Here is a 57,671-nt window from a genome sequence, read left to right as displayed (position 1 = left end):
TTACCTGCGACTGCCCAGATCTAACCGTACTGTAAACTCTTGCTATTGCAGCTTTTATTTTCTGCGTTGCGGCTTCTATTGTCATTCCAGAAACAGTAATCTGTCCTACATATTCAATAGATATTTTTCCTTCTACACTAATTGGAAGGGTTCCGTTATATTCCTGCACTCCATATATTGTAACCTGAAGTTCATCTCCAGGACCTAAAACATAATTCATCGGAGTAGCCATTTTTAAATCTGGTTCAAAGTTTAAAGTTGGATTATCAAATAGCTCTGATCCAAAAATAATAGCATTAGCAGAATCTTTTACTTTAACATTTTTGATTGCATCCTGTTTTCGGCCTGAATCAGATTTTTTTTCAACCCTTTCTATATTTTCAGCTGGATTCGCATTTTTCTTCGCGTATTCATTCAACTTAACCTTTAATTTGTTGAAATTTGCCTGGCTCATCCCTTTAGATAAAGCCATTGGCTCAACCTGGTCAATTGTTGCATTGTTACTTTTTAGCTGTGCACTGATTTTAGCTAGGTCATCATCTGATAAATAATCAACATTAACAGTACTCAAATCTTTAGACTTCATTATATCCTGCGCATTTACTTTTACAGATATTGTAAGTGCAAAAATCAGCAAAAGAACGTATGTTACTTTTTTCATGTATTTATGAATATTGTTTTTTGTAATAATCTTTGTAAGCTCCAGAAGTGACATTTTTTAACCATTCTTGATTATTTAAATACCAGTCTATAGTTTTCTCCAATCCTTCTTCGAAAGTAACAGAAGGTTTCCAACCTAATTGCTTATTAATTTTTGAAGCATCAATTGCATAACGTAAATCATGACCTGGACGATCTTTTACATATGTAATCAAATTTTGAGAACTATTTTCTTCTCTTCCTAATTTTTGATCCATAATCTGGCATAGTAATTTTACTAAATCAATGTTTTTCCATTCATTAAATCCACCAATATTATAAGTTTCATGATTTTTTCCTTCATGAAAAACTAAATCTATAGCAATAGCATGGTCTTCCACAAAAAGCCAGTCTCTTGTATAATTTCCATCTCCATAGACAGGCAATGGTTTATTATTTATAATATTATTTATGAAAAGCGGAATTAATTTTTCAGGAAAATGATACGAACCATAATTATTTGAGCAATTGGTTAAAACATAAGGTAATCCATAAGTCTCACCATAAGCTCTTACAAAATGATCTGAACTTGCTTTAGATGCTGAATAAGGGGAATTTGGATCATAGGAAGTAGTCTCCGTAAACAAACCATCTGCTCCCAATGAGCCATAGACTTCATCGGTACTAATATGGTAAAATCTTTTCCCTTCAAAATTTCCTTTCCATTGATTTTTAGCTGCATTCAATAAATTCATTGTTCCAATAACATTTGTTTTCACAAAAGCCAATGGATCCTCAATAGAACGATCGACATGCGATTCTGCTGCTAAGTGCAAAACACCATCAAAGTTATGAAGAACAAAAAGTTCATTTATAAATTTTTCATCAACAATATCACCTTTCACGAAAGTATAATTCGACTTGTTCTCAATATCTTTTATATTCTCAAGATTCCCTGCATAAGTCAAAGCATCCAAATTAAAAATTTGATATTCTGGATATTTATTAACGAAACGTCTTACTACGTGAGAACCAATAAAACCTGCACCACCAGTTATAAGTATTTTTTTCATTTTTAAATTTCAATTAATTTAACAGATCTGAATTTTGTCTTTCTAATTCGTTATATATATCTTTCACATCTTGTGAATTTTCTTTTTGTAAAATTAGATTAGCTGTTTCGGTGTAAACAAAAATGGTATTTTCTAAACCTAAGAATGTCGTATGTTTTTCACAACCTATAACCATATTACCATTTGCATCAACCGAATGTCCTTTAGAATACAAATATTCATAAACTGATTCAAATGACCCCAAATCGGACCATGAAAAAGAAGCAGGTACCACTTTAATTTTTTTACTTCTTTCCATCACAGCGTAATCTATGCTGATAGAAGGAATTTCCATCGATAAATCTAAATCTAAAAAGCCATCTTCACTTGCTTCCCAGACAATTTTTGCTTTTTCATAAACATCTGGTTGGAATTTCTTTAATTCTTCTAGTAAAATACTTGCTTTAAAACAAAACATTCCACTATTCCATAAGAAATTGCCTTTTGCAATAAATTCTTTGGCTGTAGTTTCGTTAGGTTTTTCACGAAATGAAATTACATTATCTCCTTTTGCTTCTATATATCCATATCCTGTTTCAGGTTTGGTAGGTATAACACCAAAAGTTACAATAAAGCCATCTTTTGCCTTAGAAACAGCTTCCGAAATAGCTTGATTATAATTTTCCATCTCATCAATAATATGATCTGATGGCGTAATAATTAAAATGTCTTCTGGATTTGATGCAAATGCGGCAAAAGCAATAGCTGCTGCTGTATTTCTAGGAGTTGCTTCAATAATATTAATATATGAAGTATTGGTTTTATCCATTACTTTACCACTCAATTGATGATTATCTATATTTCCAACAACCATCACATTATTAGCTAAATGACTATTTCTTTCAACAGTCATTTCAAATAAAGACTTTCCTTCAAATATTTCAAGATATTGTTTAGGTCTGCTTTTTCTGGATAAAGGCCATAAACGACTTCCTACCCCCCCAGTAAGAATTACATGTGTAATAGATTGATCTGAACTCATATTTTAAAAATAAAGAAATTTTATATTAAAGCCTATTATCTGCTAAAGATCCTAAAACTCCTTTTACATCATAAATTAAACTTTTTTCTTTTTGTAAACTTAAAAAATCAATATTGAGAAACTCTGAATGAGCCACACCTAAAACCAAAGCATCAAACTTTTCTTTAGGCAAAACATTAACAGTTTCAAGCTCATATTCTTTCTTAACTTCCTCACTATTTGCTAGGGGATCGAAAATTGTAACTGCTATTCCGTAATCTTTTAAAGCTTTTATAACATCAACAATCTTAGTATTTCTAACATCAGGGCAATTTTCTTTAAAAGTAATTCCAAGCATTAAGAGATTTGCCCCGTTAACAGAAATTCCTTTTTTGATCATTAACTTCACAATTTGTGAAGCCACATATTCTCCCATGCTGTCATTTAAACGTCTTCCCGCTAAAATTATTTCAGGATGATAACCGAATTCTTGCGCCCTTTGTGCTAAATAATAAGGATCGACACCAATACAATGTCCACCAACAAGTCCTGGTTTAAACGGTAGAAAATTCCATTTTGTAGCTGCCGCTGTCAATACTTCTTGAGTATCAATATTCATTAAATTGAATATTTTTGCTAATTCATTTACAAAAGCAATATTGATATCACGTTGTGAATTCTCAATTACTTTAGCAGCTTCAGCAACTTTAATTGTTGGTGCTAAATGCGTTCCTGCTGTAATAACTGACTTGTACAATTCATCTACTTTTAATCCAATTTCTGGAGTAGAGCCAGAGGTAACCTTTAATATTTTTTCAACCGTATGTTCTTTGTCTCCTGGGTTTATTCTTTCTGGAGAATATCCTGCAAAAAAGTCCTCATTAAACTTTAGTCCCGAAACTCTTTCTAATACAGGCACACACTGTTCTTCTGTCACACCTGGATATACCGTTGACTCATACACAACAATATCTCCTTTTTTCAAAACCTTTCCAACCGTCTCACTTGACTTATACAAAGGCGTCAAATCTGGTCTATTGTTTCTATCAACTGGTGTGGGTACAGTAACTATATAAAAATTACAATTTTCAATATCTTTTGCCAAAGTTGTACAGTATAAACCTTTTTCTTCATCTGGATTTTTCACCAAGACTTGCTGCAAAACATCATCTTCAACTTCTAAAGTTGTGTCTGTTCCTGACTTTAAAGAATTGACTCTTGATTCGTTTATATCAAAACCAACTACTGAATATTTCGTTGCAAATAATCGAGCTAAAGGCAGACCTACATAGCCTAGACCAATAACCGCAATTTTAACATTTTTTTTTAATTCCATTTTTTTAATTTATTTAGGTCATTAAAACTCACGGCTCCGCCGTTCCAAGCCCCAATATCTGGTCTCAGCTACCTAAATTAATCATTTTCGGCAAATATAGTATAATAACTCTAGTTATTCAATACGGTTTCCCGTAATCCTTAAAAACAAATTATTAATAAAAAAGCACTCAAGCACAATACCTTATTAATCAGGATGTAAATAATTACTTTATAAAAAAAACAGAAGAAAAAAATCTAAAAAAGACTTTCTCTTCTGTTGTTTTTTATCTAATAACGAAGTTATTTGTATTTTATTTTTAAAACACATCCCAAAGTTTCAAGTACTAAAATGTAATAATTATTAGAAACTTCCCGTACAATTGCACTTTGGTTACTGAATGCTCCAGACTCTAATTTAATTCTATCACCAACTTGAATTGAAGAAACTGTCACATCACTTATATTAGGAGCTTTAAGATTTGTTTTTATAATTTCAATCTCTTCATCTTTTACAATTGCAGGTTTACCTAACCAAAACAAATATCTGACCACGCCTGCAACTTGAAAAACTGAATTTCTTTCAACATCAGTTAATTGTACAAAAACATAGGAATTAAAAAGTGGCACCTCTATCTTTTTCTTTCTGTCTGACCATTGCTTAACCTGAGTGACCAAAGGACAATAACACTCAATTCCAAGCTCTTTGAGTTTATCCGCAACTTTCTTTTCCCATTTCGGTTTTGTATAAACCACGTACCAATTCATCTTTCTACTTATAACGAAGTAAAACCTACTACTTCACATTATTTCATTTTCACATTTTTACTCCAATATAAAACAGCTTAAGAACCTATACCATTGTACACAAAACCAATTGACTCTAAATGTTTCGAATCCAAGATATTTCTCCCATCAAAGATGAAAGCAGGTTTATGCATAGAATCGTAAATCTTTTGCCAATCATAAGTTCTAAACTCATCCCACTCGGTTAAAACCGCAACTGCATGTGCTCCTTTACAAGCTTCGTAAGCATTATTAAAAGTATCTAAAGAATCATTATTTCCTTCTTCGCTTCTTGTTTCCAAATAATTTAAATCAGCCTGCATTTTAACTCTTGAAACCTTTGGATCATAAACTGAAATTTTAGCCTGCTCATTAATTAAATCATCTGCAATATAAATTGCGGCTGACTCTCTAGTATCATTTGTATCTTTTTTGAAAGCCCATCCTAAAAATGCAATTTTCTTATCAGCTACAGTATTATACAAAGTTTGAACAATTTTATTTGAAAACCTTCTTTTTTGATGATCATTCATAATAATAACTTGCTCCCAATAATCTGCTACTTCATTTAATCCATATGACTTTGCAATGTAGACTAAATTTAAAATATCTTTTTGAAAACATGATCCTCCAAATCCAACTGAGGCTTTTAAAAATTTTGGACCAATTCTACTGTCCATTCCAATTGCTCTGGCAACTTCATTGACATCTGCACCAGTTTTCTCACACAATTCAGACATTGCATTTATTGATGAAATTCGCTGTGCTAAAAAAGCGTTTGCAGTAAGTTTAGACAATTCAGAAGACCATACATTGGTTGTCAAAATTTTATCTTTATCTACCCAATTTGCATAAACATCTACTAGCGCATTAATTGCTTCTTGCCCTTCTACAGTAACGTCTCCGCCTATTAATATTCTATCTGGATTCAGTAAATCAGCGACTGCAGTTCCTTCTGCTAAAAATTCAGGGTTGGATAAAATTTGGAATTGAACTCCATTTCCCGTATTATCTAATATACTTTTAATAGCCTCTGCAGTTCTCACTGGTAAAGTTGATTTCTCTACTACAATTTTATTCTGCTTTGCTACTCTTGCAATTTGTCTTGCACACAATTCAATATATTTTAAATCAGCAGCCATTCCTCTCCCTTTTCCATAAGTTTTTGTAGGAGTATTTACTGAGATAAAAATCATTTCTGCTTCATCAATTGCTTTATCAACATCAGTAGAAAAAAATAAATTTCTTCCTCTTGCTTCTGCTACAATTTCAGAAAGTCCAGGCTCATAGATTGGAATATTATCAGGATTTGGGTCATTCCAGTCTGCAATTCTTTGTTCATTTAAATCTACAACTGTAACTTGAATATCTGGACATTTTTGGGCAATAACTGCCATTGTTGGTCCTCCAACGTATCCTGCACCAATGCAGCAAATTTTTGTAATTTTCATTGATCTATTATTATCTTGATCTTAATTTATTTTAAATTATTCCAATACCATCCAACAGCTTCTTTCAATCCATCTTGTAAAGAATATTTTGGATTGTAGCCTAGTATTGATTTTGCTTTTTCTATACTTGATAATGAATGCGGAATATCACCTACTCTATTTTCTCCGTATACAACGTTCACATTTTTTATTTCTGGATCAAATTCAGACAAATACTCTTTTAAATATTTCACTAAATCATTCAATGTGTTTCTATCTCCAAAAGCCGTATTATAAACTGAATTAATAGCTTCAGGGTTTTGAGAAGTCATCGCCAATTCATTCATTTGAATTACATTATCTATATAGGTAAAATCACGAGAATAATTACCATCTCCATTAATTACAGGGCTCTCATGATTCATGAATTGTTTTACAAATTTTGGAATCACTGCCGCATAAGCTCCATTTGGATCTTGCTTTCTTCCAAAAACATTAAAATAACGCAATCCAATTGTTTCTAATCCGTATGTTTTACTGAAAATTTCAGCATACAATTCATTAACATATTTAGTAATTGCATAAGGTGATAACGGCTTACCAATTACTTCTTCTACTTTTGGTAATCCTTGCGAATCTCCATAAGTAGATGAACTCGCCGCATAAACGAAACGTTTTACTTTTGCATCTCGAGCTACTGTAAGCATATTTAAAAAACCTGAAACATTTACATCATTTGTCGTTATAGGATCTTTTATTGAACGTGGAACAGAACCTAAAGCCGCTTGATGCAAAACATAATCTACTCCTTCAACAGCCAAAATACAATCTTCTATATTTCGAATATCGCCTTCAATTAATTTAAAATTGGGATTATTTAAAAAATCATTCAGATTATGACGATGTCCTGTTGAAAAATTATCTAAGCAAACTACTTTGTATCCTAATCCTAAAAAATACTCCGTCAAATTTGAACCTATAAATCCAGCTCCACCAGTAATTAAAATCGTATTTTTTATTGCATTTTCCATTTACAAAAAATTAGCTTTTTCTAAATCTATTTAAAAGTGTCTTCCAGAAACTTAACTTTACTTCTTCTTCATGATAACCATTTGCGTAAGCACCATAACCATATCCATAACCGTAATCTCCGCCATATTTTGCTTTGTTTTCATAACCATTCAAGACAATGCTGACATTAGTAAATTCACCACGTTTTATTCTGTTATTTAACAACGTTATCATATCTTTTTTGGTATAGTTCTGTCTAACTATATACAATATAACGTCCGAAAATTGAACTAATTCCAGGGAGTCTGCAACCAAACCAACTGGAGGCGTATCTAATATAATATAATCATATTTAAGTTTCAATTCATCAATCAATTCTTTCATAGCATCACTTAAAATAAGTTCTGAAGGATTTGGAGGAATTGGCCCAGAAAGAATTACATCTAAATTTGGAATAGAAGTTGAATTGGTAATCTCCTCTAAACTATTTTGTTTAATTAAATAATTAACAACTCCTAGAGGTGTATTTAATTGAAACTCATCTGCCAGTCTTGGTTTTCTTAAATCCAAACCAACAATTACTGTTTTCTTTTCACTTAAAGCAAAAACAGTTGCAATATTTATAGAACAAAATGTTTTCCCTTCACCACTAATTGAAGAAGTAATCATTAATGTTTTAGAACCACTGACTTGTTGTTTTTTATACAAAAACTGAAGAGAGGATCGTACTCCGCGAAAAGCTTCAGAAAGGGCTGATTTAGGCTTATCAAACACTGCTAAATTCAAAGAATCTTTATTCACACCAATTACTCCTAGCAATGGTATTTTTGTTAATTTATTAATATCATCAGCGTTTTGAATAGAATTATTAATAAAGAAAATACCTAAAACAAACAGTAGAGGTATTAAAGTACCTAAAAACAGAGCCATAATATAATTAACAGATGTTTTGGGCCCTATTAAACCTTCTCCTATATCTTTTGCAGGATCAATAAAATGAATGTCTGATAAATTAGATGCTTTTACAATTTCTGCTTCATTTCTTTTTTGAAGAAATGCTGTGTAAATATTATCATTTAAATCATATTTCCTTTTAATTTTCAACAATTCTTGTTGTTCTAAAGGAAGTTTACGAACTGTACTTTCTGCCTCACCAATTTTAGCATTTACCAAAGACAAATCATACAACAATGAAGATTTTGCTGTTGCAATGTTCTCTTGAAGAACGTTCTTTACAGCCTCCATTTGATTGTCAAAATCTTTAAATATTTTTTCACTTTTTACTGCATAAGCCATTTCTGATCTCTGCGTAGAAAGTGCAATTAATTTTGAAACATTTGCAACAATATTAGGGTCTTCAATTCCCGCTACTGAAGGCGCTGGTAACCTTGAATAATCACCATTACTATTTAAATATGATTTTAATGAATTGTAATAAGCAATTTTTCGGGTAACTTGATCTTTTTCAACATCAAAGTTCATTATTTTATCCGAAACTCTAGCACCTCCATCTTCTATTTGAATAATATTCTTATCTTTTTGAAAAGTCTTTAACTCATTACCTGTCTGCTTTAATTGAGACTCCATTGCAACCAAGGTGCTATCAATAAATCGAATAGTATTTGTTGCAAACTGATTTTTACCATCTAATTGTATCTTGATAAGCATTTTTACAGTGGAATTTAAATAATCAACCATTCTGGCCTTATTTGTTCCCTGCATTGATAAATTTAATATTGAACCACTTCCTCTATCAGCTTCTACACTTATCCCTCTGTATCTTGAAACAGTTCCATCAAAATCATTAAACCTCACAAAATATTCTTTCCCTTTGTAAAACCCAGGATTATCATTTATTTGAAGTTTCCAATTCAAAAAAGGAAGACTTACAAGCTCTCCTACTTTGAATTTCTTTATAAAATTTCCAATTTGTACAGTAGTGTTGCTGTAAGAATTAGTGTTGTAAGTAATTAATGAAACTGAATTGCTTTCAAAAGGAATTTCAATTTGGTATACACTTTCAGTCAGAAACTTAATTTTTATCAATGTATTAACTATTTGACCCTTTGTTTTATCAATATCAATATAAAAAGGGACAACTCCATAGGAATCTATTAAATTATATTTTCCTTGTTCTAAATAATCAATATAAAATTGTAGTTTATCTACTACCAATTCATTATGAGATCTTGATTTTAGAATGGTTGAAATTCCGTTTACCTGATCCGACACTCCTCCCCAGTTAAAAACCAAACTTGTGTTAGATGTAAAAAATGGATTGCTCTGTTCCTTAATAGAAACCATAGTCTGCATACCATAAATTTTCTCTTTACGAATATTTACCTGATATGCAATAGTAAAAGCAATAATTAAACTGATTAAGAACCATTTCCAATAACTAGCAATTTTTAACAGAAAACCTTTAAAATCAAAATTGGAATGATTTTCAAAAATGGAAAAATCTTTTATATCTAACATTTTTTAAATCTTTTTAATTTTTTATAATAAGGTAAACTGTTGTTGCTAATGACAGCAGTGTGATAATAGTCCCTATAGATTGTATTCCTGTCTGACCAGTTCCCCATGTTTTCTGCCTTAAAGGCTTTACATAAATATAATCATTCGGCTGTAAATAATAATAAGGAGACTTCATCACATTTACATCTGTTAGGTCTATATCATTCATCTGAACTCCAGTGGGAGCCTGCCGAATTACCGTTACAGCTTTTCTATTTCCAACCGTAGTAATATCTCCAGCATTTGCAATTGCTTCTAAAATCGTGACACTATCTTTAAACAAAGTTTTCGTACCAGTACTTCCTACTTCTCCATTAATAGTATATCTAAACCCAGCTAATTTTACTGTAACAAAAATATTAGCCTCACTCTTAAAATACTCCTCTAATAATTTTTTTTCAATTTTCACCCGAACTTCTTCAAGTGTGTATCCTATAACATTTAATTCTCCCAAAATAGGCATTCGAATATTTCCATGATCATCAACTTTAAAACCATCAAAATATAATGAAGCCTCTGATCTTAAAGCTTGATTATTCTCAGCATTACTTGTATTAAAAATAGAAACCAATTTTGGATCAATTGCTTTCATATTAATACTTAAAACATCATTAACCTGTAATCTATATGGTTTAGATTCTACCGCTGAAATTGTATTTTGTTCGCTCGAAGTACTCTTATCCTGAAGATAAACTAAATCTTTTATCGGAATACATGAAGTAAGTAATACCGAAATTAATAAGAATAGATAAAAGCTTTTTTGTGTCATTAGTTTAATTTTAGCGCAAATATAGCTTTTCCTCTGATGTCTAGAAAAACTAACTATTATTTGGGGTTTAGTTAATTATTTTTAAAAGTTTTTTCAAAAGGAACTCTATGTAGAATACTCCTGCCTAATGTTATTTCGTCAGCATATTCTAATTCATCTCCAACAGATATTCCTCTTGCAATTGTTGAAACTACAATCTGTAAATCAGCAATTTGTTTATAAATGTAAAAATTGGTTGTATCACCTTCCATAGTCGAGCTTAAAGCAAAAATAATTTCAGTTACTTTACCTGATTTAGCTTTTTCTACTAAACTCGAAATATTCAACTGATTTGGCCCAACTCCTTCAATTGGCGAAATTTTCCCACCAAGAACATGATAAATACCTTTAAATTGTCCCGTATTTTCGATTGCCATTACATCACGAATATCTTCGACTACGCATATAGTCTCATGATTTCTGAGAGCATTGGCACATATCTCACAGATTTTGGTATCCGAAATATTATGACAGCTTTCACAAAACTTAATATCTTCACGCATATTCAACAATGCCTGTGATAAAAAAGAAGTTTGTTCCTTTGGCTGTTTCAATAAATGAAGAACCAAACGAAGTGCCGTACGCTTTCCAATACCTGGTAACTGCGACATCTCGTTGACCGCTTTTTCAATTAGTTTTGATGAAAATTCCATGACGACAAAAGTAATACTTTTAATGGTTTGGCTAGCATTTGACATTAAATTCAACTTCAATAAATACAGCAGTACGCAAGATTAATTAATTCAATCCAAATCATTCCTGTTTATAATATTTACACTAGCTAAAAACCCTTTTAATATTGATTGGTAGCCAACAAAACAAGTGTACAAGCAACCTCGCTCTTTATATCATTTAATTCTAATAGTTGATACAGTTCTGGATTTTCGGTTCCGGGATTAAATACAACTCTCTTCGGTTTTGCTTCTATTATATAATTATAATAATCTCTTTGACGAACAGGATTCAAGTATAATGTAATCGTGTCTATATTTTTAACTGGAATGGCCTTGGTCTGAATTTTCACCCCAGCAACTTCACCTGTCTTTTGTCCTATAGCTAAAACAGGATGTCCTTTTCCAACTAACATATTTACCGCTTTATAAGAATAACGTTCTGGATTTGTTGATGCACCTATTACTAATGTTTTTTTACTTTTCATTGTTTTCATTTAGACTGCAAAAGTAATCAAAAAGAACGATTTAATCTTTATGCCTTTGATTCATAATCCCTAACATTAAAAAACATTATCCTAACATAATTTCACTCAAAGACATCAAAAAATAACTACTTTTACTTTATCAACCCCTAAAAACTATATGGAATTATTCATTTACTTATTTGCAGCTTTATTTTCGGTATTAAATCCAATTGGGACAGTACCTATTTTTGTTGGACTAACACAGCATGATTCTCAAAAAGAAAGATCTAGAATTTCCCTTTGGACAGCCATAAACGTTTTTATAATACTATTGGTTTCATACTTTATTGGACAATATGTATTAACCTTTTTCGGAATTAGTATAGATGCACTAAGAATAGCAGGCGGAATCGTGATTGTAAATTCTGGTTTCTCATTGCTTTCTGGAAAATTCAACAAAAAACGAGGTATCAATAAAAAAATTGAAAATGAAGCACAGCAAAGAAATGATATTGCGCTAACACCTTTAGCAATCCCCATGCTTGCCGGTCCAGGGTCAATGTCGCTTTTAATTGCTTTTTATCAAGAACATCACGAACTAAATGAAATCATAATTTCTTCATTAGCGATTCTTGCGATAGCAGTTGCTATTTTTGCAATTTTAAAAAGCGCACATTACTTAGCCAGAATATTAGGAGCTTCTGGAATAGTTGCTATTTCTAGAATTGTCGGTTTTATTGTTATCTCTATTGGTATTCAATATATTGTAAGCGCACTTGTAAATATTATTAAAGGAAATTTTTAAACCAAATCATACTCTAAAAAGAAAGGGACAAAATCAACAAGATTTTATCCCTTTCTTTTTTACTATACATTTTATTTTAACTTCTTGGTAAAAAAACTTCAGCCATCATACATCTTGCACTTCCCCCACCGCAAGCTTCAATAGTATCAAGACTTGAACTTAAAACTTCAGCATGATTCTCTAACTGGGTAATTTGTTTCGGAGTTAAACTCTGATGTGCAGAAGCACTCATTACAATATATCTTTTATCATTTGTCCCGCGAACTTCAAGCATATTTCCAGCAAAATTATTTACTTGGTCTTCTGTAATTAGAATAATTTCTTTTCCATCTTGCTTAAGATTATCCAACACCATTTTGCGTTCTTTTTTATCATCAATAGAATCTGCGCAAATAACAGCAAAAGTTTCTCCTAAACACATCATAACGTTTGTATGATAAATTAACTTACGTTCTCCGTCAACAGTTTGGAAAGCTTCAAAAATTACGGGAGCATAATCAAAATCCTCACAGAATTCTATAAATAATTCTTCATCAGCTCTTGGCGATAAAGCACAATACGCTTTACCGTTTGCTCTATCCAACAACAAACTTCCTGTTCCTTCTAAGAAAATACCATCTTCTTCTGCAGATGTATAATCCATTATATTGGTAATTTCAAATCCCTTTTCTTCCAAAGTATCCAAAATATCTTCACGACGTTCCTGACGACGATTCTCTGCAAACATTGGATATAAAGCTACATCTCCATTTTCATGAAACGAAACCCAATTGTTTGGAAAAATACTGTCTGGTGTATCAGATTCTAAATTATCATCAACAACAGTTACATCAACTCCAACCGCTCTTAATTTTTCAACAAAAGTATCAAACTCTTGCTGTGCTTTTGCATTTACCGTACTTGGCAATAAACCGTCTAATACCTTTTGGTAATAATTATTTACAGCAGTCTGCTCGTTCATTCTGAAAGCTACCGGCCGAATCATTACTATTGCGTTTGTTGTTTGTCTCATTTTTTATGTTTTTTCATTTCAGTTTTCAGGTTTCAAGTTCTGTAAAACTTGAAACCTGAAAACTGAAACAATTATTTAGTCTCTAATTAAAGGCAATGTTGAACATCTTAACAAACCTTCTTGTTTTGCAATTTCAGCATATGGAATTTCTTCTACAGTAAAACCATTTGCACGAAGCCAGTTATTCAATCTCGTAAAGTTCTTCTCTGAAACCACAACATTTTCATCAATTGAAAATACGTTTGAAAACATATTATACATTTCATTTCTTTCGATGTGAAATAAATTTTCTTTTCCAAAAAGATTTACCAAATACAAATAATCTGCTTCTTCTCTAAAACCTCTTTTATAGATAATTCCTTTATCTTTTCCAACTGGCTGAAAACAACAATCCAAGTGTAAAGCATTATCTCTAGCTTCTAATTTCGATTTAACTAAATCAAATTCTTTGACAATTTTGTTTGGAAATAATTCTTTTATATAATTAACGCCATGCATATTGGTTCTCGCTGTAATGTAATCTTTATAATCGCTTCCTTTATAAGTCCCAATAAAAATATGATCATTCCAAAGCATAACATCCCCCCCTTCAATATGAACTTCCTCAGGCGGACGAACTACTTTTAAAGGATCGATTTGATCAATTACATATTGAATTGCATCTAATTCACGCTCACGATCTGGAAGAATATTTGATTTTACAAAAACATCATCAATCACAAACCCTATATCTCTAGCGAAAATCTGATTGTAGTTTTCAATCATTTCAGGGCGATAAACAGTTACATCGTATTTTTGGAAAACAGCATTAAAAGCATCCATTTCAGCAACCATATCTTTTTCTACAGGATAAGTTCCTGCTTTAATATGTTCCAATGATTTAGGATCATAAGCTTCCTCAATTGTTGGAGTTGGCCCATTATGAACAGCAGAACCCAAAACAACAGCACGAAGTCTAGATGTTTCGTTCTTAACATTTAATTGCAACATAACATTATAATATTTTGAGCAAATATAAAAAAAGCTTCACAGTTAAGTGAAGCTTTCGTTTTTTATTTATTAGACTTGAACTCTCTTAAAGGATGTCCTGTATAGATTTGTCTTGGTCTTCCAATTGGCTCCTTGTTTTCACGCATTTCTTTCCACTGTGCGATCCAGCCTGGTAATCTTCCAATAGCAAACATTACAGTAAACATATCTGTTGGAATTCCTAAAGCTCTGTAGATAATTCCTGAGTAGAAATCAACGTTTGGATATAAGTTTCTTGATTTGAAGTATTCATCTTCAAGAGCTGCTTTTTCTAATTTTCTGGCAATATCCAAAATTGGATCTTCAACACCTAAAGTTTCTAACACTTCTGTTGCTGCTTTTTTAATGATTTTAGCTCTTGGGTCAAAATTTTTGTAAACTCTATGTCCGAATCCCATTAAACGGAATGGATCATTTTTATCTTTCGCTTTCGCTAAGAATTTATCAGTATCTCCACCATCTTTATTAATTTCTTCTAACATTTCAAGTACCGCTTGATTTGCACCTCCGTGAAGAGGCCCCCATAACGCAGAAACTCCTGCAGAAACTGAAGCAAATAAACCAGCATGAGAAGAACCTACCATTCTTACTGTAGAAGTAGAACAGTTTTGTTCGTGATCAGCATGAAGAATAAATAATTTATCTAGAGCATTAACAATAACTGGGTTTGCAGCATAAGGCCCTGTAGGCAGTTTAAACATTAATTGCATAAAGCTTTCTACATATCCTTTTGTATTGTCATAATAGTTTAAAGGATACCCCATAGACTTTCTGTAAGTCCAAGTAGCAATCACAAGAAACTTAGCCATTGTTTTACAAATAGCTTCGTACATTTCTTTTTCATTATCAACATTTACTGCTTTTGGGTTAAATGCTGTTAAAGCACTTGTTAAAGCAGACAACACTCCCATTGGGTGAGCAGTTTTTGGAAAACCGTCAATAATATTTTTCATTTCTTCGTTTACCAAAGAATGTTTTCTGATATTATTTTCAAAATCTTCTAACTGTGCAGCAGTTGGTAATTCTCCAAAAATCAAAAGATATGAAACCTCTAAGAAACTAGCTTTTTCTGCTAAGTCTTCGATTGAATATCCTCTGTAACGTAAAATTCCTTCTTCTCCATCTAGGAAAGTGATTTCACTTGTACAAGATCCTGAGTTTTTGTAACCTGGATCAATTGTAATAACACCTGTTAAATCACGTAATTTGTTGATATCGATAGCTGATTCGTTTTCGCTTCCTGTGATTACTGGAAGTTCAATCTTTTTACCATCTATTTCTAATGTAGCTATTTTTGACATAATATATTGGAAATAATTCTTTAAATAATAATTTACCAAATCTAATGAATTTAAGACTAATTAAAAAAAGAATACTGCTATGAATTTGTTAAAACTCCAAAAAAAAACCATTCGTTAGAAAACGAATGGTTTATCTTAATATAACTCTTATGATTATTTAATCTTAAAAGCATTTAAACCAGGAAAATAAGCTGTACTTCCTAATTCTTCTTCAATTCTTAATAATTGGTTGTATTTCGCCATACGATCTGAACGAGAAGCTGAACCAGTTTTAATTTGACCGCAGTTTAACGCTACAGCTAAATCTGCAATTGTATTATCTTCAGTTTCTCCAGAACGGTGAGACATTACAGATGTGTAACCAGCATTTTTAGCCATGTTTACAGCAGCAATTGTTTCTGTTAAAGTACCAATTTGGTTTACTTTTACTAAAATTGAATTAGCAATTCCTTTTTCGATACCAGTTGACAAACGAGCAACATTAGTAACAAATAAATCATCACCTACTAATTGTACTTTATCACCAATTTTCTCAGTTAGAGCTTTCCATCCATCCCAGTCATCTTCATACATACCGTCTTCGATAGAAATAATTGGATATTTAGCGGCAAGCTCAGCTAAGTATTCCGCTTGCTCTTCAGAAGTTCTAATTTTTCCAGTTTCACCTTCAAATTTAGTATAATCGTATTTACCGTCTACATAAAACTCAGAAGCAGCACAGTCAAGAGCGATCATAATTTCGTCACCGAAAGTATAACCAGCTTTTTCAACTGCTAATTTGATTGTATCTAAAGCATCTTCAGTACCACCAGCTAAGTTTGGAGCAAAACCTCCTTCATCACCAACAGCAGTACTTAAGCCTCTATCGTGTAAAACTTTTTTCAAACTGTGGAAAATCTCAGTTCCCATTTGCATAGAATGCGTAAAAGAAGTAGCTTTTACTGGGAAAATCATAAATTCTTGGAACGCGATAGGCGCATCAGAGTGAGAACCACCGTTGATGATATTCATCATTGGAACTGGTAATGTATTAGCAGAAACACCACCCACGTATCTGTATAATGGCAATCCAAGTTCGTTAGCAGCAGCTTTTGCAGCAGCCAAAGAAACTCCTAAAATAGCATTAGCTCCTAATTTAGATTTGTTTGGAGTTCCATCTAAATCAATCATTAATTGGTCAATTGTGTTTTGTTCGAAAACAGAAGTTCCAACTAATTCTTCAGCAATAACAGTATTTACATTGTTCACTGCATTCAAAACACCTTTACCTAGATAAGCTTTACCTCCATCACGTAATTCAACAGCTTCGTGCTCTCCAGTTGATGCTCCAGATGGAACAGCAGCTCTACCTAAAACTCCATTTTCAGTTACTACATCTACTTCAATCGTAGGATTACCTCTAGAATCAAGAATTTGTCTTGCGTGAACTTTAATTATAATACTCATTATTTTTGTTTTTTATTAATAAATTATATTTTTTTTTCGAAATTATAAAAATATTTAATACTGTAAACGCATTTTAGATATTAAACACCTTTATTTATTAACTACATCGTTTTAGGCTTTCGCAGTTTTGATGTTCTCCACAAATTGATCAAATAAATAAGATGAATCGTGTGGTCCAGGACTTGCTTCCGGGTGATATTGAACTGAAAAACAATTCTTATTCTTCATTCTCATCCCCGCTACCGTACCATCATTTAAGTGAACATGTGTTATTTCCAATTCAGGATGATTATCTAACTGCTCCTTTTTAACAGCAAACCCATGGTTTTGAGAAGTGATTTCACCTTTGCCTGTTATGATATTTTTTACTGGATGGTTAATTCCTCTATGTCCGTTAAACATTTTGTAAGTTTCAACGCCATTAGCTAAGCCAATAACCTGGTGTCCCAAACAAATTCCAAAAAGAGGTTTATTATCTGCTAATATATCTTTTGCAACTTGAATAGCTCCAAACAAAGGATCTGGATCTCCAGGCCCATTTGACAAGAAATATCCATCTGGGTTAAATTCAGACATATCTTTATAAGTAGAATTAAAAGGATATACTTTTATATAACAATCTCTTTTGGCAAGATTTCTTAAAATATTCTTCTTAATTCCAAGATCTAAAGCTGAGATTTTATAAGTAGCGTTTTCATCACCAAAGAAATAGGGTTCAGTAGTAGATACTTTTGATGCTAATTCTAATCCTTCCATATTTGGAACATTAGCTAATTCCTTTTTCAAATCTTCAATTGAAGTACCATCTGTACAAATAACAGCATTCATTGCACCATTATCACGAATGTAACTCACAAGCGCACGCGTATCTACATCAGAAATGCATATTAGATTTTGCTTAGCAAAATAATCCTCCAAGCTTTCAGAAGCATTTGTTCTAGAATAATTAAAACTGAAGTTTTTACAAACCAAACCAGCAATTTTAATACTATCAGACTCTACCTCTTCCTCATTCACACCATAATTTCCGATATGTGTATTGGTAGCAACCATAATTTGACCAAAATAAGAAGGATCAGTAAAAATTTCCTGATATCCTGTCATTCCGGTATTAAAACAAACTTCCCCAAAAGTTTTACCGCTGATACCGATAGATTTTCCGTGAAAAATTGTTCCATCACTAAGTAATAAAATGGCGCTTTTTCGTGTTGTGTATTTCATTATTTAATTTGTATTGTTTTTTTATCAAGTTCTTAAAACCAAATTAAACGGTCTTAAATGTAATTAGATATTTTGCAAATTTACTTCTTTAAAGAAGCCCTTCCAAGATTTTTTAAAACTTTCCTTCGCAAAAATAAAACCTATCATTTTAAATAAGTTAGATTTTTAAAGGTTTAAAAAAATCAAAAAAAAAGGATAAACTAAAAATTAGTTTATCCTTTAATATTATAGAATGATTACTCTCATAATTATTCAGAAGCTTCAGTAGTCGTTTCTGATTCAGCAGCAGGGGCTTCAGGAGCAGCAGTTTCAGCTTTTTTAGCTTTACCACCACGACGGCTTTTCGCTTTTTTAACTTCTTTTTTACCTCCATTGTAAAGTTCATTGAAGTCAACAAGTTCGATCATCGCCATATCAGCGTTATCTCCCAAACGATTTCCAACTTTAATGATACGAGTGTATCCACCTGGACGATCACCTACTTTAGCAGCAACATCTCTGAACAAATCAGTTACAGCGTATTTGTTACGTAAGTAAGCAAAAACAATACGACGGTTGTGAGTCGTATCCTCTTTTGATTTTGTGATTAAAGGCTCAACGAATTGTTTAAGCGCTTTAGCTTTAGCAACAGTAGTGTTAATGCGTTTGTGCTCGATAAGAGAACAAGCCATATTAGCCAACATAGCTTTTCTATGTCCAGTCTGTCTGCTTAAGTGGTTGATTTTTTTTCCGTGTCTCATGACGTGTTTTTTTTATCTTCATCTTGCTACAATCCACTATGGAGAGCAAAATATGAAGTAAATTATTCTTTATCTAATTTGTATTTAGCTAAATCCATCCCGAAAGTTAAATTCTTAACTGCAACAAGTTCATCAAGTTCAGTTAAAGATTTTTTACCGAAATTACGGAATTTCATTAGGTCATTTTTATTGAAAGATACTAAATCACCAAGTGTATCAACTTCAGCCGCTTTCAAGCAATTTAATGCTCTCACAGATAAATCCATATCAACAAGCTTAGTTTTAAGCAATTGTCTCATATGCAATGACTCTTCATCATACGATTCTGTTTGTGCAATTTCGTCAGCCTCAAGTGTAATTCTTTCATCAGAGAATAACATGAAATGGTGAATTAAAACTTTAGCAGCTTCAGTAAGAGCATCTTTTGGATTGATAGATCCATCAGTTTTGATTTCAAAAACCAATTTTTCGTAATCTGTTTTTTGCTCTACACGGAAATTTTCGATTGCATATTTTACATTTTTTACCGGAGTAAAAATAGAATCTGTAAAAATCGTTCCAATTGCAGCATTCTGTTTTTTGTTCTCTTCAGCAGGCACGTATCCTCTACCTTTTTCGATAGTTAAATCGAAATTCAATTTGATTTTAGAATCTAAATTACAGATAACTAGGTCTGGATTCAGAACTTGGAAACCTGAAATAAATTTTTGAAAATCACCTGCTGTTAATTGATCTTTACCAGAAACAGAAATAGTAACTGATTCATTATCGATATCTTCAATTTGACGTTTGAAACGTACTTGTTTTAGATTAAGGATAATTTCGGTAACATCTTCAACAACACCTGAAATAGTAGAAAACTCATGATCTACACCTTCGATACGAACAGATGTAATTGCATAACCTTCTAATGCTGAAAGCAAAACTCTTCTAAGTGCATTACCAACTGTCAATCCGTAACCAGGTTCTAAAGGTCTAAACTCAAATTTACCTTCAAAATCGGTTGAATCGATCATGATAACTTTATCGGGCTTTTGAAAATTAAATATTGCCATAAATTTCGACTAAGTCAATTATTATTTGTTGTACAACTCTACGATTAATTGTTCTTTAATGTTTTCTGGAATTTGAAGTCTCGCAGGTACAGAAACGAAAGTTCCTTCTTTAAGATCATTGTTCCAAGTAATCCATTCATAAACATGACTTGAATTTGATAAAGAACGTTCGATAGCTTCTAGAGATTTAGATTTTTCACGAACTGCAACTTTATCACCAGGCTTAAGGTGGTAAGAAGGAATATTAACAACCTCTCCATTTACAGTAATGTGTCTGTGAGAAACGATTTGACGCGCACCTCTTCTAGATGGAGCAATTCCCATTCTAAAAACAACATTATCTAATCTTGCTTCGCATAATTGTAATAAAACTTCACCAGTTACTCCTTTTGTAGCTGATGCTTTTTCGAATAAATTTCTGAATTGTTTTTCTAAAATTCCGTAAGAATATTTAGCTTTTTGCTTTTCCATTAACTGAACAGCGTACTCAGATTTTTTTCCTCTTTTTTTAGCCATCCCGTGTTGTCCAGGTGGGTAATTTCTTTTTTCGAAAGATTTATCATCTCCGAAGATTGCCTCGCCAAATTTACGAGCGATTTTGGTTTTAGGACCAGTATATCTTGCCATTTTAAAAAAAATTTAAGGTAGAAATTATGAATTCAGGTCTAATCCTTCGATAATCTATGTTCTACCTTGTTTATACTATAAAAATAAAAAATTAAACTCTACGTCTTTTTGGAGGACGACATCCGTTGTGCGGCATTGGAGTAACATCGATAATCTCAGTAACTTCAATTCCACCGTTATGAATAGAACGGATAGCAGACTCACGTCCGTTACCTGGCCCTTTTACATAAACCTTCACTTTTTTAAGTCCTGCCTCAAGTGCTACTTTAGCGCAATCTTCTGCTGCCATTTGAGCTGCATAAGGAGTATTCTTTTTAGAACCTCTGAAACCCATTTTACCAGCTGAAGACCAAGAGATAACTTCACCTTTCTTATTAGTCAAAGAAATAATAATGTTATTAAAAGTGGCAGAAATATGAGCCTCACCCGTTGATTCAACGATAACTTTACGTTTTTTTGCAGTTGCTTTAGCCATATTACTTATTATTTAGTTGCTTTTTTCTTGTTAGCAACAGTTTTTCTTTTACCTTTTCTTGTTCTTGAGTTGTTTTTAGTTCTTTGCCCTCTTAATGGAAGACCAGATCTATGACGAATACCTCTGTAACATCCAATATCCATTAAACGTTTAATGTTTAAAGAAATTTCAGAACGTAATTCTCCTTCAATTTTGTAAAATGAAACAGCTTCACGAATCGCTCCGATCTCGTCATCATTCCAATCTTGAACTTTTTTATCTTGGCTAACTTGAGCTTTTTCTAAAATCTCAATAGCTCTACTTTTTCCTAATCCAAAGATGTAGGTAAGTGCGATAACACCTCTTTTGTTTTTTGGGATATCTACCCCTGCTATTCTTGCCATAATTATCCTTGTCTTTGTTTAAATCTAGGATTCTTTTTGTTTATTACGTACAGTCTCCCTTTTCTACGCACGATAATGCACTCGGCACTTCTCTTTTTTACTGATGCTCTAACTTTCATAGTGAATATCCTTTAATATCGATAAGTAATTCTTGCTTTTGACAAATCGTAAGGACTCATTTCTAGTTTCACTTTATCACCAGGTAATAACTTGATGTAATGCATTCGCATTTTTCCAGAAATATGAGCAATTACAATATGTCCATTTTCTAACTCCACACGGAACATCGCATTTGATAATGCTTCAATGATTGATCCGTCTTGTTCTATTGCTGATTGTTTTGCCATAAATATATTAAGCTACCGCTTTTCTATTTTTACCAGTCTTCATTAAACCATCATAATGTTTGTTTAACAAATATGAATTGATTTGTTGAATAGTATCTATTGCAACTCCAACCATAATTATTAATGAGGTACCTCCAAAAAACATTGCCCAAGATTGTTGTACATCCATAATACTTACAACAATAGCTGGGAACACAGCAATCAAAGCAAGGAATAAAGATCCTGGGAAAGTTATTAAAGACATCACTTTATCTAAGAAATCTGAAGTTTCAGCTCCTGGACGAACTCCTGGAATAAAACCACCGCTTCTCTTTAAATCATCAGCCATTTTGTTAGTAGGTACAGTGATTGCAGTATAAAAGAATGTAAATACAATAATTAAAGTTGCAAAAACAAAATTATACCAGAAACCAAACATATTACTAAATGCACCAACAATAGATTGTGATGTATCTGATTTAGACAATCCGGCTACAGCCGCAGGAATAAACATAATTGCCTGAGCAAAAATAATTGGCATAACTCCAGAAGCATTAAGCTTAAGAGGAATCCATTGTCTATTACCTCCTGCCAAATCTTGCTCGTAATCTCCAGTTGTTGTACGACGAGCGTACTGTACCGGGATTCTACGTACTGCCATTGTAAGCAATACACAAGAAATGATAACTAATAACCACACAATAATTTCAATAACTAATAACATTGGACCTCCATTGTTATTGGTAACACGAGTTGTAAACTCTTGGATAAAAGCTTGCGGTAAACGAGCTAAAATACCAACCATAATTAACAATGAAATACCATTTCCAATACCTTTATCTGTAATTTTCTCTCCAAGCCACATAGCAAAAATAGTACCTGTAACTAAAATGATAACAGACGAGAACAAAAATTCAGGAGAATTAAAGCCTAGCAAAAATGCATTACTAGGCAATGTTCTGTATAAATTATAGATATAAGTTGGACCTTGAACCAATGTGATAGCGATTGTCAACCAACGAGTGATTTGATTAATCTTTGTTCTACCACTTTCCCCATCATTTTGAAGTTTTTGTAAATATGGAATCGCAATCCCCATCAACTGAACAACAATAGACGCAGAAATATAAGGCATGATACCTAAGGCAAAAACTGAAGCCTTAGAGAAAGCACCCCCGGTGAACATGTCTAGAATAGATCCTAGACCATTTTTAGTTTGTCCCGCTAAACCAGTCAATTGCGTTGCGTCAATTCCAGGAAGCGTAACGTGTGCTCCAAAACGATATACTAAAAGTAATCCTAATGTAATTAAGATTCTATTTTTTAGTTCTTCGATTTTCCAAACATTACTTATTGATTCAATAAATTTCTTCATCTTAATAGATAAGTTATATAGTTACAGCTTCTCCACCAGCAGCTTCAATAGCAGCTTTTGCAGTAGCAGTAAATTTGTGGGCAGTTACTTTTAATTTTGCTTTCAATTCTCCTCTACCTAAAATCTTAACGATTTCATTTTTAGTAGCTAGACGATTTGCTACGAACTCTGCCATAGAAACAGAATCAGTAATTGCACCGTTATCAACTAATAATTGAAGAGTATCTAAATTAACACCTTCGTATTCTTTACGATTGATGTTTTTGAAACCAAACTTAGGTACACGTCTTTGAAGTGGCATTTGCCCTCCTTCAAAACCAATCTTTTTAGAATAACCAGAACGAGATTTTGCTCCTTTGTGTCCACGTGCAGCGGTACCACCTTTTCCAGAACCTTCTCCTCTACCTAATCTTTTATTCTGATTGTGTGTAGATCCCTCAGCAGGTTGTAAGTTACTTAAATTCATAACAGTATTTGTTATTTAGCTTCTTCTACAGAAACTAAGTGTTTAACTTTGTTTATCATCCCAAGGATAGCAGGATTTGACTCATGCTCCACAACTTGTCCAATTTTACGTAGACCTAAAGCTTCCAATCCTCTTTTTTGAGAAAGAGGGCAGTTGATTTTGCTTCTTACTTGTTTTACTAATAATTTAGCCATAATTTCCTAATTAACCTTTAAAAACTTTCTCTAAAGAAACACCTCTTTGTTTTGCAACAGTGTGAGCGCTTCTCATTTGCAATAAAGCATCAAAAGTTGCTTTAACTACGTTATGCGGATTTGATGATCCTTGAGATTTAGACAATACATCGTGAATACCTACTGACTCAAGAACTGAACGAACAGCTCCACCAGCAATAACTCCAGTACCATGAGACGCTGGAATTAAGAATACACGAGCACCACCAAATTTACCTTTTTGTTCGTGAGGAACAGATTGTCCATTCAAAGGAATTCTCACTAAGTTTTTCTTAGCATCTTCTACTGCTTTCGCAATTGCTTCAGAAACGTCTTTAGATTTTCCTAATCCATGACCAACTACTCCATTTTCATCACCTACAACTACAATAGCAGAAAAACCGAAAGCTCTACCACCTTTTGTAACTTTAGTAACACGATTAACACTTACTAGACGATCTTTAAGTTCAAGACCACTAGGTTTTACCAATTCTACATTTTTGTATTTAGACATAATATATTAGAATTTAAGTCCAGCAGCTCTTGCGCCTTCCGCTAATGATTTAATACGACCGTGATATAAATATCCACCTCTATCAAAAGTGATGGTATCAATCCCAGCTTTTAACGCTTTCTCTGCAACTAATTTTCCAACAGCAGCAGCTACTTCAACGTTAGTACCTTTTCCTATTTCTTTTTCTCTTGAAGATGCAGCTAATATAGTAACTCCATTTACATCATCAATAATTTGAGCGTAAATTTCTTTATTACTTCTAAATACAGAAAGTCTAGGTCTAGCAGCAGAACCACTAACCGATTTTCTAATTCTGAATTTAATTCTCTGTCTTCTTTCAGATTTTGTTAATGACATAATCTTATTTTTTAAGCTGATTTACCTGCTTTTCTTCTTAATACTTCACCCACAAATTTAACACCTTTTCCTTTGTATGGCTCAGGCTTACGGAAACCTCTGATTTTCGCAGCAACTTGACCTAAAAGTTGTTTATCAAATGATGTTAATTTTACAATTGGGTTCTTACCTTTTTCAGATACTGTTTCTAGAGATACTTCAGGAGCAATTTCTAAAACAATATTGTGAGAATATCCAAGAGCTAAATCTAATTTTTGACCTTGGTTTGAAGCTCTATAACCAACTCCAACTAATTCTAGTTCTTTTGTGAAACCTTCAGAAACACCAACAATCATATTACTGATCAAAGATCTGAATAATCCGTGTTTTGCTCTATGGTCTTTATGATCAGACGATCTTTCAACTAAAACTTGATCGCCTTCAACAGTTACAGTTACGTCCGAAAACTCCTGAACTAATTGACCTCTTTTTCCTTTTACTGTAATAACACCGTCTTTAACTTCAACAGTTACACCAGCAGGGATTACAATTGGGCTTTTACCTATTCTTGACATCTTATCTAGTGTTTAAAATTAGTATACGTAACAAATTACTTCACCACCTACATTTAATTGCTTAGCTTGTTTTCCAGTCATCAAACCTTTTGATGTAGAAACAATAGCAATTCCTAATCCGTTAAGGATTCTAGGTAATTTGGCAGCACCTGCGTACTTACGTAAACCAGGTTTACTAATTCTTTGGATATCTTTGATTACAGGCTCTTTAGTATCTTTATCATACTTTAAAGCAATTTTGATAGAACCTTGTACTGTGTTCTGCTCAAATTTGTAACTTAAGATATAACCTTGATCAAATAAGATCTTAGTTATCTCTTTTTTAAGATTAGAAGCTGGAATTTCAACAACTTTGTGGTTTGCAGCCACAGCGTTACGAACTCTAGTCAAATAATCTGCAATAGGATCTGTATACATATGTATTTGATTGCGATTATGGTTTTCGGGAGACACTCGTCTCCCGAACCTTTAATCAATTAAAATTATTTTTTGGTTTGCAAAAGTAATAACTTATTGCGAGATTACCAAGAAGCCTTTTTAACTCCTGGAATTAACCCATTGTTAGCCATTTCACGGAAAGTTACACGTGAAATACCGAATTGACGGATATAACCTCTAGGTCTACCTGTTAATTTACAACGATTGTGCAAACGAACTGGTGAAGCATTTTTAGGTAATCTTTGTAAACCTTCGTAGTCTCCAGCTTCTAATAAAGCTTTTCTCTTCTCAGCATATTTAGCTACCGTTTTCTCTCTTTTAACCTCGCGGGCTTTCATTGATTCTTTAGCCATGTCTTAATTCTTTTTAAAAGGTAATCCTAATTCAGCCAATAATGACTTTGCTTCCTTGTCTGTTTTTGCAGTAGTAACAAAAGTAATATCCATTCCTGAAATTTTGTTTACTTTGTCAATATCAATTTCTGGGAAAATGATTTGCTCCAAAACTCCAAGGTTATAGTTACCTCTTCCGTCGAAACCAGTAGCTTTAATACCACCGAAATCTCTAACACGTGGTAAAGCAGAAGTAATAAGTCTATCTAAAAACTCATACATTCTTTCTCCACGTAAAGTTACTTTTGCTCCAATAGGCATCCCTTTTCTTAATTTGAAAGACGCAACGTCTTTCTTAGAAATTGTAGATACTGCTTTTTGTCCAGTGATCTTTGTCAACTCATCAACTGCATAGTCAATAAGTTTTTTATCAGATACAGCTGCACCAACTCCACGGCTCAAAACGATTTTTTCAAGTTTAGGAACTTGCATTACGTTTGTATATCCGAACTCTTCTTTAAGAGCAGAGATTACTCTACTCTTATATTCTTCTTTTAGTCTAGGTGTATATGCCATTACTATAGTACTTGATTAGATTTTTTTGAAAATCTTACTTTCTTATCTCCTTCTACTCTAATACCTACTCTAGTTGTTTCCTTAGTTTTAGGATCAATTAAAGCAATGTTAGAAATTTGAATAGAAGCTTCTTTCTTAACGATACCACCTTGAGGGTTTTTAGCACTTGGTTTTGTATGTTTTGAAACCATGTTTACACCTTCAACTATCGCTTTATTTTTCTCACGGTAAACACGTAAAACTTTACCTTCAGCACCTTTATGGTCTCCAGCAATAACTCTTACGATATCTCCTGATTTTATTTTTAGCTTTATCATCTTAAAACGAATTAAAGCACTTCTGGTGCTAATGATACAATTTTCATGAATTGTTTTTCACGAAGTTCTCTTGCTACCGGACCAAAAACACGTGTTCCTCTCATTTCTCCTGCAGCGTTCAAAAGAACACATGCATTGTCATCGAAACGGATATAAGAACCATCAGCTCTTCTCACTTCTTTTTTAGTACGTACAACAACTGCAGTTGAAACAGCTCCTTTTTTAACGTTTCCGTTTGGAGTTGCATCTTTGATAGAAACTACAATTTTGTCACCAACAGAGGCATATCTTCTTTTAGTACCTCCTAAAACACGAATAGTTAAAACTTCTTTAGCTCCCGTGTTATCTGCTACTTTTAGTCTTGATTCTTGTTGTACCATAATTATTTAGCTCTTTCTAAGATTTCAACTAATCTCCAACATTTTGTTTTACTTAAAGGACGCGTTTCGCTAATTCTTACAGTATCACCAATGTTACAGTCGTTTGTTTCGTCGTGTGCAACATATTTCTTAGTTTTCAACACGAACTTACCGTATAATGGGTGTTTTACTTTTCTTACTTCTGAAATAACGATAGATTTATCCATCTTATTTGAAGTAACAACACCTATTCTTTCTTTTCTTAAATTTCTTTTTTCTTCCATCTTTCAGCAGAATACAATTATTGTAACTCTCTTTTAGTTAACTCTGTAGCTAATCTTGCAACTGTTCTTCTAACGCTTCTAATTTGAAGTGGGTTAGCAATTGGAGAGATTGCGTGAGCCATTTTTAGGTCAGCATATACTTTCTTAGTTTGACTAAGCTTTTCTTGCAACTCCGCTGCAGAAAGATCTTTTATTTCTGATTGTTTCATAATAAATATAAATTATGCTTCGAAATCTCTAGCAACGACGAACTTAGTTTTTACTGGAAGTTTTTGAGCTGCAAGACGTAAAGCCTCTTTTGCAACTGACAATGGAACTCCTCCAACTTCAAACATAATTCTTCCTGGTTTAACAACAGCAGCCCAATACTCAACTGCTCCTTTACCTTTACCCATACGTACTTCAAGAGGTTTCTTAGTAATAGGTTTGTCTGGGAAAATTTTAATCCATAATTGTCCCTCTCTTTTCATATAACGAGTTGCAGCGATACGCGCAGCTTCGATTTGACGAGAAGTTAAGAACATTCCATCTTCATGTACAGATTTAATACCAAACATTCCATTTGAAAGTTCATGCCCTCTTTGAGAGTTACCTTTCATTCTACCTTTTTGTACCTTACGGTATTTTGTTCTTTTAGGCTGTAACATTTTTCTTTAGTTTAAAAATTTACTTTCTTTTACGAGCGTCTGGTTTTCCACCTTTGTTAAAGTTAGATTTGCCTCTAGGAGCATCTCCACCTTTTCCACCACCTGTACCAGATTGTTTTTTATCCATTCCAGCAAGTGGAGAAAGTTCTCTCTTACCGTAAACCTCACCTTTCATGATCCATACTTTAATTCCCATTCTACCATAAGTAGTATGAGCTTCAGCAAGAGCATAATCAATGTCAGCTCTGAAAGTTGATAGAGGAATTCTACCTTCTTTGAAACCTTCTGAACGCGCCATCTCAGCACCATTCAAACGACCAGAAATCAAAACTTTGATACCTTCAGCGTTCATACGCATAGAAGCAGCAATAGCCATTTTGATTGCACGTCTGTAAGAAATACGGCTTTCGATTTGACGAGCGATGCTTGTCGCCACAAGATAAGCATCTAACTCAGGTCTTTTGATTTCAAAGATGTTGATTTGAACCTCTTTGTCAGTAACTTTCTTAAGTTCTTCTTTTAACTTGTCTACCTCTTGTCCACCTTTTCCGATAATGATACCAGGTCTAGCAGTAGTGATAGTAACGGTTACAAGTTTTAAAGTTCTCTCGATGATTACTTTTGATACACTAGCTTTTGATAAACGAGCATGGATATACTTTCTGATTTTGTGATCTTCGGCTAATTTATCACCGTAATCATTTCCACCATACCAGTTTGAGTCCCATCCTCTGATGATACCAAGTCTATTTCCAATTGGATTTGTCTTTTGTCCCATGCTGCTTAAGAATTGCTTTGTGTGTTATTGATAGCTCCAAGCACGATTGTTACGTGATTAGAACGTTTTCTGATTCTGTGTGCACGACCTTGTGGAGCTGGACGAAGTCTTTTCAACATCATTCCACCATCTACTCTGATCTCTTTAACAAATAATCCAGCTTCTTCTAAATTACCTTCACTATTTTTTTGCTCCCAGTTGTTGATTGCAGATAATAATAGTTTTTCTAATTTTCTTGAAGCTTCTTTAGAACTGAATCTTAAAATGTTAAGTGCTCTTTCTACCTTCTGACCTCTTACCAAGTCCGCTACTAAGCGCATTTTTCTAGGTGAAGTAGGGCAGTTATTCAATTTTGCGAAAGCAATAGACTTATTAGCCTCTTTTCTCGCATCTGCTGTTTCTCTTTTACGAACTCCCATTGCTTCTTATTTTTTACCTTTATTTTTTGCTCCAGCATGACCTCTAAAAGATCTAGTTGGTGAAAACTCTCCTAATTTGTGACCTACCATGTTTTCTGTTACGTAAACTGGTACAAATTGACGACCGTTATGAACTGCGATAGTTTGTCCAACGAAATCTGGAGTAATCATTGAAGCTCTAGACCAAGTCTTAACAACTGCATTTTTACCACTTTCTACGTTTTCTTGAACTTTCTTGTCTAATTTATAATGAACGAAAGGTCCTTTTTTTAATGAACGTGCCATATCTTATTATTTCTTTCTACGTTCTACGATATACTTGTTACTCGGGTTTTTCTTAGAACGAGTTCTGTAACCTTTAGCTGGCAATCCGTTTCTTGAACGTGGGTGCCCTCCAGAAGAACGTCCTTCACCACCTCCCATAGGGTGATCAACTGGGTTCATCGCTACTGGTCTAGTTCTAGGTCTTCTTCCTAACCATCTTGTTCTACCTGCTTTTCCAGATACAACTAATTGATGGTCAGAGTTAGAAACAGCTCCAATTGTAGCCGAACATGTCAACAAGATTAATCTTGTCTCTCCAGATGGCATTTTAATTGTTGCATATTTCCCGTCTCTTGCCATTAACTGAGCAAAAGTTCCAGCTGAACGAGCAATAACAGCTCCTTGTCCTGGACGTAACTCAATACAAGATATAACAGTTCCAAGAGGAATTCTGCTTAAAGGTAAAGTATTACCAATCTCTGGTTGAGATTCTGGTCCAGAAACTAATTTCTGACCAACTTTCAATCCATTTTGAGCGATAATATAAGTTTTCTCTCCATCAGCATAAGCTAATAAAGCAATAAACGCAGTACGATTTGGATCGTATTCAATTGATTTCACTGTAGCTGGAATTCCATCTTTAGTTCTTTTGAAATCGATAATACGATATCTCTGCTTGTGACCACCACCCGTATAACGCATGGTCATCTTTCCTTGACTATTTCTACCTCCAGAGTTTTTTATCGGCGCTATCAAAGAGCGTTCCGGCTTATCAGTTGTAATGGCGTCATAACCATTCACAACTCTAAATCGCTGACCTGGGGTAATAGGTTTTAATTTTCTTACTGACATTTTTCTATCTTAGATATTGTTGTAAAAATCAATTGTTTCTCCTTCTTGTACTTGAACAATTGCTTTTTTATATGCATTTGTCTTTCCACTGATTAAACCACTTTTAGTGTATTTAGTAGATCTATCTGGTCTCACATTCATTGTATTAACAGAAACGATAGTTACTCCATAAGCAGCTTCAACAGCTTTCTTAATCTCAACTTTGTTTGCTTTTTTGTCAACAACGAATCCGAAGCGGTTTAGAACTTCACTTTCTTTGGTTACTTTTTCCGTTACTATAGGTCTAATAATGATGCTCATATTCCTATTATTTACTTAAATTTTCTTCAATTAACTCTAAAGAACCTTCTAAAAGCACTAAATTATTAGCGTTTAATATTGCGTAAGTGCTTAATTCTGAGCTAGTTACGACATTTGAAGCCTTTAAATTACGTGACGACAAATATACGTTTTTATTTGACTCACCCAACACGAATAAAGATTTTTTATTCTCTAACCCTAAAGCTTTCAAAACGTTAATGAAATTTTTAGTGTTTGGTGTTTCAAAATTAAAGTCCTCAAGAACTACAATATTTGACTCTTTTGCTTTAATAGAGAAAGCTGATTTTCTAGCTAATCTCTTTAAATTTTTATTCAATTTGAATGAATAACTTCTAGGTCTTGGTCCAAAAACCGTTCCACCACCTTTAAACAAAGGATTCTTAACACTTCCTGCACGCGCAGTACCAGTTCCTTTTTGTTTTTTAATCTTACGAGTACTTCCAGTTACTTCAGCTCTTTCTTTAGCTTTATGAGTACCTTGTCTTTGATTAGCAAGATATTGCTTAACATCAAGATATACCGCATGCTTGTTTGGCTCAATTGCAAATACTGAATCAGAAAGTTGAACTTTTCTACCAGTATCTTTTCCGTTGAAATCTAATACTTTTACTTCCATTACTTCTGAATGATTACATAAGAGTTTTTGTGACCAGGAACACATCCTTTAACAACAAGTAGGTTCTTTTCAGCAACCACTTTTAAAACTCTAAGGTTTTGAACTTTTACATTTTCTCCTCCCATTCTTCCAGCCATACGCATTCCTTTGAATACTCTAGATGGATAAGAAGAAGCTCCTACAGAACCTGGCGCTCTTAAACGGTTGTGCTGACCATGAGTAGCTTGTCCAACACCACCAAAACCGTGACGTTTAACAACACCTTGGAAACCTTTACCTTTAGACACACCTTGTACATCTACAAATTCTCCTTCTTCAAAAATAGAAACATCAATAAGATCTCCTAATTTTTGTTCAGTTGCAAAATCTTGGAATTCAACGACTTTTTTCTTAGCAACAGTTCCAGCTTTTTTAAAGTGACCTAAAGCCGCTTTAGTAGAATGTTTCTCGTTTTTGTCATCGAAACCAAGTTGCAACGCTTCATACCCGTCAACCTCGTTGGTTCTGACTTGGGTAACAACGCATGGACCAGCTTCGATTACTGTACAAGGAATGTTTTTCCCGTTTTCGTCAAAAATACTAGTCATGCCGATTTTCTTACCAATTAACCCAGACATAAATATTAATTATTAATTACTAAAACTCCCTTCAATTTGAAAATCACACAAATTTCCAAACAGGGAGTGCAAAAGTAGACATTAAAATTGAATATACCAAACAGTTACAAAAATTAAATCGCTCATTATCAAAATCCAAGCGTCAAAATAGTATCAAAAACAACTATTCAAATCTTGAAATTTAAAAATCCCCCCCCAATTCCTTAAGCAATTCTAACTTAACAATTACATAATAAACACAAAACAAAAAACCTCCGAATCACCTTAAAACAAAGGACTTTACACAAAAAATACAAAATTCACAAAACACCAAAACACCAAAAAACCATAGACTAAAAATCATCTTTAAAAAACAAAAAAAAGCGAGACATTTCTGCCTCGCTTTTTATATAAAAAAAATATAAAAAAATTATACTTTTATCTCTACTTCAACACCACTTGGCAATTCAAGCTTCATTAAAGCATCAATTGTTTTAGATGAAGATGAATAAATATCAATCAATCTCTTGTATGACATTACTTCAAATTGCTCTCTCGCTTTTTTGTTAACGTGCGGAGAACGTAATACAGTGAAAAGTTTTTTGTGAGTTGGCAACGGAATAGGACCTGTTACAACTGCTCCAGTAGTTTTTACTGTTTTTACGATCTTTTCAGCAGATTTATCTACCAACATGTGATCGTAAGATTTTAGTTTTATTCTGATTTTTTGACTCATTTTCTTAAAATTAAGCGTTACCTTTTGCTTTTTTGATTACCTCTTCTGAAATATTAGAAGGTGTTTCTGCATAGTGAGAAAACTCCATTGTTGAAGTTGCTCTACCAGAAGATAATGTTCTTAATGTAGTTACATAACCAAACATTTCTGATAAAGGCACATCAGCTTTAATAGTTTTAGCACCATTTCTATCACCCATATCATTTACCTGACCTCTACGACGGTTCAAGTCACCAACGATATCACCCATATTTTCTTCTGGAGTAATAACTTCGATTTTCATGATTGGCTCAAGAATAACAGCTCCAGCAGCACGTCCTGACTCTTTATAACCCATTCTAGCAGCTAATTCAAAAGAAAGAGCATCAGAATCCACAGGGTGGAAAGATCCATCTAATAAAGTTACTTTCAAACTATCAACAGCATACCCAGCTAACGGACCTGTTTTCATAGCCTCACGGAAACCTTTTTCAACAGCAGGAATATACTCTTTTGGTACGTTACCACCTTTTACCTCATTTACGAATTGCAATCCAACTGGAACTTTACCATCAACCTCATCAGCAGGCTCGATTCTAAATACGATATCACCGAATTTACCACGACCTCCAGATTGTTTTTTGTAAGTTTCTCTATGTTGAGCAGATTTAGTAAACGCCTCTTTGTACTCTACTTGTGGCTCACCTTGATTAACCTCTACCTTAAACTCACGTTTCATACGATCAACTAAGATATCTAAGTGAAGCTCACCCATACCAGAAATAATAGTTTGACCTGAAGCCTCATCAGTTCTTACAGTAAATGTTGGATCTTCTTCAGCTAATTTAGCCAAAGCCATACCCATTTTATCTACGTCAGCTTTAGTTTTAGGCTCGATAGCAATACCAATTACAGGCTCTGGGAATTTCATAGACTCCAAAATAATTGGATTCTTTTCATCACAAAGTGTATCTCCAGTTTTGATATCTTTAAATCCTACAGCAGCTCCAATATCTCCAGCCTCAATATATTCGATTGGATTTTGTTTGTTAGCGTGCATTTGGTAAATACGAGAGATTCTCTCTTTGTTACCAGAACGAGTATTTAAAACGTAAGAACCAGCATCTAAACGTCCAGAATAAGCACGGAAGAAAGCTAAACGACCTACGAATGGATCAGTAGCAATTTTAAATGCCAAAGCAGCAAACGGCTCTTTTACATCTGGACGACGTAAGATTTTAGTTTGATCTTCTTCTAATAATTCAGCATCATCAGGGTGAATTCCTTCAATACCTTCTTTATCCAATGGAGATGGTAAATACTTACAAACAGCATCTAACATAAACTGAACTCCTTTGTTTTTGAAAGAAGAACCAGCAAGCATAGGAATGATTGCCATATCAATTGTAGCCGCTCTTAATGCATTGTTGATTTCTTCCTCTGTAATAGAGTTTTCATCTTCCATGTATTTATCCAAAAGATTCTCATCATAAGTTGCAATCTCTTCAATAAGGATAGAACGGTAGTGTTTTACATCATCAACCATATCAGCTGGGATATCAACGATATCAAAAGTAGCTCCTTGAGTTTCATCATGCCATACAATAGCTTGATTTTTCACTAAGTCAACAATACCTTTAAAATCCGCTTCATCACCAATAGGCAAAGTAATTGCAACCGCATTCGATTTCAACATATCTTTAACCTGTCCGCATACAGCTAAAAAGTTAGCACCTTGACGGTCCATTTTATTTACGAATCCCATACGAGGAACTCTATATTGATCAGCAAGTCTCCAGTTAGTTTCTGATTGAGGCTCAACACCATCAACAGCACTAAATAAGAAAACCAAACCATCAAGTACACGTAAAGAACGGTTTACCTCTACAGTAAAGTCAACGTGTCCAGGAGTATCAATAATATTAAAGTGGTAAGGCAATGATTCTGGAAGAACTTTACCTTGCTCAGTTGGAAAATTCCAAGTACAAGTTGTAGCAGCAGATGTAATTGTAATACCTCTTTCTTGCTCTTGCGCCATCCAGTCCATTGTTGCAGCACCATCGTGCACCTCACCAATTTTGTGTGACTTTCCAGTATAAAAAAGAATACGCTCAGTAGTTGTTGTTTTACCAGCATCAATGTGAGCAGCGATCCCGATATTTCTTGTATATTTTAAATCTCTAGCCATTTCTTACGAATTAAAATCTAAAGTGAGAGAATGCTTTATTAGCTTCTGCCATTTTGTGAGTATCCATTCTTTTCTTAACCGCAGCACCTTCTTCTTTAGCAGCAGCTAAACATTCTGACGCTAAACGTTGTGCCATAGATTTTTCATTTCTTCTTCTTGAATAAAGTATTAACCACTTCATTGCCATAGAAATTTTTCTGTCTGGACGAATCTGCATTGGAATTTGGAATGTAGCTCCACCAACTCTACGGCTACGTACTTCTACGTGAGGCATAACGTTAGTTAAAGCATCTTTCCAGATCTCTAATGAAGTTTTCTCATCATTTTGCTTTTTAGTTTCAATGATATCAATTGCATCATAAAATACTTTAAAAGCTGTAGATTTCTTACCATCCCACATTAAGTTATTCACAAAACGCGTTACTAATTGGTCATTAAACCTTGGATCCGGTAAAAGTGGTCTTTTCTTTGCCGCTCTTTTTCTCATGTCTTTTTCTTAAAAGTTTTTAAATTACTTTTTTGCTTCTTTTGGGCGTTTAGCACCGTACTTAGATCTTCTTTGCGTTCTTCCTGCAACACCTGACGTATCAAGCGCTCCACGAACGATGTGATATCTAACACCTGGTAAATCTTTTACCCTTCCACCTCGCACTAATACTATCGAGTGCTCTTGTAGATTATGTCCTTCTCCAGGGATGTAAGCATTCACCTCATTACCATTTGTCAAACGTACACGCGCAACTTTACGCATTGCAGAGTTTGGTTTTTTTGGTGTAGTAGTGTAAACACGCGTACAAACCCCTCTTCTTTGAGGACAAGAATCTAAAGCAACCGATTTACTCTTCTTAGTGATCTGAGTTCTTCCTGTTCTTACTAATTGTTGAATTGTTGGCATAATTAATACTAAAAATTATTATGTTTATTAAATTCCCGCTTTTTACGGGGTTGCAAATGTATAAAATATTTTTCACTATACAAACGTTAAATCATTAATTTTCAACAACATTATTTATATCTATGATTTAACGAAGAAACGTTGGATATTTGCTTTACATTTAAATAACAAATCAATTGCTTTTGAAACAATTACTAAACATATTTATCTTCCTAATCACCTCTGGTTCTTTTGCCCAATCATTTTACTTAAATATAAACGGAACGAATAAAAAACAAAACCAGACAATTGACTCTATTTCATATAACAGAAAACACCCTAATTTAAAATCCCTAAATAACGAAATAAACGCAGTCACAAACCAATTAACAAAACAAGGATATACAGACCTTGAAATACTGGAAAACAAAAAAACAAACGACAGTACCTTCAATACAACAATCGATCTAAAAAACAAGACAAAAAGCATACATATATATATAGGAGCAAATAATTCATTTTACAACAATCAAGCACCAATAAAAGACAGCATATTTATTCCTTATTCTGAACTAGAAAATTTTTTAAACCAGGAAATATCCAACAAAGAAAAAGAAGGCTTTGCATTCACAAAGATAAAACTGAAAAATATCATCAAAAAGAATTCGATAATTTATGCTGATCTAAATTTAGATTCCGAAAAAAAAAGAGCCTTAAACTCCATTATTCTAAATTATGCCAACTCGGATTCAAAAGATTTTTTCCCAAAAGGAGCTTTAAAACAATTAAATAAAAAATATCTAAACAGAACTTTTAATCAGGAAACTGTTAAAAACATCTACACCGACATTAATAGTTTCGAATTCATATCCCAAACAAAATACCCTGAAATACTTTTTACAAAAGACTCAACCAAAGTCTACACTTATATAGAAAAAAGAAAAGCCAACACATTTGATGGTTATATCGGTTTTTCAAATGATGACAACAAAAAACTTATTCTAAATGGATACCTAGACATTTCTTTAATCAACACACTTCGTGCTGGAGAAAAATTCTCATTGTATTGGAAAAGCGATGGTAACCAACAAAAAACTTTTAATACTAAAATTGAAATCCCATATATATTTCAATCTCCTATAGGAATAAAAGCGCAATTAAACATATTTAAACAAGACAGCACTTTCCAAAACACTAAAACCGATATCAACTTAGGATATTATTTAAACTACAATTCAAAACTTTATATCGGATATCAATCAACAGAATCCAGCGATATTCAAAATACAAACAATTCATCAATCAGTGATTTCAACAACTCATACTTAACCACCACTTTTGACTACCAAAAAACAGATTATGAAAATCCCATATTCTTAAACAAAGCCTTTCTATATTCTTCATTAGGATTCGGAAAAAGAACAACAAACAACAGTCCCGAAACAGCAGGAACTAGTAATCAGTTTTTTACAAATATCAATCTTAAGTATAACTTCGAATTAAACCCTAAAAATTTTATTAACATAAATTCACAAAATTTTTTCTTAAAAAGCGACAATTATATTTCAAATGAATTATTTCGTTTCGGAGGAATGAATTCAATTAGAGGCTTTTTAGAAAACAGCTTACAAGCCAATTTTACCTCAATGATACTTACTGAATATAGATATTTAGCATCCAAAAGTCTTTACATCAATTCAATTTTAGACTACGCTTTATACCAAGACCAAACCAGTAATTCAAACAAAAATCAAATAAAAAAACTTATAGGCATCGGCATCGGCACATCAATTCAAACCACAAGCGGCCTACTAAAGATAAACCTTACCAACGGAGGAGAGAAAACTTCAGATTTACAATTATATAACACTATTATAAACATCTCTTATAATGTGAAGTTTTAAAACACTGTTATTAATAAAAGTTAGAGTACTAAAAACTTAACCATTTCAGGACTTATTTTAATATAATGCGGCATTAAGATAAAAACCACATTACATTAAGCAGTTTTCTTACTTAAAAGTTACAGAAAAAACAATTATCGACATGTTTTTCTGAAATTTAACATTTCTCTTAACAATGAAATTTTAAATTATTAACAAATTGAACCTATCAAAACAAGAATAATTCAAAGATATTCTATTTTTAATGATAAAAATTTAAATTCTAGTAGTAAATTCATTATTTAACGAAAAAAAAAGCATTTTAAATTAGGTAGATTAACAAATTATTAAGATTTTTGTCGGACTAATTCAAAATATTTAAAAATGAAACTAAAGTTCAATGGATTCCTAGTGCTTTTATTGGTACTAGTTGCGCAACTAACTTTCGCGCAAGAAAGAGCTGTTTCGGGAACTGTTTCTGATAATACAGGAATGCCTCTTCCAGGTGTGAGTGTATTGATTAAAGGAACAAAAACTGGAACACAAACAGATTTTGATGGTAAATTCTCTATCAAAGCATCTCCAAGCCAAGTTTTGGTATTTAGCTACATCGGTATGAAAAGCCAGGAAGTAGCAGCAAGTTCTACAAATGTAAACATCAAATTAAAAGATGATTCAGTAGAACTTGGAGAAGTTATTGTATCGGGAGCTGTAGGTATTAAAAAGAAAAAATCTGCAGTAACATCATCTTACTCTACAGTTAATAATGACGAATTAAAAGCCGCTTCTAACCCTGACGCTGTTCGTTCATTGGTTGGTAAAGTATCAGGTTTAACAATTAACAACACTACAAACGGTGTAGGAGGAACAACTTCTATCAGAATCCGTTCTATGTTATCTTTCACAGGTAACACTGAAGCTCTTGTAGTAATTGATAACGTTATCTCTACAGCTGACGTTATGGCTTCAATCCCATCTGACCTTATTGAAAACGTAACTGTATTAAAAGGAGCTCAAGGAGCTGCATTATACGGTTCTCAAGGTAAACAAGGGGTTGTTTTGGTTACAACTAAAAAAGGATCTAAAGGTAACGAAAACCTAACTGTAGCTTTCAATTCATCTGCAGACATTGAAAAAGTAAGCTTTGTTCCAGAAAGACAACAAAGATATGGTCAAGGATGGTACAACCTACAAGATCAACAAGAAAATGGTGGATGGGGTCCTTTATTAGATGGATCAATCAAACCAGTTGGTATTCCAGATGCTAATGGAAACTCAATTATGGCTCCATATAGCGCATTAGGTAATGATGAGATTAAAAAATTCTACCAAACAGGTACTATTTTACAAAACAACTTAAACATCAGTGCTGGTGGTGCTGAAGGTTATGTTAACTTAAACTTAGGTAATGTTAGACGTGACTTTATCTTAGAAGGAGACGAATTAAACAGAAACACAGTTGTATTGACTGCTGGTAAGAAAATCAACAAATTCACTGTTGGTGGTACTTTTACTTTCACAAATCAAAGAACAAAACAAGCTAACGTAAATGCTGCTACATCTCGTTCTGATTATACTCTTTTAACAACTTTATTACAAGCTGCTTCAAACATTCCAATCACGGAATTTAAAGACAGAGGATTATATGGCTGGAATGGTTACTACCAAAACCCTTACTGGGCAAGAGAAAACAACAGATTAGAAGAAACTAAGAACTTTGTTAACTTAGGTATGAACGCTGGATATGAAATCAACAAAAACATCGAGCTTGTTTACAATGGTTCTGTTCAGATGAGAAATACTAATCAAGTTTCTTACTCAAACCAAGCTATTTCACCAGCTGATGCTGATGGAGGATTTGATTCACCTTCTGAATTCTATCAGTCTAACTTGAACTCAACATTCTACTATGGTGATATTATGGCTAACTTTAACTACGATTTATCTGATGCTTTAAAACTAAAGTTCAACGTAGGTCAAAATATGCAATATAACTATAGCAAAAGAATCTCTCAAGGGGGTACTAACTTAGAAATTCCAGGATTATACAACATTTCAAACGTTCTTAATCCAGCGAACCCATCTACTTTAGATAACAGAACTATCGAAACAAGATCAACTGCAACATTTGCTAACGTTGATTTTAGTTACAAAAACTACTTGTTCTTAAACTTAACAGGTCGTTATGAAGGACAGAGTGTTGCTAAAGTAGGAAATCAATTTTACTTCTACCCATCTGCCGGTGTATCTTACGTAGCAACAAATGCTATCGAAGCACTAAAAGACAAATCTGTTTTAAGTAACTTAAAATTATATGCTAACTACACACAAGTAGGTTCATTAGATCCAGTAGCGGCATACAATATTTTAGATTTAGCTCAAATTGCGACAGGATTCCCTTTCCCAAACACAGGAAACTCTTACAACAATAGTTATTTCCCAACTGATCCGAATATCAAACCAGAAACTTATACTACTTATGAAGGTGGTATTAACTTTGGTTTCTTAAAAGATAGAATTACATTAGATGTTGCTGGTTACCTTACTAGAACAACAGATTTAATTACAGATGCTTCTGCAAGTTCTGCTTCTGGTTTACAAACATTAAAATCTAATAATGGAGAATTAGAAGGTAAAGGTATCGAGATTGATTTAGCAGTTATGCCATTCAATACTCCAACTTTCAAATGGAATGCAAGAGTTTCATATACTTCAAATGACACTAAAGTAATCAGCGCTGGTGATACTGACAAAGTAGTTATCACTGATGGAGGTAACTCTCAAATCAACGGAGATATTTCTGCTGTAAAAGGATTATCTTTCCCTTACATTACTGGTACAGATTGGATGAGAGACTCAGAAGGTCACGTTATTGTTGATGCTCAAGGACGTCCAACTCCAGATGCAACTTTCAAAAATCTTGGAAAAGTTACTCCAGATTATATCTTAGGTTTAACAAACAGCTTCGAATACAAAGGAGTTGGTTTATCTTTCACAATGGACTACAGAACTGGTCACAGCTTCTTATCTCAAACTAAATACAACTTAACTTGGAATGGTCACTTAGTTGATTCTGCTGAGTTCGACAGAAACGTAGGTTTCTTATACCCAGGATCTGTAATTGACAACCCTGCAACTGCAACTGTTGGAGATTATATTCCAAACACAAGTGTATTAACTGGAGGTTTCTCAAGTTTAACTGGAGCTGCTAACAGAACTCAAGCTTACTTTAACCAAGCAGCTAGTGTAGGTTCTCACAACTTAATTGATGCAACAGCATTTAAAGTAAGAGAAATTGCTGTAAGCTACTCATTCCCTAAAAAAGTTTTAGAGAAAGCTGGAATCCAAACTTTCAAAGTGAGTCTTAACGCTAGAAACCCATTCATTATTTTAGCATCTAGCAACAAAGGATATGCTGATCCTGAAGCTTCTAACCAAGTGAATACATCAACATCGACAGCAGCTAGAAACCCTAGTGCTAACAGTACTTTAACTAATACCTCAAGAAATGGTCTTGGTTTCATCGGTGATGCACAATATCCATCAACTCGTACTTTTGGTGTTAGCATCAATACGACTTTTTAATACTTAAAATAAAAACATTATGAAAAAAATATTTTTCAGCAGTATGTTTGCCTTATTTTTATTTACCTCATGCGAGAATTATCTTGATGTAAATGAAAAGCAATCAAACAACGCCAACTTTGATGCGATCGCGCCAAATCAAATGCTTGCGGGAGCTTTAAACAACTATACTAATCACCAGTTAAACGTGTTATCAAGTTATGGTAACAGAATGACTTATGTATGGGGATTAAACAGTGGTTTTACTTCTAATGACCCAGCTTGGACCTATACTTTTGATAGTAATAGTTATCCAACAGCTTTTGAATCAACATTTCTTTTTGCAGATAACTTTCAAGATATCTTAGATAAAAAAGATAAGTTTCCTGATTACAAATATCACTTTGGAATTTCTAAAATTTTCAAAGTTATGTTAATGGACTATGCTACTGCATTATACGGAGATGTACCTTACACTGAAGCTTTTAAAAATGACATCCCTGCTCCTAAATATGACGATGATAAATTAATCATTCCTGCATTATTTAAGGAATTAGACGAAGCAAGAGCTTATTTTGCTAGTACTGATGCTGTAGAATTAGGATCAGAAGATATTATCTTTCACGGAGATATTCCTTCATGGATAAAATTCCTTAATACTGTTGAGTTAAAACTTGTATTAAGATTATCTAAAACTACTGACGCAACTCTTGTGGCTTTAAGAACTGCTCGTGCTGCTGAATTAAATGCATTACAAAACTTTGTTACTGCTGACGTTGCATGTAATCCTGGTTATAACTCAAGTGATAACTCTAAAAGATCTCCATTATACAGATTTTATGGTCTAAACGAAGCACTTAGTGACTGGACATCTGCAAATAGAGCAAATGCTGGTGGTGCTTTCATTATTAATATCTTAAATGGAGATTTAAACAATAGCGATATCAACTCTTCTGGAATTGTAGATCCAAGAAGACCTAGAATGTTTGCTGCAGTTGCTGCTGGAAGCCCTGGTGCTGGTACTTGGATTGGTAATACACTTGGTCTTTTCCCAGTGGATCCAATTTCTAGAATGAGTGCATTTTATATCGGAAGAGTTGGAAGTGACGAAAACGGTATGATTAGAGATGCGTATGTTATGCAACTTGCTGAAAGTAAATTCTTACAAGCTGAAGCTGTGCAAAGAGGTTACATAAGCGGAGATGCCCATGCTTTATTTTTAGATGGTATTAATGCTTCTATGTCTTTCAACTCAAAACTATGGGGAACTAATACAACAGCTCAAATTCCAGCACTTAATCCTACAGCTTATCTTGCTGCAATTGATTCTCGTAATGGATTAGGCTGGACAGGTTCTGCTGACAAAATTAATGCAATTATTACTCAAAAATATCTTGCATTAGCTCAATGGCACGGAATCGAGTTATACATTGACCAACAAAGAACTGGATATCCAAAAACTCCACTTCCTGTAGGTGTTATCCAAACTAATGCACCAAACAGATTAATCTACCCTACTTCTGAATATTCATCAAATAGTGCTAACGTTCCAAACGTTTCTAGTGCTGAAATATTCACTGTAAATGCAAAAACTCCTTACTACTTACAATAGTAGATAGTAAAAGTTATTATAATGAAGCAGGCTGTTCAATGAACAGCCTGCTTTTTTTTATAGAAACATATTATTACCTATATTTGTCCAATGGAAAAAGAACATCAAATATTTGGCATCAGGGCCATTATAGAAGCAATTCAAGCAGGAAAAGAAGTAGATAAAGTCTTTATACAGAAAGATATTTCTGGAGACTTAATGAAAGATTTAATGAAGGTAATGAAACGTGCAAACATTAACTTCTCTTATGTTCCTGTAGAAAAATTAAATCGTCTTACTCCAAACAACCATCAAGGTGCTGTTGCAACCATCTCTCCTATTGGTTTTATTGATTTGGAACATCTTATTGAATCTACTATTGAATCTGGAAAGAAACCTTTATTTTTAATATTAGACCAAATATCTGATGCTAGAAATTTTGGAGCAATCATTAGAACCGCAGAATGTACAGGCGTTAACGGAATCATTATTCAAAAAGCTGGTTCGGCACCTGTAAATGGAGACACTGTTAAAACATCTGCTGGAGCTGTATTTAATGTTCCTATCTGTAAAGTAGAACACATTAAAGATGCTATTTTCTATCTACAAGGTTCTGGAATTAAAACTGTAGCCGCAACTGAAAAAACAGATCAAAATATTTACGACGTATCTTTAGCAGAACCCGTTGCTATAATCATGGGGTCGGAAGATCGAGGTATAAATCCTTCTGTATTGAAAATTGTAGACGAAAAAGCAAAACTGCCAATGTTTGGCTCTATAGGATCCTTAAACGTTTCTGTTGCCTGTGGGGCATTTTTATACGAAACTGTTCGTCAAAGAAGTTAAATTGTATTGAGAATAAGATTAGAATGAATAATTAAAAACTTTAATTAATGCTTTCAAAATCTAATCCAAAACGAATAAATAACATAGTTCGATGTCTGTTTGTAATCTTGATGATTACAAACAGCTACGGACAAAATACTACATACAGCCAATTTTGGAACGAGATCCAATTTAGCAGAACCTTAAGCGAAAAATGGTCTACTGAAATAGATTTAGGAGCAACCTATAGCAGTACCGAATCTTCATCCAATTTATTTGATAATACCATTCAAAGATCTGTTAGAGGCTGGGGACATTACTACTTTTCTCCGAGATGGAAATTCTCCTCTTTTATAGCCTACTTTAACAACAAAGATGTTCCCGAAATAGGACAATTTAAATCTCCCGAATGGCGGTTTGCCCTTCAGGGAATTTACTTCTTTCATAAGACAGGTTATACTCTAAGCACAAGAATGCGAATGGAATTTCGGCATATGAGAAATCAAGATGAAGATTATGAAAATGTTTTTAGATATCGACAGCAAATAAAGTATTTGCAACCCATAACAAGTAAAGTCTTAAGAGAAGGTGTAATATACGCAGTCGCTTCAGACGAGATATGCCTAAAATCCGGTGCAAAAGTTACAGGAGAAAGTTTTTTTGACAGAAATAGATTTATGGCTGGCGCAGGATATTTGTTTTCAGATGATATTCAGGTCGAATTAACTTATTGTAATGAATTTTTACCTCGAAATAATGGAAATCAGACAACAAATGCTGCTTCCTTAACCATTAGTTTCAACAACTTTCTCGACAACCTTAAAAAGAAAATCAACAGTAAACACAATCACGAAATAAAAGATGAAGAATAACTTACTTTTCTTCTTCTTTTAAAAAACATATCAACTGTTCTCTTATTGCATTCTTATGTAGTTTAAAATTATATTTTCTCACAAATTCAGTTCCTGCCATATTTATTTCAGCTGTTACTGCTTCATAATTTGAAAAAGCACTAATATCTTTATCATCAATTAAATAAAGAACCTGCATAATAGAATCGTTTCTTCGATATTGTGTGTCGTAATGCGCTAATTTATATGTATTATTATCTGCAAGTTGAATAATTAAATCATCTTTGATTTTTTTTCCCGTTTTCTTATCAGGAAATGGAGTTGGCTGCAATGCCACAAAATAATGTTCTTTGTCTGTAACAATGTTAATTTTTAAAGATTTTGATTTAGTGGAATAAAATACCTCCGGCTCAAAATAATACAGCATGCTTCCATCTGCCTGAACCCTATTTTTAATTTCACATTGTGCAACAGCATTATAGTTAAAAATAAAAATCAAGAATAAAACCAACAACTTTATTTTACACATAGCCCTAGAAATTAAATCGTTACATAAACAAATTTACTGATTTAATCTCAAAAAAAGCATTTAACTAGATTTTGTCCTCCGAATCTAATTTTCTTGTTACAATATAATTTACGGAATGACTAGAAGAAAAAAAGTCTGGCAGACTCTCCTCTTCTTCTTTTGGAATATTGATGAAATTTCCATTTTCATCAAAATGCTTCATAAAGGGATCCAAAGCTGGATCAAAATCTGGTCGCTGCCAATCATAAACAATTGGTTTTGCATATTCAGGTGTTCGATAAAAAAGTGTCAAAACAAAACCTGTTATTAAACCTGCCAAATGTCCTTCCCAAGAAATGGATTGATCTACATCTGGAAAAACATACCATATCATACCGCCATAAAGCAAAATAACCGTTAAAGATAAAGCTACTAATCTATAATATCGAGTTTGAACTCCTTTAAAGAAAATAAAACTAACCAAAACATAAATCAAACCGCTTGCTCCAATATGAAAATTGGTTCGTCCAACAACCCAAGTAATAAATCCCGATAACAAAATTCCATAACAAATTACTCCAAAAGTCTGTTTGTGATAGAAAAATTGAATGGTCGCCAATAATATAAAAAGGGGAATACTATTGTTGTAAAGATGCTCTAAATTTTCATGAATAAAAGGACTAAACAAAACGCCTCTTAACCCCACTATATCTCGAGGATAAATTCCGTATTGATAGAAATCAAAATCGAAACGAATCTGCATCCAATAAATAATCCACAAAAAAAGGACAAAAAATAGCGGAAGTCCAATAACCGAATTTGAAAATTTTAAATTAGTATCGTTCATATTGAGCACAAATAATAATTCTATGAACTCAAAAAACTATCCAAAAATATTTTACTGATATTTTGTCATATTCATAAATAAAAAACTTGTCTCAAATTATAACAATCTTCTCTCAACAACGATTGTTTTAACTTGTAATAGACAAAATCTAAAACCAAAAACAGTAATTTTGTAAAATGGAAGCACCGTTAGCAGAGCGCATTCGTCCGCAAAAATTAGAAGATTATATTAGCCAGCAGCATTTGGTTGGTCCAACTGGATCTTTAACACAGCAAATTTCAAAAGGAATTATTCCTTCTTTGATTTTCTGGGGACCTCCTGGTACAGGAAAAACGACATTGGCACAAATTATTTCACAAGAATCAAAAAGACCTTTTTTTGTTTTGAGCGCCATAAATTCTGGAGTTAAAGATATTCGTGATGTTATTGACAAAGCAAAACAGAGTGGCGGACTATTTACTGCCAAAAATCCTATTCTTTTTATTGATGAGATTCACAGATTCAGTAAATCACAGCAAGATTCACTTTTAGCTGCGGTCGAAAAAGGCTGGATTACGTTGGTTGGTGCAACAACAGAAAACCCAAGTTTTGAAGTAATTCCCGCATTATTATCACGCTGTCAAGTTTACATACTAAATGCCTTTACAAAAGCCGATTTAGAAGCTTTATTAGAGCGCGCAATGAAAACTGACACTTATCTACTTACAAAAAACATTAACCTTAAAGAAACCGAAGCTTTATTACGTCTTTCAGGTGGTGACGGCAGAAAACTTCTCAATATATTTGAACTTGTCATTAATGCTTCAGCCGGCGATGAAATTACAATTACCAATGATCGTGTTTTAGAATTAGTACAGCAGAATACGGTCTTATATGACAAAACTGGTGAACAGCATTACGATATTGTTTCTGCTTTTATAAAATCTATTCGAGGAAGCGATCCGAATGGGGCTGTTTATTGGCTTGCCAGAATGATCGAAGGTGGTGAAGATGTAAAATTTATTGCCAGAAGAATGCTGATTTTGTCAAGTGAAGATATCGGAAATGCAAATCCGACCGCTTTTATAATGGCCAATAATACTTTTCAGGCGGTTACTACAATAGGTTATCCAGAAAGTCGAATTATTCTAAGCCAATGTGCTATTTATCTTGCTACGTCTCCCAAAAGCAATGCCTCTTATATGGCTATTGGAAATGCACAGCAATTGGTAAAACAGACAGGAGATTTACCAGTTCCTATTCATTTACGAAATGCTCCTACCAAATTAATGAAAGAATTGGGATATGGCGACGAATACAAATATTCGCACGACTACGCAAACAATTTTGCTGAACAAGAATTCCTTCCCGACGCTATAAAAGAAACGGTTCTTTACAATCCTGGAAGCAATTCTAGAGAGAACAGCAACCGCGAATTTTTAAAGAACCGTTGGAAAGATAAATACGGTTATTAATCCGTATCTTATGTTTTAGAATTTTACTGTAATTTTTTCTGAAACCAATTTGTCATTTTGATAAGACTCAAAATACCATTGACCATCATTTTTCAGGATTAAAGAACCTTGAACATTATCTTTTATCGCCATAAAAACATTTGGCTGTGAAGTTTTTAAAAGTTTCATTACCACTTTTGGCGTTTTATCTATTAATTGATACCCTGATTCTGTTGGCTGTGCATATAACAAATTTGGATCTTTTAAGTCTGGTGATGGAGCCACCGCTACAACTTGAGTAGCTGCAACTGGAGCTGCCGCTGCCAAAGTTTCGGCTGTAACCTTTGTTGGCACTTGCGCTTGTGTATTAGTTCTAGAAACCACTACAGTATTACCACTATATTTATAATGCAATGCATAAACAGATTTAAAGGCATTTTCAAGTGATTCTTTATAAGCTAATTCATATTCTTTTTCTTTGCTTCTTCCAACCTCAGAAGTATAAACAACCTGACCATAACAATCTTTAAATTGCACAAAAAGTTTAGTTACTAAAAATGCATTGTCTTTTACTACATCAATATATAAAACTTGACAACGGTCTGTATAACCTTCAGGAAGTTGTTCGTTTGTATAAAAAGCTTCAAAACCAGCTTTATTCAAATTTTGTTTACTTAAAGTTGCTAAACGATACTGATTATCAGTTTTCATGAAATCATATTTCAAAGGTATAATTACTGCTTTGTAATCATTAAGAGAAACAGACTGCGCAAATCCAACAACTGAACATAAAATTGCAGTAAGTAAAAATTTAATTTTCATCATTATAAATATTTTTTTAGTTCTAATAAATGGTTTATTTGTTTATAATCACCAGAAACATCCAGCTTTCTTTCATTAAAAAAAATTGCATCTAAACCAGCATTTAATGCACCTGTCACATCAGCTTCAAAATCGTCTCCAATCATGATGCTATTTTCTTTTGATGTATTAGCCAACTTTAATGCATAATCAAATATAATACTATTTGGCTTTTTAACACCTGCTAGTTCAGAATTTGTTATAGTACTGAAATAACCTCCCAATGAAGCATTATTAATTTTCTTTTCCTGTACACTTGCAAATCCGTTGGTAATAATATGAAGTTTATATTTTGGTTTGAGATATTCCAAAACTTCAATAGCTCCATCAAAAAGATAATTATTATCAGGAAGAAATTCTATATAATCATTCGAAATCTGATCAATATTTTCATCTGTCATGATATAATTCAAAGCATCAAAAGAAAGCTTTAATCTATTGTAACGCAATTCTTGATGCGTAATTTCGTCATTTTGATATAATCTCCAGCATTCTTGATTTATAGGAACATATTTTTCAATAAAGTCTTCAATTTTAATTCCTTCAAAATTATTCTTAAAAATACGATCAAAGGCCATTTGAGAGTTTTTATCGAAGTCCCACAGTGTATGATCTAAATCAAAAAAAATGTCAGTAATATTTGTATTCATAGATTAAAAAATTCCTTCATCTACAAAACTATAATATTTTGATTCAGTTATAATCAAATGATCTAAAACTTTAACATCTAAAGTTTCTCCCGCCTCTTTAATTTTCTTCGTGATTTGTTTATCTGCATTACTTGGTTTTAAATCTCCTGAGGGATGATTATGACACAAAATCAAACCTGTAGCTCCGTTTTCTAATGCTAATTTAAAAATCAATCGCATATCTACAACTGTTCCCGCAATACCTCCTTTACTTAATTGTGATTTAGAAATTACCTTGTTTGAATTATTAAGAAAAAGCACCCAAAATTCTTCATGCGGAAGCTCGCCAATAATTGGCTGCATTATTTCAAATACCGCTTTACTCGAAGTTATTCTTTTTAATACTAAAACATCTTCTGCTCTTTGTCTTCTTCCCAACTCTAATGCAGAAACAATTGAAACTGCTTTTGCTTCACCTATCCCTTTAAACTTCATTAACTGTGAAATAGACATTTTACCTAAAGCATTTAGATTTTTTGCTGTCGCCAAAATTCTTTGACTTAATGCAACTGCCGATTCATTTCTGCTTCCAGAACCAATTAAAATCGCCAATAATTCGGCATCACTCAAAGCATCTCTGCCTTTTTTCATTAATTTTTCACGAGGTTTATCATCATCTGACCAATCTCTTATCGCGAAATGCCCTTCATCCATAATCACATCATATAAAAAGCGAATATATACAAAAAGAAGAAAAACCTTTCAAATAAATGCAATCGATTTTAATTTTTATTAACTTTAAAAATAAAAAGTACTAAAATGAAATTCCAAATCTGAAATTTCAAATTCCAATAAAAAAAGCCGATTGTTTCAACAATCGGCCCATTATCTAATTTTTAAATTGATTAATTCTCTAATTAATCAACCCTTTTACTTCATCAAAATTCAAACCTCCGTAATTTCCAGAACTCATTAATAAAAGTGCAGAATTATCTAAATTCAAATTGAATAAATATTCTTTAAATTCAGCTGGATTAGTATAAATAATTAAATCTTTTCTGTTGAATGCAGTTGCAATCTGTTCATAAGTTACTTCCTCCAACTGTTTAATTTTTACAGCATCTGGAGAGTAAAAAACAACGGCAACATCTGCATATTCTAAAGCGCCTTCATATTCTTTTAAGAATTCGGCATTCAAACTGCTGTAAGTATGCAATTCTAAACAAGCCACTAAAGTTCTGTTTGGATATTGCTCTTTTACCGCTTTGGTAGTTGCTGCAACTTTACTTGGTGAATGTGCAAAATCTTTGTAGGCCACTTTACCTTTTCCTTCAGCGATTTTTTCTAAACGTTTAGATGCACCTTTAAAACTTGCGATTGCCTCATAAAAATCAGCTTCGTCAACTCCCATATTTTGGCAGATCCATTTTGCTCCAGCTAAATTATTTAAGTTATGCGCACCAAAAACTTCAATTGGCATATCGCCTTCTGGAGTTTTCAATAAAGTTACACCATCACTTACAGAATATTCTGGAGTTGAATACGCAATTTTTCGAATCGGATTTGTTGCTGCTTCAGAAACACGTTTTACTTCTGGATCATTCTCGTTATAAACTAAAATACCTCCGTTAGTAATTTTTGCAATGAAAATCTCAAACTGCTCTACATAATTCTCGTATGTTGGAAAAACGTTAATATGATCCCAGGCAATTCCAGAAATTAAAGCGATATTGGGCTGGTACAAATGAAATTTAGGACGTCGGTCAATTGGCGAAGACAAATACTCATCCCCTTCCAAAACCATAAAATCATTTTCTTCAGTTAAGTGAACCATCGTATCGAAACCTTCCAGTTGTGCTCCTACCATGTAATCAACTGCAATATTATGGTAATGCATCACGTGCAAAATCATCGAAGTAATAGTCGTTTTTCCGTGAGAACCACCAATTACAACGCGAGTTTTGTTTTTAGACTGTTCGTACAAAAATTCAGGATATGAATAAATTTTTAATCCCAATTCCTGCGCTTTCAATAATTCTGGATTATCTGCTTTTGCGTGCATTCCAAGAATGATTGCATCAATATCAGCAGTAATTTTTTCTGGAAACCATCCTAATTCAGCTGGTAAAATTCCCTTTTTCTCTAATCTTGACTTTGATGGTTCAAAAATAGCATCGTCGCTTCCCGTAACTTGGTATCCTTTGTTATGTAGTGCTAATGCTAAGTTGTGCATTGCGCTTCCGCCAATGGCAATGAAATGTGTTTTCATTTAGAATCTTTATTTTATGCTTCGAATTTTCGTTTTAAATCCTGCGCTTTTTTTGTGTCTTTTAGTTTGTTCAAATATAAATTATATAATTTTTGAAATGTGACTTTTGAATTGCCAATTTCATGCGCTTTCTTATAATTTTTTTCAGCAAGATCATATCTTTTAAAATATTCTTCAATTCTTCCTCTTGACAAATATCCGTCAACAGGAGAAAACTGCGCTAATTCGTTAGAATATGCAATTGCTTTAGATTCGCTTCCCCCTAAAATTCCAGGCAATTGTAAATAAATTTCAATCAATGCCCAACGCGCCTGAACGTGTTTTGGATTAAGCTCGATTGCTTTTTCAAAAGCTTCTTTCATATCACCAACCATCGAGAAAGCTTTGATTTTATTTACTTCAACAGCATGCATCGCCAGACAGCCTCCATATTTAAAAAAATAATCAGCAACTGTGGGTTTCAATTCTTTTAGTTTTTTAAAATATTCAGCCCCTTTTACCCATGATTTTTGATGCGCTTCTATTTCGCCAAGATATTCAAGTGACTTTATATCTGACGGATTTGTTTTAAGAACAAATTCAAATATAGGTTTAGCTTCATCGTACTTCTTAGCCCGAAATAACTTCTCTCCTTTTTCAAAATTAGATTGCGCCCAAGAGTACATTGGAACAATTAAAAAGAAAATCAGCAACTTTTTCATATTTCAAAAATAAGGAAATATAAAATGCTATTTGCTTTTGAACATAAATTAGTAATTTGTACGAAATTTATTTTTAATTAAAACCAACCTTTACGCCACAAAAACACTCTCTGATATAAAAAGCTACTTTATGAAAAAGATTTTACTGTTATTTTTATTGGTTTCCACTACCGTTTTCGCACAGCAGTTTGACAAAGAATGGAAAAAAATCATGGCACTTGAAAACGTCGGAAGAATTAGATCTGCCAACAGAATTGTAGATCGTATTTACAAAAAAGCAGTTATTCAAAAAGATGAAGTACAAATGATAAAATGCTTTTTTCATACCTCAAAATACCTTTACACTTTAGACGAAAATGCTAAAACCAAAACTTTAACCAATCTAAAAAGGGATATAAACCGAGTTTCAGTTCCGTCAAAAGCACTTTTAAATCTGGTTTATGCAAAATTCTTGATTCATTATCGCGATTATGGCGATCCCGAAATAATGGTAGATAGTGCTGCTTCAGTAGTAGATTACGAAACTACTTCGGTAGACATGACTGCTTCTGCCCTAGATACGTCAACGGAAGATTCAGATTCTTCTGAAACTGATTTTTATTCAGAAGAGGAGATTACGGAACTTTATAAAAAAACATTAGAAAATGCATCAATCTTAAAAAGTACGCCTTTAAGCAATTATGAAACCCTATTTTACTTTCATAAAAATTCAAAATTTAAAAAACAGACTTTATTTGACTATTTATTAGAGGAGAATATTGCTTATTTTTCCTCTAAAATAGAACGCTGGGAAATTTCAGAAAATGAATTTGTCCCTTACACAGAATCGTTTTTTGGTAATTCTGAAGCTTTTATACAACTTAATCTCGATTTTGTAACTGAAACAAACCTAAAAAATACTCTATTCTTATACCAACAGAAAGAAATTATCGATCCATCTTTAGAAAATCAGTTTGAACGAGTTAAATTCTGTCAGGAAACATTTTTAAACTTAGATGATCGTTTCGAAACTTACCTCGCTTTGATTGAAAAGAAAGCCGAAGAGAAACCACTTATCCAGAAAATTAAATTGGAACAGGTTTCAATCCTCGTGAAAAAGGCATCCAAAACAACTTATCCAGAAAACAATATTAAAGCACTCAATCTTATTGATGAGATTGTAAAAATCAATGAAAACTCATATCCTGCAAGCGATGCTTTGGAAAAAAAAGCACAGATTCTCTCCAAATCATTATCATTAGAACTTGAAGAATATATTTATCCGAATAAAAATACTAGAGCGTTAATATACTACCAAAATGTAGAGCGTTTTAAAATTTCCTTTTTTAAAATTAGCCTTACGGAATTAAAAGAATTTAAAAAAGGTGAAAGACAAGACAGTTTATCTAAACTAATTACTGCTAAAAGACCTCCAGTTGTTTCGCAAAATTATGATCTCCTAAATAAAAAAGACTATTTTGATTATACAACAGAAGTTTTACTGCCAAAACTAACTCTTGGAAATTATTTGATTTATGTAGAAAGCGATTCAGATTCAAAAGAAGAAAAAGCCTATGCAAGTGATATCATTTCAGTTTCCAATTTAATGGCACTTGCTTCTGAACAAAAAAATATCGAAAGCTATCAAGTTCTCGACAGAAAAACCGGTAAGCCTATTGAAAATGCAGTCGTAAAATTTAAAAATACTACAACTGAGACCAATGCAAAAGGCATTGCTACTTTTACAAAAATTTCAAATGATGACGATGATTTGTTTGTTGAGTTATCTAAAGATGGCGATTCTTTAATGGTGGAAAGAAATTATTATGTACAACATGTATCAGAATATAATCCTGATAACAGAACAGATGGCAAAATAGAGTTTTATTTAGACCGTGCTATTTATAGACCTGGTCAGACTGTTTTTTATAAAGGTATTGCTTTTCAAAAAAACAAAAACAAAAGCAGTATTGTGCCCAATGCAAGGTTTGAAGTCTCTGTTTATGATGTCAATAATCAAGTCATAAAAAAAATGGAAGTTACTGCTAACGAGTTTGGTTCGTTTTCGGGAGAATTTGCACTTCCTAAAAATGGACTGACTGGAAATTTCAGTATTTCGGCTCAAAAAGTTCACATTTCTTCAAACGAAGAGTCCAAACTCTTACCATGGTATAAAGTGGATTTTTATAACCAGAGAACTTCCTTTAGAGTAGAAGAATACAAACGTCCAAAATTTGAGGTTACTTTTGAACCTAAGAAAGAGTCTTTTAAACTCAATCAAGCTGTTAAAATTAAAGGAAACGCAAAAGCATTTGCTGGAAACTCCATTTCTGATGCTATCGTAAAATACAATGTAACCCGATATACCAGTTATTACCGAAATTATTATGGCCGTGAAGAGAAAGAAACTCTTGCTGTGGGAGAAACAAAAACGGATGCTTCAGGAAAATTTTCAATTGACTTTACAGCTCTTCCTTCAAAAAACAATAGAAAAGAGGAATTACCAGTTTTCAATTATCAAATAGAAGCAACGGTTACAGATCTAAATGGCAAAACACATACTGCACAGACAATTGTAAAAGTCGGCTATCATGATTTGATTCTTAATGCATCTATTCCCTCAATTATAGAAACTAAAGACAAAAACGAAATAACATTATCAAGTACCAATCTGAACGGAGAATTTTTGGCTGCCAAAGGCGAAGTAAAATTATATTTAGTAAGTACTTTTCCTAGTAAATTTAAACGCAGAATTTTTCAACAGCCAGATATAAAGGGTATTTCAGATGAAGATTTTGAAAAACTATTTCCTTATGAAATCAATAAAAATGAAGACGAAAATAAAATTGCAGAAGTTTTAGTATTCTCCAAAAAGGTAGACACGCAAAAAGACAAAAAAATTGTCTTAGATTTTATTTCCAACTATAAATCGGGAACTTATAAAATGGTCTTTTCAGCTAAAGATAGTTTCAATAATCCTATCGAAAATTCCTCTATATTTCAAATTAAACAAAGTGCCGAAAAATTTTATGCAGGCAGTTTACTAACAGTAAAAAAAGTCAATGATGACCCAAGAAAAGATGGCTTTGTACTAGTAAAAGTAACCTCTCCTATTCCTGATCTTTATATTATTGTGAGTGGCAATTACCAAAGCGGTGTTTTCTTTGAAGATATTTTTCATTTAGAAAACAATGAAACTGTAATTAAAATTCCGTTAAAGGATGAATTTGAAAACCAAATAAAATTAGGTTTTGAAAGTGTTTTCGAAAATTACAGTTATACACAAATGCTTGATGTCGCACTTAAAGAGCCAGAAGCAAAATTAGAATGGACTGTTGAAAGTTTTAGAAGTAAAATTGAACCCGGAAGTCCACAAAACTGGTCATTTAAATTAAATGGTGTTAATACAAAAATCGAAGCCGAAGTTTTAGCTTCGATGTATGACAGTTCTTTAGACCAATTCAGCATCAAAAATTGGCAGAACTTGAATATTTACCGTAACACTTACAACAGTATTAATTTTAAAACTGATTTAGGTTTAGCCAAAACCCACATGGAAGTAAATAATCTTAATGAATATGTTGGCGCTACTTATTTTGAGGATGAAGAAACACAATTAAACTGGTTTGGTTTTAATTTCAATTATAGCCATTTTGGTGATCTTGGGATGACTATAGTAGATATTAAAGATGGAAAAGTGGGAGCAGTAACTATTAAAGGAGATCCAGACGCTGTTTTAACTGTTGATGAACCTGTAGGAGCTGGGCCGGTAAATGCTATGGTGACTGAAGGAGGTGATGTTGTTCAAAGATCTCCTATCAAAGTTAGTCAAGTTAAATTCGTAAAGCCTGTTGTTGCTCACGCAAGTGAAACGACTGAAAATCCTGAATATTATTATCAAACAGATAAAATAAAATTTATTCCGGGTAAAAAAATCGTAAGCGGACTAACATCAATGGCCGTAAATACATCAACATTATATATCATTGATGGAGAAATCTTATCAGAAAGTGATTTCAACAAAATAAATCCTGAAGATGTTTTATCTATAGATTTTTTAACCGCTGATAAAGCTAAAGCTCTTTATGGAAGTAAAGGTGCAAACGGTGTTATTATTATCACCACAAAAAAAGCAATGGAATTGTTGACGCAGGTAAAAACTAGAAAAAATCTCTCCGAAACAGCATTCTTTTTTCCACATCTAAAAACAGATTCGACTGGAAATGTAAGTTTCAATTTCACATCACCTGAAGCTTTAACGGCTTGGAAACTTCGTTTAATGGCACATAACAAAGAGGCAGTTTCTGGTCATTTAGAGAAAAACATTGTTACTCAAAAGGAATTAATGGTTTCACCAAATTTCCCTAGATTCTTTAGAGAAAAAGATGCAATTACAATCAGTGCCAAAATCTCAAATCTTACGGCTGAAGCAAAAACCGGAATTGCAAGTTTACAGTTTTTTGATGCTGTGACTATGGAACCGATTGATGCCAAAATGCTGAACTTAAAAAACATCAAAAACTTTACAATTCCGAGTTACGGAAACACAACGGCAAACTGGACAATTACAATTCCTGAAGGTTTACAAGGCGTTCAATACAAAATCGTAGCAAAAGCATGTAATTTCTCTGATGGAGAAGAAAATATTATTCCTGTTTTGACCAATAATATGCTGGTAACTGAAAGTATTCCGATTTGGGTTCGCGAGAATTCAACTAAAGAATATACATTTGAGAATTTAAAAAACAATAATTCTACAACATTAAAAAATCATCAATTTACACTAGAATATACTTCTAACCCAACTTGGCTTGCGATTCAGTCAATTCCTTATTTAATGGAATATGAACATGAATGTGCTGAACAAACTTTTGCACGTTATTATGCCAATGCTTTGGCTACAGAAATCATTTCAAGTAATCCAAAAATTGCGAATGTTTTTGAAACTTGGAGAAAAAAAGGAACTCCAAATTCAAAACTGGAAGAAAATGAAGAATTAAAATCACTTATTTTAGCAGAAACTCCTTGGCTGAATGACGCTCAATCTGAAGATGAAAAGAAAAAGAATTTAGCGCTTTTGTTTGACTTAGAGAAAATGAAAACTTCTCAGGAAGCTACTTTTCAAAAATTAAAACAAAAACAACTGCCTTCGGGTGCTTTTTCATGGTTTGGAGGAAATTACGAAAATGAATACATCACGAGACATATTTTAGCTGGTCTCGGACATTTGGAAAAACTTCAAAAAAACAACAATACATCTCAATTAGAGCAGATTACAGCTACTGCGATTCCGTTTATTGATTCTAAATTTTTAGAGTACTATAAAAGCACAACCAAAAATCTAAAAAAGAGCGATAAATTAATTTGGCTCAATCCCTATTCTGACCTGCATTATCTTTATACCAGAAGTTTTTATTTAGAGAAATATCCTTTATCTGATACTTTGAAAAAAGCAACAAAACTATATTTAGAAACTGCTAAAAAAGATTGGCTGAATTATTCTCTATATGAAAAAGGGTTGGCCGCTTTGACTTTGAATC

The 57,671-nt window shown here is 33.1% G+C and carries 63 protein-coding genes (2 of these 63 cut by a window edge); 8 read left to right on the top strand and 55 right to left on the bottom strand.

The genetic code is table 11. The annotated features are described in order from the left end of the window. From GSY47_RS20070 to GSY47_RS20020, 11 genes are all read right to left on the bottom strand, one after another. On the bottom strand, positions 1–661 hold the 5' portion of the coding sequence (locus GSY47_RS20070; protein WP_179002233.1) for an SLBB domain-containing protein. 1,763 nt of this gene lie to the left of the window's left edge; 661 of the gene's 2,424 nt are visible here — the first part of the coding sequence; it begins with the start codon at positions 659–661; its stop codon lies off the left edge, out of view. 4 nt (positions 662–665) lie between these two features. Continuing rightward, positions 666–1,712, bottom strand: a complete 1,047-nt coding sequence (gene rfbB, locus GSY47_RS20065) for a dTDP-glucose 4,6-dehydratase (protein ID WP_179002231.1) — start codon at positions 1,710–1,712, stop codon at positions 666–668. Between the two features lie 13 nt (positions 1,713–1,725). Next, positions 1,726–2,733 carry a mannose-1-phosphate guanylyltransferase gene (locus tag GSY47_RS20060; protein WP_179002229.1) on the bottom strand — a complete coding sequence of 336 codons (1,008 nt, stop codon included), beginning with the start codon at positions 2,731–2,733 and terminating at the stop codon, positions 1,726–1,728. A 25-nt stretch (positions 2,734–2,758) separates the two neighbouring features. Continuing rightward, positions 2,759–4,048, bottom strand: a complete 1,290-nt coding sequence (locus tag GSY47_RS20055; protein WP_179002227.1) for a nucleotide sugar dehydrogenase — start codon at positions 4,046–4,048, stop codon at positions 2,759–2,761. 281 nt (positions 4,049–4,329) lie between these two features. Next, on the bottom strand, positions 4,330–4,794 hold the full coding sequence (locus GSY47_RS20050; RefSeq protein ID WP_179002225.1) for a UpxY family transcription antiterminator: 465 nt from the start codon (positions 4,792–4,794) through the stop codon (positions 4,330–4,332). A 77-nt stretch (positions 4,795–4,871) separates the two neighbouring features. Then, positions 4,872–6,263 carry a UDP-glucose 6-dehydrogenase gene (locus GSY47_RS20045; protein WP_179002223.1) on the bottom strand — a complete coding sequence of 464 codons (1,392 nt, stop codon included), beginning with the start codon at positions 6,261–6,263 and terminating at the stop codon, positions 4,872–4,874. Positions 6,264–6,289: 26 nt separating this feature from the next. Continuing rightward, on the bottom strand, positions 6,290–7,273 hold the full coding sequence (locus GSY47_RS20040) for an SDR family oxidoreductase (RefSeq protein ID WP_179002221.1): 984 nt from the start codon (positions 7,271–7,273) through the stop codon (positions 6,290–6,292). 10 nt (positions 7,274–7,283) lie between these two features. Continuing rightward, positions 7,284–9,731, bottom strand: coding sequence for a polysaccharide biosynthesis tyrosine autokinase (locus GSY47_RS20035; RefSeq protein WP_179002219.1), 2,448 nt, complete (start codon positions 9,729–9,731; stop codon positions 7,284–7,286). A 13-nt stretch (positions 9,732–9,744) separates the two neighbouring features. Continuing rightward, complete coding sequence (locus tag GSY47_RS20030; protein WP_179002217.1) at positions 9,745–10,539, bottom strand: polysaccharide biosynthesis/export family protein; 795 nt, start codon at positions 10,537–10,539, stop codon at positions 9,745–9,747. 71 nt (positions 10,540–10,610) lie between these two features. Further along, positions 10,611–11,231 carry a recombination mediator RecR gene (gene recR, locus GSY47_RS20025; RefSeq protein WP_179002266.1) on the bottom strand — a complete coding sequence of 207 codons (621 nt, stop codon included), beginning with the start codon at positions 11,229–11,231 and terminating at the stop codon, positions 10,611–10,613. A gap of 140 nt (positions 11,232–11,371) precedes the next feature. Then, positions 11,372–11,737: a CoA-binding protein gene (locus GSY47_RS20020; protein WP_179002216.1), complete on the bottom strand. Its 366-nt coding sequence runs from the start codon at positions 11,735–11,737 to the stop codon at positions 11,372–11,374. A gap of 157 nt (positions 11,738–11,894) precedes the next feature. Here GSY47_RS20020 and GSY47_RS20015 point away from each other — a divergent pair, with 157 nt between their 5' ends. Further along, positions 11,895–12,521 carry a MarC family NAAT transporter gene (locus GSY47_RS20015; protein ID WP_179002214.1) on the top strand — a complete coding sequence of 209 codons (627 nt, stop codon included), beginning with the start codon at positions 11,895–11,897 and terminating at the stop codon, positions 12,519–12,521. A 76-nt stretch (positions 12,522–12,597) separates the two neighbouring features. Here the strand turns inward: GSY47_RS20015 and ctlX are convergent, their stop codons facing one another. The 37 genes from ctlX to rpsL form a co-directional block, all read right to left on the bottom strand. Then, positions 12,598–13,533, bottom strand: a complete 936-nt coding sequence (ctlX, locus tag GSY47_RS20010; protein WP_179002212.1) for a citrulline utilization hydrolase CtlX — start codon at positions 13,531–13,533, stop codon at positions 12,598–12,600. Positions 13,534–13,608: 75 nt separating this feature from the next. After that, a complete protein-coding gene (locus GSY47_RS20005) occupies positions 13,609–14,523 on the bottom strand; it encodes a dimethylarginine dimethylaminohydrolase family protein (RefSeq protein ID WP_179002210.1) in 915 nt (304 codons plus the stop codon). Between the two features lie 62 nt (positions 14,524–14,585). After that, positions 14,586–15,863, bottom strand: coding sequence for a citrate synthase (locus GSY47_RS20000; RefSeq protein ID WP_179002208.1), 1,278 nt, complete (start codon positions 15,861–15,863; stop codon positions 14,586–14,588). 153 nt (positions 15,864–16,016) lie between these two features. Next, positions 16,017–17,309, bottom strand: a complete 1,293-nt coding sequence (gene eno / locus GSY47_RS19995) for a phosphopyruvate hydratase (RefSeq protein ID WP_179002206.1) — start codon at positions 17,307–17,309, stop codon at positions 16,017–16,019. Between the two features lie 111 nt (positions 17,310–17,420). After that, positions 17,421–18,530: a glutamine-hydrolyzing carbamoyl-phosphate synthase small subunit gene (gene carA, locus GSY47_RS19990; RefSeq protein WP_179002204.1), complete on the bottom strand. Its 1,110-nt coding sequence runs from the start codon at positions 18,528–18,530 to the stop codon at positions 17,421–17,423. A gap of 248 nt (positions 18,531–18,778) precedes the next feature. Further along, complete coding sequence (gene rplQ, locus GSY47_RS19985) at positions 18,779–19,270, bottom strand: 50S ribosomal protein L17 (RefSeq protein WP_109190653.1); 492 nt, start codon at positions 19,268–19,270, stop codon at positions 18,779–18,781. Positions 19,271–19,332: 62 nt separating this feature from the next. Continuing rightward, complete coding sequence (locus GSY47_RS19980; RefSeq protein WP_008464329.1) at positions 19,333–20,325, bottom strand: DNA-directed RNA polymerase subunit alpha; 993 nt, start codon at positions 20,323–20,325, stop codon at positions 19,333–19,335. Positions 20,326–20,346: 21 nt separating this feature from the next. Next, complete coding sequence (rpsD, locus tag GSY47_RS19975; protein WP_008464326.1) at positions 20,347–20,952, bottom strand: 30S ribosomal protein S4; 606 nt, start codon at positions 20,950–20,952, stop codon at positions 20,347–20,349. 91 nt (positions 20,953–21,043) lie between these two features. Next, on the bottom strand, positions 21,044–21,427 hold the full coding sequence (gene rpsK / locus GSY47_RS19970) for a 30S ribosomal protein S11 (protein WP_026727866.1): 384 nt from the start codon (positions 21,425–21,427) through the stop codon (positions 21,044–21,046). A gap of 8 nt (positions 21,428–21,435) precedes the next feature. Next, on the bottom strand, positions 21,436–21,810 hold the full coding sequence (gene rpsM / locus GSY47_RS19965; protein WP_008464322.1) for a 30S ribosomal protein S13: 375 nt from the start codon (positions 21,808–21,810) through the stop codon (positions 21,436–21,438). A 2-nt stretch (positions 21,811–21,812) separates the two neighbouring features. After that, positions 21,813–21,929 (bottom strand): type B 50S ribosomal protein L36, encoded by a 117-nt coding sequence (gene ykgO, locus GSY47_RS19960; protein ID WP_002987490.1) that lies wholly within the window; start codon positions 21,927–21,929, stop codon positions 21,813–21,815. Between the two features lie 12 nt (positions 21,930–21,941). Then, entirely contained in the window at positions 21,942–22,157 is a 216-nt protein-coding gene (gene infA, locus GSY47_RS19955) for a translation initiation factor IF-1 (RefSeq protein ID WP_007136545.1), read from the bottom strand. Between the two features lie 7 nt (positions 22,158–22,164). After that, positions 22,165–23,511 (bottom strand): preprotein translocase subunit SecY, encoded by a 1,347-nt coding sequence (gene secY / locus GSY47_RS19950; RefSeq protein ID WP_179002202.1) that lies wholly within the window; start codon positions 23,509–23,511, stop codon positions 22,165–22,167. A gap of 13 nt (positions 23,512–23,524) precedes the next feature. Then, the gene (rplO, locus tag GSY47_RS19945) at positions 23,525–23,977 is read right to left on the bottom strand and encodes a 50S ribosomal protein L15 (protein ID WP_179002200.1); all 453 of its coding nucleotides are present in this window, start codon (positions 23,975–23,977) and stop codon (positions 23,525–23,527) included. 11 nt (positions 23,978–23,988) lie between these two features. Beyond that, positions 23,989–24,171: a 50S ribosomal protein L30 gene (gene rpmD, locus GSY47_RS19940; RefSeq protein ID WP_008464315.1), complete on the bottom strand. Its 183-nt coding sequence runs from the start codon at positions 24,169–24,171 to the stop codon at positions 23,989–23,991. A gap of 10 nt (positions 24,172–24,181) precedes the next feature. Continuing rightward, the gene (rpsE, locus tag GSY47_RS19935) at positions 24,182–24,706 is read right to left on the bottom strand and encodes a 30S ribosomal protein S5 (protein WP_085949269.1); all 525 of its coding nucleotides are present in this window, start codon (positions 24,704–24,706) and stop codon (positions 24,182–24,184) included. 3 nt (positions 24,707–24,709) lie between these two features. Further along, on the bottom strand, positions 24,710–25,060 hold the full coding sequence (gene rplR / locus GSY47_RS19930; protein ID WP_035650451.1) for a 50S ribosomal protein L18: 351 nt from the start codon (positions 25,058–25,060) through the stop codon (positions 24,710–24,712). Positions 25,061–25,071: 11 nt separating this feature from the next. After that, entirely contained in the window at positions 25,072–25,614 is a 543-nt protein-coding gene (rplF, locus tag GSY47_RS19925) for a 50S ribosomal protein L6 (RefSeq protein WP_179002198.1), read from the bottom strand. Between the two features lie 18 nt (positions 25,615–25,632). After that, positions 25,633–26,031 (bottom strand): 30S ribosomal protein S8, encoded by a 399-nt coding sequence (gene rpsH, locus GSY47_RS19920; protein WP_008464306.1) that lies wholly within the window; start codon positions 26,029–26,031, stop codon positions 25,633–25,635. A 104-nt stretch (positions 26,032–26,135) separates the two neighbouring features. After that, positions 26,136–26,405 (bottom strand): 30S ribosomal protein S14, encoded by a 270-nt coding sequence (gene rpsN, locus GSY47_RS19915; RefSeq protein ID WP_008464305.1) that lies wholly within the window; start codon positions 26,403–26,405, stop codon positions 26,136–26,138. Between the two features lie 3 nt (positions 26,406–26,408). After that, the gene (gene rplE / locus GSY47_RS19910) at positions 26,409–26,960 is read right to left on the bottom strand and encodes a 50S ribosomal protein L5 (RefSeq protein WP_012022484.1); all 552 of its coding nucleotides are present in this window, start codon (positions 26,958–26,960) and stop codon (positions 26,409–26,411) included. A 2-nt stretch (positions 26,961–26,962) separates the two neighbouring features. Then, the gene (gene rplX, locus GSY47_RS19905) at positions 26,963–27,277 is read right to left on the bottom strand and encodes a 50S ribosomal protein L24 (protein WP_026727873.1); all 315 of its coding nucleotides are present in this window, start codon (positions 27,275–27,277) and stop codon (positions 26,963–26,965) included. Positions 27,278–27,288: 11 nt separating this feature from the next. Then, the gene (rplN, locus tag GSY47_RS19900) at positions 27,289–27,657 is read right to left on the bottom strand and encodes a 50S ribosomal protein L14 (protein ID WP_007803649.1); all 369 of its coding nucleotides are present in this window, start codon (positions 27,655–27,657) and stop codon (positions 27,289–27,291) included. Between the two features lie 2 nt (positions 27,658–27,659). Continuing rightward, positions 27,660–27,920 (bottom strand): 30S ribosomal protein S17, encoded by a 261-nt coding sequence (gene rpsQ, locus GSY47_RS19895; RefSeq protein WP_012022485.1) that lies wholly within the window; start codon positions 27,918–27,920, stop codon positions 27,660–27,662. A 17-nt stretch (positions 27,921–27,937) separates the two neighbouring features. Next, positions 27,938–28,129 carry a 50S ribosomal protein L29 gene (gene rpmC / locus GSY47_RS19890; RefSeq protein ID WP_008464297.1) on the bottom strand — a complete coding sequence of 64 codons (192 nt, stop codon included), beginning with the start codon at positions 28,127–28,129 and terminating at the stop codon, positions 27,938–27,940. Positions 28,130–28,141: 12 nt separating this feature from the next. Then, complete coding sequence (gene rplP / locus GSY47_RS19885; RefSeq protein WP_008464295.1) at positions 28,142–28,567, bottom strand: 50S ribosomal protein L16; 426 nt, start codon at positions 28,565–28,567, stop codon at positions 28,142–28,144. A 19-nt stretch (positions 28,568–28,586) separates the two neighbouring features. After that, a complete protein-coding gene (gene rpsC, locus GSY47_RS19880) occupies positions 28,587–29,345 on the bottom strand; it encodes a 30S ribosomal protein S3 (protein WP_008464292.1) in 759 nt (252 codons plus the stop codon). Between the two features lie 5 nt (positions 29,346–29,350). After that, the gene (gene rplV / locus GSY47_RS19875; protein WP_007803631.1) at positions 29,351–29,764 is read right to left on the bottom strand and encodes a 50S ribosomal protein L22; all 414 of its coding nucleotides are present in this window, start codon (positions 29,762–29,764) and stop codon (positions 29,351–29,353) included. A gap of 6 nt (positions 29,765–29,770) precedes the next feature. After that, on the bottom strand, positions 29,771–30,049 hold the full coding sequence (gene rpsS / locus GSY47_RS19870; protein WP_008464288.1) for a 30S ribosomal protein S19: 279 nt from the start codon (positions 30,047–30,049) through the stop codon (positions 29,771–29,773). Positions 30,050–30,055: 6 nt separating this feature from the next. Continuing rightward, positions 30,056–30,880 carry a 50S ribosomal protein L2 gene (gene rplB / locus GSY47_RS19865; RefSeq protein WP_008464287.1) on the bottom strand — a complete coding sequence of 275 codons (825 nt, stop codon included), beginning with the start codon at positions 30,878–30,880 and terminating at the stop codon, positions 30,056–30,058. Positions 30,881–30,889: 9 nt separating this feature from the next. Then, complete coding sequence (gene rplW, locus GSY47_RS19860) at positions 30,890–31,180, bottom strand: 50S ribosomal protein L23 (protein WP_091496652.1); 291 nt, start codon at positions 31,178–31,180, stop codon at positions 30,890–30,892. A gap of 7 nt (positions 31,181–31,187) precedes the next feature. Further along, positions 31,188–31,817: a 50S ribosomal protein L4 gene (gene rplD / locus GSY47_RS19855; protein ID WP_091496654.1), complete on the bottom strand. Its 630-nt coding sequence runs from the start codon at positions 31,815–31,817 to the stop codon at positions 31,188–31,190. Then, positions 31,817–32,434, bottom strand: coding sequence for a 50S ribosomal protein L3 (gene rplC, locus GSY47_RS19850; RefSeq protein WP_091496656.1), 618 nt, complete (start codon positions 32,432–32,434; stop codon positions 31,817–31,819). The genes rplD and rplC overlap by 1 nt, the downstream gene beginning before the upstream one ends. Before the next feature lie 409 nt (positions 32,435–32,843). Further along, complete coding sequence (gene rpsJ, locus GSY47_RS19845) at positions 32,844–33,149, bottom strand: 30S ribosomal protein S10 (RefSeq protein WP_007803605.1); 306 nt, start codon at positions 33,147–33,149, stop codon at positions 32,844–32,846. 10 nt (positions 33,150–33,159) lie between these two features. After that, positions 33,160–35,316, bottom strand: a complete 2,157-nt coding sequence (gene fusA / locus GSY47_RS19840) for an elongation factor G (RefSeq protein ID WP_163407836.1) — start codon at positions 35,314–35,316, stop codon at positions 33,160–33,162. A gap of 10 nt (positions 35,317–35,326) precedes the next feature. Further along, entirely contained in the window at positions 35,327–35,803 is a 477-nt protein-coding gene (gene rpsG, locus GSY47_RS19835) for a 30S ribosomal protein S7 (RefSeq protein ID WP_026727879.1), read from the bottom strand. Positions 35,804–35,827: 24 nt separating this feature from the next. Then, complete coding sequence (rpsL, locus tag GSY47_RS19830) at positions 35,828–36,211, bottom strand: 30S ribosomal protein S12 (RefSeq protein ID WP_007136570.1); 384 nt, start codon at positions 36,209–36,211, stop codon at positions 35,828–35,830. A gap of 182 nt (positions 36,212–36,393) precedes the next feature. Here rpsL and GSY47_RS19825 point away from each other — a divergent pair, with 182 nt between their 5' ends. From GSY47_RS19825 to GSY47_RS19805, 5 genes are all read left to right on the top strand, one after another. Then, on the top strand, positions 36,394–38,094 hold the full coding sequence (locus GSY47_RS19825; RefSeq protein ID WP_246611362.1) for a BamA/TamA family outer membrane protein: 1,701 nt from the start codon (positions 36,394–36,396) through the stop codon (positions 38,092–38,094). A 363-nt stretch (positions 38,095–38,457) separates the two neighbouring features. Continuing rightward, entirely contained in the window at positions 38,458–41,658 is a 3,201-nt protein-coding gene (locus GSY47_RS19820) for a SusC/RagA family TonB-linked outer membrane protein (protein ID WP_179002195.1), read from the top strand. Positions 41,659–41,677: 19 nt separating this feature from the next. Beyond that, entirely contained in the window at positions 41,678–43,249 is a 1,572-nt protein-coding gene (locus tag GSY47_RS19815) for a SusD/RagB family nutrient-binding outer membrane lipoprotein (RefSeq protein ID WP_179002194.1), read from the top strand. A 90-nt stretch (positions 43,250–43,339) separates the two neighbouring features. Then, on the top strand, positions 43,340–44,074 hold the full coding sequence (gene rlmB, locus GSY47_RS19810; RefSeq protein WP_179002179.1) for a 23S rRNA (guanosine(2251)-2'-O)-methyltransferase RlmB: 735 nt from the start codon (positions 43,340–43,342) through the stop codon (positions 44,072–44,074). Positions 44,075–44,121: 47 nt separating this feature from the next. After that, entirely contained in the window at positions 44,122–44,925 is an 804-nt protein-coding gene (locus GSY47_RS19805) for a DUF2490 domain-containing protein (RefSeq protein ID WP_179002177.1), read from the top strand. A 1-nt stretch (position 44,926) separates the two neighbouring features. On the opposite strand, the gene GSY47_RS19800 is transcribed toward GSY47_RS19805, so the two are convergent. Next, positions 44,927–45,415, bottom strand: coding sequence for a hypothetical protein (locus GSY47_RS19800; protein WP_246611361.1), 489 nt, complete (start codon positions 45,413–45,415; stop codon positions 44,927–44,929). A gap of 82 nt (positions 45,416–45,497) precedes the next feature. Further along, a complete protein-coding gene (locus tag GSY47_RS19795) occupies positions 45,498–46,259 on the bottom strand; it encodes a rhomboid family intramembrane serine protease (protein WP_219071516.1) in 762 nt (253 codons plus the stop codon). Between the two features lie 176 nt (positions 46,260–46,435). Between GSY47_RS19795 and GSY47_RS19790 the strand changes: the two genes are divergently transcribed. Beyond that, on the top strand, positions 46,436–47,713 hold the full coding sequence (locus tag GSY47_RS19790) for a replication-associated recombination protein A (protein ID WP_179002173.1): 1,278 nt from the start codon (positions 46,436–46,438) through the stop codon (positions 47,711–47,713). A 15-nt stretch (positions 47,714–47,728) separates the two neighbouring features. On the opposite strand, the gene GSY47_RS19785 is transcribed toward GSY47_RS19790, so the two are convergent. From GSY47_RS19785 to GSY47_RS19765, 5 genes are all read right to left on the bottom strand, one after another. Further along, a complete protein-coding gene (locus GSY47_RS19785) occupies positions 47,729–48,514 on the bottom strand; it encodes a hypothetical protein (RefSeq protein ID WP_179002263.1) in 786 nt (261 codons plus the stop codon). A gap of 2 nt (positions 48,515–48,516) precedes the next feature. After that, positions 48,517–49,203, bottom strand: a complete 687-nt coding sequence (locus tag GSY47_RS19780) for a YjjG family noncanonical pyrimidine nucleotidase (RefSeq protein ID WP_179002171.1) — start codon at positions 49,201–49,203, stop codon at positions 48,517–48,519. Positions 49,204–49,206: 3 nt separating this feature from the next. Next, positions 49,207–49,896, bottom strand: coding sequence for a RadC family protein (gene radC / locus GSY47_RS19775; RefSeq protein ID WP_179002169.1), 690 nt, complete (start codon positions 49,894–49,896; stop codon positions 49,207–49,209). Between the two features lie 199 nt (positions 49,897–50,095). Next, complete coding sequence (locus GSY47_RS19770) at positions 50,096–51,451, bottom strand: UDP-N-acetylmuramate--L-alanine ligase (protein ID WP_179002167.1); 1,356 nt, start codon at positions 51,449–51,451, stop codon at positions 50,096–50,098. A 14-nt stretch (positions 51,452–51,465) separates the two neighbouring features. Beyond that, complete coding sequence (locus GSY47_RS19765) at positions 51,466–52,152, bottom strand: tetratricopeptide repeat protein (RefSeq protein ID WP_179002165.1); 687 nt, start codon at positions 52,150–52,152, stop codon at positions 51,466–51,468. 130 nt (positions 52,153–52,282) lie between these two features. On the opposite strand from GSY47_RS19765, the gene GSY47_RS19760 reads away from it, so the two are divergent. Further along, positions 52,283–57,671 carry the 5' portion of an alpha-2-macroglobulin family protein gene (locus tag GSY47_RS19760; protein ID WP_219071515.1) on the top strand. The gene runs 956 nt beyond the window's last position, so 5,389 of the gene's 6,345 nt are visible here — the first part of the coding sequence; it begins with the start codon at positions 52,283–52,285; its stop codon lies beyond the right edge, outside the window.

It is taken from the genome of Flavobacterium quisquiliarum (genome assembly GCF_019308285.1).
Taxonomy (GTDB): Bacteria; Bacteroidota; Bacteroidia; order Flavobacteriales; family Flavobacteriaceae; genus Flavobacterium; species Flavobacterium quisquiliarum.
The sequence above is the reverse complement of the archived record's forward strand: the minus strand, read 5'-3'. Positions and strand labels throughout refer to the sequence as shown.

Excerpts from the sequence above, each read along its gene's own strand:
- rfbB (WP_179002231.1), bottom strand. The coding sequence starts at position 1,712 with ATGAAAAAAATACTTATAACTGGTGGTGCAGGTTTTATTGGTTCTCAC.
- GSY47_RS20060 (WP_179002229.1), bottom strand. The coding sequence starts at position 2,733 with ATGAGTTCAGATCAATCTATTACACATGTAATTCTTACTGGGGGGGTA.
- GSY47_RS20055 (WP_179002227.1), bottom strand. The coding sequence starts at position 4,048 with ATGGAATTAAAAAAAAATGTTAAAATTGCGGTTATTGGTCTAGGCTAT.
- GSY47_RS20050 (WP_179002225.1), bottom strand. The coding sequence starts at position 4,794 with ATGAATTGGTACGTGGTTTATACAAAACCGAAATGGGAAAAGAAAGTT.
- GSY47_RS20045 (WP_179002223.1), bottom strand. The coding sequence starts at position 6,263 with ATGAAAATTACAAAAATTTGCTGCATTGGTGCAGGATACGTTGGAGGA.
- GSY47_RS20040 (WP_179002221.1), bottom strand. The coding sequence starts at position 7,273 with ATGGAAAATGCAATAAAAAATACGATTTTAATTACTGGTGGAGCTGGA.
- GSY47_RS20035 (WP_179002219.1), bottom strand. The coding sequence starts at position 9,731 with ATGTTAGATATAAAAGATTTTTCCATTTTTGAAAATCATTCCAATTTT.
- GSY47_RS20030 (WP_179002217.1), bottom strand. The coding sequence starts at position 10,539 with ATGACACAAAAAAGCTTTTATCTATTCTTATTAATTTCGGTATTACTT.
- recR (WP_179002266.1), bottom strand. The coding sequence starts at position 11,231 with ATGGAATTTTCATCAAAACTAATTGAAAAAGCGGTCAACGAGATGTCG.
- GSY47_RS20020 (WP_179002216.1), bottom strand. The coding sequence starts at position 11,737 with ATGAAAAGTAAAAAAACATTAGTAATAGGTGCATCAACAAATCCAGAA.
- GSY47_RS20015 (WP_179002214.1), top strand. The coding sequence starts at position 11,895 with ATGGAATTATTCATTTACTTATTTGCAGCTTTATTTTCGGTATTAAAT.
- ctlX (WP_179002212.1), bottom strand. The coding sequence starts at position 13,533 with ATGAGACAAACAACAAACGCAATAGTAATGATTCGGCCGGTAGCTTTC.
- GSY47_RS20005 (WP_179002210.1), bottom strand. The coding sequence starts at position 14,523 with ATGTTGCAATTAAATGTTAAGAACGAAACATCTAGACTTCGTGCTGTT.
- GSY47_RS20000 (WP_179002208.1), bottom strand. The coding sequence starts at position 15,863 with ATGTCAAAAATAGCTACATTAGAAATAGATGGTAAAAAGATTGAACTT.
- eno (WP_179002206.1), bottom strand. The coding sequence starts at position 17,309 with ATGAGTATTATAATTAAAGTTCACGCAAGACAAATTCTTGATTCTAGA.
- carA (WP_179002204.1), bottom strand. The coding sequence starts at position 18,530 with ATGAAATACACAACACGAAAAAGCGCCATTTTATTACTTAGTGATGGA.
- rplQ (WP_109190653.1), bottom strand. The coding sequence starts at position 19,270 with ATGAGACACGGAAAAAAAATCAACCACTTAAGCAGACAGACTGGACAT.
- GSY47_RS19980 (WP_008464329.1), bottom strand. The coding sequence starts at position 20,325 with ATGGCAATATTTAATTTTCAAAAGCCCGATAAAGTTATCATGATCGAT.
- rpsD (WP_008464326.1), bottom strand. The coding sequence starts at position 20,952 with ATGGCAAGATATACTGGTCCTAAAACCAAAATCGCTCGTAAATTTGGC.
- rpsK (WP_026727866.1), bottom strand. The coding sequence starts at position 21,427 with ATGGCTAAAGCAACTGCAAAAAAACGTAAAGTTATCGTTGAATCAACG.
- rpsM (WP_008464322.1), bottom strand. The coding sequence starts at position 21,810 with ATGGCAAGAATAGCAGGGGTAGATATCCCAAAAAACAAAAGAGGTGTT.
- ykgO (WP_002987490.1), bottom strand. The coding sequence starts at position 21,929 with ATGAAAGTTAGAGCATCAGTAAAAAAGAGAAGTGCCGAGTGCATTATC.
- infA (WP_007136545.1), bottom strand. The coding sequence starts at position 22,157 with ATGGCAAAACAATCAGCAATAGAACAAGACGGATCAATCATTGAAGCA.
- secY (WP_179002202.1), bottom strand. The coding sequence starts at position 23,511 with ATGAAGAAATTTATTGAATCAATAAGTAATGTTTGGAAAATCGAAGAA.
- rplO (WP_179002200.1), bottom strand. The coding sequence starts at position 23,977 with ATGAATTTAAGTAACTTACAACCTGCTGAGGGATCTACACACAATCAG.
- rpmD (WP_008464315.1), bottom strand. The coding sequence starts at position 24,171 with ATGGCTAAATTATTAGTAAAACAAGTAAGAAGCAAAATCAACTGCCCT.
- rplR (WP_035650451.1), bottom strand. The coding sequence starts at position 25,060 with ATGTCATTAACAAAATCTGAAAGAAGACAGAGAATTAAATTCAGAATT.
- rplF (WP_179002198.1), bottom strand. The coding sequence starts at position 25,614 with ATGTCAAGAATAGGTAAAAGCCCAATTGTAATCCCTGCTGGTGTAACT.
- rpsH (WP_008464306.1), bottom strand. The coding sequence starts at position 26,031 with ATGTATACAGATCCTATTGCAGATTATTTGACTAGAGTTCGTAACGCT.
- rpsN (WP_008464305.1), bottom strand. The coding sequence starts at position 26,405 with ATGGCTAAAGAATCAATGAAAGCCCGCGAGGTTAAAAGAGAGAAAACG.
- rplE (WP_012022484.1), bottom strand. The coding sequence starts at position 26,960 with ATGGCATATACACCTAGACTAAAAGAAGAATATAAGAGTAGAGTAATC.
- rplX (WP_026727873.1), bottom strand. The coding sequence starts at position 27,277 with ATGATAAAGCTAAAAATAAAATCAGGAGATATCGTAAGAGTTATTGCT.
- rplN (WP_007803649.1), bottom strand. The coding sequence starts at position 27,657 with ATGGTACAACAAGAATCAAGACTAAAAGTAGCAGATAACACGGGAGCT.
- rpsQ (WP_012022485.1), bottom strand. The coding sequence starts at position 27,920 with ATGGAAGAAAAAAGAAATTTAAGAAAAGAAAGAATAGGTGTTGTTACT.
- rpmC (WP_008464297.1), bottom strand. The coding sequence starts at position 28,129 with ATGAAACAATCAGAAATAAAAGATCTTTCTGCAGCGGAGTTGCAAGAA.
- rplP (WP_008464295.1), bottom strand. The coding sequence starts at position 28,567 with ATGTTACAGCCTAAAAGAACAAAATACCGTAAGGTACAAAAAGGTAGA.
- rpsC (WP_008464292.1), bottom strand. The coding sequence starts at position 29,345 with ATGGGACAAAAGACAAATCCAATTGGAAATAGACTTGGTATCATCAGA.
- rplV (WP_007803631.1), bottom strand. The coding sequence starts at position 29,764 with ATGGGAGTTCGTAAAAGAGAAACAGCAGATGCGAGAAAAGAGGCTAAT.
- rpsS (WP_008464288.1), bottom strand. The coding sequence starts at position 30,049 with ATGGCACGTTCATTAAAAAAAGGACCTTTCGTTCATTATAAATTAGAC.
- rplB (WP_008464287.1), bottom strand. The coding sequence starts at position 30,880 with ATGTCAGTAAGAAAATTAAAACCTATTACCCCAGGTCAGCGATTTAGA.
- rplW (WP_091496652.1), bottom strand. The coding sequence starts at position 31,180 with ATGAGCATCATTATTAGACCTATAGTAACGGAAAAAGTAACCAAAGAA.
- rplD (WP_091496654.1), bottom strand. The coding sequence starts at position 31,817 with ATGGAAGTAAAAGTATTAGATTTCAACGGAAAAGATACTGGTAGAAAA.
- rplC (WP_091496656.1), bottom strand. The coding sequence starts at position 32,434 with ATGTCTGGGTTAATTGGTAAGAAAATCGGCATGACTAGTATTTTTGAC.
- rpsJ (WP_007803605.1), bottom strand. The coding sequence starts at position 33,149 with ATGAGTCAAAAAATCAGAATAAAACTAAAATCTTACGATCACATGTTG.
- fusA (WP_163407836.1), bottom strand. The coding sequence starts at position 35,316 with ATGGCTAGAGATTTAAAATATACAAGAAATATCGGGATCGCTGCTCAC.
- rpsG (WP_026727879.1), bottom strand. The coding sequence starts at position 35,803 with ATGAGAAAAAGAGCGGCAAAGAAAAGACCACTTTTACCGGATCCAAGG.
- rpsL (WP_007136570.1), bottom strand. The coding sequence starts at position 36,211 with ATGCCAACAATTCAACAATTAGTAAGAACAGGAAGAACTCAGATCACT.
- GSY47_RS19820 (WP_179002195.1), top strand. The coding sequence starts at position 38,458 with ATGAAACTAAAGTTCAATGGATTCCTAGTGCTTTTATTGGTACTAGTT.
- GSY47_RS19815 (WP_179002194.1), top strand. The coding sequence starts at position 41,678 with ATGAAAAAAATATTTTTCAGCAGTATGTTTGCCTTATTTTTATTTACC.
- rlmB (WP_179002179.1), top strand. The coding sequence starts at position 43,340 with ATGGAAAAAGAACATCAAATATTTGGCATCAGGGCCATTATAGAAGCA.
- GSY47_RS19805 (WP_179002177.1), top strand. The coding sequence starts at position 44,122 with ATGCTTTCAAAATCTAATCCAAAACGAATAAATAACATAGTTCGATGT.
- GSY47_RS19795 (WP_219071516.1), bottom strand. The coding sequence starts at position 46,259 with ATGAACGATACTAATTTAAAATTTTCAAATTCGGTTATTGGACTTCCG.
- GSY47_RS19790 (WP_179002173.1), top strand. The coding sequence starts at position 46,436 with ATGGAAGCACCGTTAGCAGAGCGCATTCGTCCGCAAAAATTAGAAGAT.
- GSY47_RS19785 (WP_179002263.1), bottom strand. The coding sequence starts at position 48,514 with ATGAAAATTAAATTTTTACTTACTGCAATTTTATGTTCAGTTGTTGGA.
- GSY47_RS19780 (WP_179002171.1), bottom strand. The coding sequence starts at position 49,203 with ATGAATACAAATATTACTGACATTTTTTTTGATTTAGATCATACACTG.
- radC (WP_179002169.1), bottom strand. The coding sequence starts at position 49,896 with ATGGATGAAGGGCATTTCGCGATAAGAGATTGGTCAGATGATGATAAA.
- GSY47_RS19770 (WP_179002167.1), bottom strand. The coding sequence starts at position 51,451 with ATGAAAACACATTTCATTGCCATTGGCGGAAGCGCAATGCACAACTTA.
- GSY47_RS19765 (WP_179002165.1), bottom strand. The coding sequence starts at position 52,152 with ATGAAAAAGTTGCTGATTTTCTTTTTAATTGTTCCAATGTACTCTTGG.